General features: G+C 58.6%; 56 protein-coding genes (1 of these 56 running past the window's edge). 27 read left to right on the forward strand and 29 right to left on the reverse strand.

Annotated features, from left to right (window positions below; all coding sequences use genetic code 11):
* Positions 1-245 precede the first annotated feature (245 nt).
* Positions 246-497: a hypothetical protein gene (locus tag GSQ91_RS21570; RefSeq protein WP_158823842.1), complete on the reverse strand. Its 252-nt coding sequence runs from the start codon at positions 495-497 to the stop codon at positions 246-248.
* A 362-nt stretch (positions 498-859) separates the two neighbouring features.
* On the opposite strand from GSQ91_RS21570, the gene GSQ91_RS21575 reads away from it, so the two are divergent.
* The 18 genes from GSQ91_RS21575 (at position 860) to GSQ91_RS21660 (ending at position 17,675) form a co-directional block, all read left to right on the forward strand.
* Positions 860-1,891 carry a radical SAM protein gene (locus GSQ91_RS21575; protein ID WP_158823843.1) on the forward strand — a complete coding sequence of 344 codons (1,032 nt, stop codon included), beginning with the start codon at positions 860-862 and terminating at the stop codon, positions 1,889-1,891.
* 11 nt (positions 1,892-1,902) lie between these two features.
* Positions 1,903-2,640, forward strand: a complete 738-nt coding sequence (locus GSQ91_RS21580; RefSeq protein WP_158823844.1) for a class II aldolase/adducin family protein — start codon at positions 1,903-1,905, stop codon at positions 2,638-2,640.
* The gene (locus tag GSQ91_RS21585; RefSeq protein WP_158823845.1) at positions 2,637-2,870 is read left to right on the forward strand and encodes a hypothetical protein; all 234 of its coding nucleotides are present in this window, start codon (positions 2,637-2,639) and stop codon (positions 2,868-2,870) included. Before GSQ91_RS21580 ends, GSQ91_RS21585 begins: the two co-directional genes overlap by 4 nt.
* A gap of 117 nt (positions 2,871-2,987) precedes the next feature.
* The gene (locus GSQ91_RS26305) at positions 2,988-3,194 is read left to right on the forward strand and encodes a hypothetical protein (RefSeq protein ID WP_158823846.1); all 207 of its coding nucleotides are present in this window, start codon (positions 2,988-2,990) and stop codon (positions 3,192-3,194) included.
* Between the two features lie 502 nt (positions 3,195-3,696).
* Complete coding sequence (locus tag GSQ91_RS21595) at positions 3,697-4,134, forward strand: hypothetical protein (protein WP_158823847.1); 438 nt, start codon at positions 3,697-3,699, stop codon at positions 4,132-4,134.
* A gap of 21 nt (positions 4,135-4,155) precedes the next feature.
* Positions 4,156-5,178, forward strand: coding sequence for a hypothetical protein (locus GSQ91_RS21600; RefSeq protein WP_158823848.1), 1,023 nt, complete (start codon positions 4,156-4,158; stop codon positions 5,176-5,178).
* A gap of 63 nt (positions 5,179-5,241) precedes the next feature.
* Positions 5,242-5,802 (forward strand): hypothetical protein, encoded by a 561-nt coding sequence (locus GSQ91_RS21605; RefSeq protein ID WP_158823849.1) that lies wholly within the window; start codon positions 5,242-5,244, stop codon positions 5,800-5,802.
* A gap of 140 nt (positions 5,803-5,942) precedes the next feature.
* Positions 5,943-6,557, forward strand: coding sequence for a hypothetical protein (locus tag GSQ91_RS21610; protein WP_158823850.1), 615 nt, complete (start codon positions 5,943-5,945; stop codon positions 6,555-6,557).
* A 95-nt stretch (positions 6,558-6,652) separates the two neighbouring features.
* On the forward strand, positions 6,653-7,303 hold the full coding sequence (locus tag GSQ91_RS21615; protein WP_158823851.1) for a hypothetical protein: 651 nt from the start codon (positions 6,653-6,655) through the stop codon (positions 7,301-7,303).
* A gap of 235 nt (positions 7,304-7,538) precedes the next feature.
* Positions 7,539-9,104: a type VI secretion system Vgr family protein gene (locus GSQ91_RS21620; RefSeq protein WP_158823852.1), complete on the forward strand. Its 1,566-nt coding sequence runs from the start codon at positions 7,539-7,541 to the stop codon at positions 9,102-9,104.
* 23 nt (positions 9,105-9,127) lie between these two features.
* Positions 9,128-9,853 carry a hypothetical protein gene (locus GSQ91_RS21625; protein ID WP_158823853.1) on the forward strand — a complete coding sequence of 242 codons (726 nt, stop codon included), beginning with the start codon at positions 9,128-9,130 and terminating at the stop codon, positions 9,851-9,853.
* Between the two features lie 33 nt (positions 9,854-9,886).
* On the forward strand, positions 9,887-10,354 hold the full coding sequence (locus GSQ91_RS21630) for a hypothetical protein (RefSeq protein WP_158823854.1): 468 nt from the start codon (positions 9,887-9,889) through the stop codon (positions 10,352-10,354).
* Between the two features lie 27 nt (positions 10,355-10,381).
* On the forward strand, positions 10,382-10,855 hold the full coding sequence (locus GSQ91_RS21635; protein ID WP_158823855.1) for a hypothetical protein: 474 nt from the start codon (positions 10,382-10,384) through the stop codon (positions 10,853-10,855).
* Positions 10,856-10,991: 136 nt separating this feature from the next.
* Positions 10,992-11,783, forward strand: a complete 792-nt coding sequence (locus tag GSQ91_RS21640) for a hypothetical protein (RefSeq protein ID WP_158823856.1) — start codon at positions 10,992-10,994, stop codon at positions 11,781-11,783.
* A 26-nt stretch (positions 11,784-11,809) separates the two neighbouring features.
* On the forward strand, positions 11,810-12,550 hold the full coding sequence (locus tag GSQ91_RS21645; RefSeq protein ID WP_158823857.1) for a hypothetical protein: 741 nt from the start codon (positions 11,810-11,812) through the stop codon (positions 12,548-12,550).
* A 1,234-nt stretch (positions 12,551-13,784) separates the two neighbouring features.
* Complete coding sequence (locus GSQ91_RS21650) at positions 13,785-14,693, forward strand: tetratricopeptide repeat protein (RefSeq protein WP_158823858.1); 909 nt, start codon at positions 13,785-13,787, stop codon at positions 14,691-14,693.
* A gap of 184 nt (positions 14,694-14,877) precedes the next feature.
* Positions 14,878-17,109, forward strand: coding sequence for an OPT family oligopeptide transporter (locus tag GSQ91_RS21655; protein ID WP_158823859.1), 2,232 nt, complete (start codon positions 14,878-14,880; stop codon positions 17,107-17,109).
* Entirely contained in the window at positions 17,109-17,675 is a 567-nt protein-coding gene (locus GSQ91_RS21660; RefSeq protein ID WP_158823860.1) for a DUF2059 domain-containing protein, read from the forward strand. The genes GSQ91_RS21655 and GSQ91_RS21660 overlap by 1 nt, the downstream gene beginning before the upstream one ends.
* 32 nt (positions 17,676-17,707) lie before the next feature.
* Here GSQ91_RS21660 and GSQ91_RS21665 read toward each other — a convergent pair whose 3' ends face one another.
* The 5 genes from GSQ91_RS21665 to GSQ91_RS21685 form a co-directional block, all read right to left on the reverse strand.
* A complete protein-coding gene (locus tag GSQ91_RS21665) occupies positions 17,708-18,199 on the reverse strand; it encodes a DUF3617 family protein (protein WP_158823861.1) in 492 nt (163 codons plus the stop codon).
* 91 nt (positions 18,200-18,290) lie between these two features.
* Positions 18,291-19,952 carry a ribonuclease J gene (locus GSQ91_RS21670; RefSeq protein WP_158823862.1) on the reverse strand — a complete coding sequence of 554 codons (1,662 nt, stop codon included), beginning with the start codon at positions 19,950-19,952 and terminating at the stop codon, positions 18,291-18,293.
* Positions 19,953-20,003: 51 nt separating this feature from the next.
* Positions 20,004-20,750, reverse strand: coding sequence for a TMEM175 family protein (locus GSQ91_RS21675; RefSeq protein ID WP_158823863.1), 747 nt, complete (start codon positions 20,748-20,750; stop codon positions 20,004-20,006).
* A gap of 31 nt (positions 20,751-20,781) precedes the next feature.
* Positions 20,782-20,970 carry a hypothetical protein gene (locus tag GSQ91_RS21680; RefSeq protein ID WP_158823864.1) on the reverse strand — a complete coding sequence of 63 codons (189 nt, stop codon included), beginning with the start codon at positions 20,968-20,970 and terminating at the stop codon, positions 20,782-20,784.
* Positions 20,971-21,286: 316 nt separating this feature from the next.
* The gene (locus GSQ91_RS21685; RefSeq protein ID WP_158823865.1) at positions 21,287-23,626 is read right to left on the reverse strand and encodes a GH92 family glycosyl hydrolase; all 2,340 of its coding nucleotides are present in this window, start codon (positions 23,624-23,626) and stop codon (positions 21,287-21,289) included.
* A 112-nt stretch (positions 23,627-23,738) separates the two neighbouring features.
* Between GSQ91_RS21685 and GSQ91_RS21690 the strand changes: the two genes are divergently transcribed.
* On the forward strand, positions 23,739-24,698 hold the full coding sequence (locus GSQ91_RS21690; RefSeq protein WP_158823866.1) for a glycosyl hydrolase family 18 protein: 960 nt from the start codon (positions 23,739-23,741) through the stop codon (positions 24,696-24,698).
* A gap of 163 nt (positions 24,699-24,861) precedes the next feature.
* Here GSQ91_RS21690 and GSQ91_RS21695 read toward each other — a convergent pair whose 3' ends face one another.
* The 19 genes from GSQ91_RS21695 to GSQ91_RS21785 form a co-directional block, all read right to left on the reverse strand.
* Positions 24,862-25,983 carry a M23 family metallopeptidase gene (locus GSQ91_RS21695; RefSeq protein ID WP_158823867.1) on the reverse strand — a complete coding sequence of 374 codons (1,122 nt, stop codon included), beginning with the start codon at positions 25,981-25,983 and terminating at the stop codon, positions 24,862-24,864.
* 154 nt (positions 25,984-26,137) lie between these two features.
* Complete coding sequence (locus GSQ91_RS21700) at positions 26,138-27,208, reverse strand: serine hydrolase (protein WP_158823868.1); 1,071 nt, start codon at positions 27,206-27,208, stop codon at positions 26,138-26,140.
* A gap of 458 nt (positions 27,209-27,666) precedes the next feature.
* The gene (locus GSQ91_RS21705; RefSeq protein WP_158823869.1) at positions 27,667-28,548 is read right to left on the reverse strand and encodes a 2,3,4,5-tetrahydropyridine-2,6-dicarboxylate N-succinyltransferase; all 882 of its coding nucleotides are present in this window, start codon (positions 28,546-28,548) and stop codon (positions 27,667-27,669) included.
* Positions 28,549-28,659: 111 nt separating this feature from the next.
* On the reverse strand, positions 28,660-29,574 hold the full coding sequence (dapA, locus tag GSQ91_RS21710) for a 4-hydroxy-tetrahydrodipicolinate synthase (RefSeq protein ID WP_158823870.1): 915 nt from the start codon (positions 29,572-29,574) through the stop codon (positions 28,660-28,662).
* A 106-nt stretch (positions 29,575-29,680) separates the two neighbouring features.
* Positions 29,681-31,189, reverse strand: a complete 1,509-nt coding sequence (locus GSQ91_RS21715; protein ID WP_158823871.1) for a sulfatase/phosphatase domain-containing protein — start codon at positions 31,187-31,189, stop codon at positions 29,681-29,683.
* A 17-nt stretch (positions 31,190-31,206) separates the two neighbouring features.
* Positions 31,207-31,848, reverse strand: coding sequence for a TMEM175 family protein (locus tag GSQ91_RS21720; RefSeq protein ID WP_158823872.1), 642 nt, complete (start codon positions 31,846-31,848; stop codon positions 31,207-31,209).
* Positions 31,849-31,990: 142 nt separating this feature from the next.
* A complete protein-coding gene (locus tag GSQ91_RS21725; protein WP_158823873.1) occupies positions 31,991-32,467 on the reverse strand; it encodes a hypothetical protein in 477 nt (158 codons plus the stop codon).
* A gap of 32 nt (positions 32,468-32,499) precedes the next feature.
* Positions 32,500-33,765 carry an aminopeptidase gene (locus tag GSQ91_RS21730; protein WP_158823874.1) on the reverse strand — a complete coding sequence of 422 codons (1,266 nt, stop codon included), beginning with the start codon at positions 33,763-33,765 and terminating at the stop codon, positions 32,500-32,502.
* Positions 33,766-33,921: 156 nt separating this feature from the next.
* Entirely contained in the window at positions 33,922-34,611 is a 690-nt protein-coding gene (locus GSQ91_RS21735; protein WP_158823875.1) for a 4-hydroxy-tetrahydrodipicolinate reductase, read from the reverse strand.
* A gap of 39 nt (positions 34,612-34,650) precedes the next feature.
* Complete coding sequence (gene lysC, locus GSQ91_RS21740; RefSeq protein WP_158823876.1) at positions 34,651-36,084, reverse strand: lysine-sensitive aspartokinase 3; 1,434 nt, start codon at positions 36,082-36,084, stop codon at positions 34,651-34,653.
* A complete protein-coding gene (asd, locus tag GSQ91_RS21745; protein WP_158823877.1) occupies positions 36,081-37,214 on the reverse strand; it encodes an aspartate-semialdehyde dehydrogenase in 1,134 nt (377 codons plus the stop codon). The genes lysC and asd overlap by 4 nt, the downstream gene beginning before the upstream one ends.
* A gap of 89 nt (positions 37,215-37,303) precedes the next feature.
* Positions 37,304-37,819 (reverse strand): GNAT family N-acetyltransferase, encoded by a 516-nt coding sequence (locus GSQ91_RS21750; RefSeq protein WP_158823878.1) that lies wholly within the window; start codon positions 37,817-37,819, stop codon positions 37,304-37,306.
* A 10-nt stretch (positions 37,820-37,829) separates the two neighbouring features.
* Positions 37,830-38,144 carry a hypothetical protein gene (locus tag GSQ91_RS21755; RefSeq protein WP_158823879.1) on the reverse strand — a complete coding sequence of 105 codons (315 nt, stop codon included), beginning with the start codon at positions 38,142-38,144 and terminating at the stop codon, positions 37,830-37,832.
* A gap of 50 nt (positions 38,145-38,194) precedes the next feature.
* Positions 38,195-38,962 carry a carboxypeptidase regulatory-like domain-containing protein gene (locus GSQ91_RS21760; RefSeq protein WP_158823880.1) on the reverse strand — a complete coding sequence of 256 codons (768 nt, stop codon included), beginning with the start codon at positions 38,960-38,962 and terminating at the stop codon, positions 38,195-38,197.
* A gap of 247 nt (positions 38,963-39,209) precedes the next feature.
* A complete protein-coding gene (locus GSQ91_RS21765; RefSeq protein ID WP_158823881.1) occupies positions 39,210-40,235 on the reverse strand; it encodes an isocitrate/isopropylmalate dehydrogenase family protein in 1,026 nt (341 codons plus the stop codon).
* Between the two features lie 58 nt (positions 40,236-40,293).
* Positions 40,294-40,779, reverse strand: coding sequence for a transcriptional regulator NrdR (nrdR, locus tag GSQ91_RS21770; protein ID WP_158823882.1), 486 nt, complete (start codon positions 40,777-40,779; stop codon positions 40,294-40,296).
* A gap of 71 nt (positions 40,780-40,850) precedes the next feature.
* Entirely contained in the window at positions 40,851-41,900 is a 1,050-nt protein-coding gene (locus GSQ91_RS21775; protein ID WP_158823883.1) for a lysylphosphatidylglycerol synthase transmembrane domain-containing protein, read from the reverse strand.
* 20 nt (positions 41,901-41,920) lie between these two features.
* Positions 41,921-42,622, reverse strand: coding sequence for a lytic transglycosylase domain-containing protein (locus GSQ91_RS21780; RefSeq protein ID WP_254064814.1), 702 nt, complete (start codon positions 42,620-42,622; stop codon positions 41,921-41,923).
* Between the two features lie 7 nt (positions 42,623-42,629).
* Complete coding sequence (locus GSQ91_RS21785) at positions 42,630-43,601, reverse strand: Cof-type HAD-IIB family hydrolase (protein WP_158823884.1); 972 nt, start codon at positions 43,599-43,601, stop codon at positions 42,630-42,632.
* Between the two features lie 64 nt (positions 43,602-43,665).
* Between GSQ91_RS21785 and GSQ91_RS21790 the strand changes: the two genes are divergently transcribed.
* Entirely contained in the window at positions 43,666-44,937 is a 1,272-nt protein-coding gene (locus GSQ91_RS21790) for a threonine synthase (protein WP_158823885.1), read from the forward strand.
* An 88-nt stretch (positions 44,938-45,025) separates the two neighbouring features.
* Here GSQ91_RS21790 and GSQ91_RS21795 read toward each other — a convergent pair whose 3' ends face one another.
* The 3 genes from GSQ91_RS21795 to GSQ91_RS21805 all read right to left on the reverse strand — a co-directional run bounded on the left by GSQ91_RS21795 (position 45,026) and on the right by GSQ91_RS21805 (position 48,723).
* Entirely contained in the window at positions 45,026-45,538 is a 513-nt protein-coding gene (locus GSQ91_RS21795; RefSeq protein WP_158823886.1) for a DUF3761 domain-containing protein, read from the reverse strand.
* An 86-nt stretch (positions 45,539-45,624) separates the two neighbouring features.
* Positions 45,625-46,536, reverse strand: coding sequence for a DMT family transporter (locus GSQ91_RS21800; RefSeq protein WP_158824543.1), 912 nt, complete (start codon positions 46,534-46,536; stop codon positions 45,625-45,627).
* A gap of 72 nt (positions 46,537-46,608) precedes the next feature.
* Positions 46,609-48,723, reverse strand: coding sequence for a M13 family metallopeptidase (locus tag GSQ91_RS21805; protein WP_158823887.1), 2,115 nt, complete (start codon positions 48,721-48,723; stop codon positions 46,609-46,611).
* Between the two features lie 269 nt (positions 48,724-48,992).
* Between GSQ91_RS21805 and GSQ91_RS21810 the strand changes: the two genes are divergently transcribed.
* Positions 48,993-50,366 carry a hypothetical protein gene (locus tag GSQ91_RS21810; RefSeq protein ID WP_158823888.1) on the forward strand — a complete coding sequence of 458 codons (1,374 nt, stop codon included), beginning with the start codon at positions 48,993-48,995 and terminating at the stop codon, positions 50,364-50,366.
* Between the two features lie 70 nt (positions 50,367-50,436).
* On the opposite strand, the gene rpsT is transcribed toward GSQ91_RS21810, so the two are convergent.
* The gene (gene rpsT, locus GSQ91_RS21815; protein WP_158823889.1) at positions 50,437-50,712 is read right to left on the reverse strand and encodes a 30S ribosomal protein S20; all 276 of its coding nucleotides are present in this window, start codon (positions 50,710-50,712) and stop codon (positions 50,437-50,439) included.
* 633 nt (positions 50,713-51,345) lie between these two features.
* On the opposite strand from rpsT, the gene GSQ91_RS21820 reads away from it, so the two are divergent.
* From GSQ91_RS21820 to GSQ91_RS21845, 6 genes are all read left to right on the forward strand, one after another.
* A complete protein-coding gene (locus GSQ91_RS21820) occupies positions 51,346-52,377 on the forward strand; it encodes a PhoH family protein (protein WP_158823890.1) in 1,032 nt (343 codons plus the stop codon).
* 300 nt (positions 52,378-52,677) lie between these two features.
* Entirely contained in the window at positions 52,678-53,217 is a 540-nt protein-coding gene (gene ybeY, locus GSQ91_RS21825) for an rRNA maturation RNase YbeY (RefSeq protein WP_158823891.1), read from the forward strand.
* On the forward strand, positions 53,214-54,560 hold the full coding sequence (locus GSQ91_RS21830; protein WP_158823892.1) for a hemolysin family protein: 1,347 nt from the start codon (positions 53,214-53,216) through the stop codon (positions 54,558-54,560). The genes ybeY and GSQ91_RS21830 overlap by 4 nt, the downstream gene beginning before the upstream one ends.
* Positions 54,561-54,631: 71 nt before the next feature.
* Positions 54,632-55,984, forward strand: coding sequence for an amidohydrolase family protein (locus tag GSQ91_RS21835; RefSeq protein WP_158823893.1), 1,353 nt, complete (start codon positions 54,632-54,634; stop codon positions 55,982-55,984).
* A 247-nt stretch (positions 55,985-56,231) separates the two neighbouring features.
* Positions 56,232-57,353 (forward strand): GTPase Era, encoded by a 1,122-nt coding sequence (gene era, locus GSQ91_RS21840; RefSeq protein WP_158823894.1) that lies wholly within the window; start codon positions 56,232-56,234, stop codon positions 57,351-57,353.
* A protein-coding gene (locus GSQ91_RS21845) for a GNAT family N-acetyltransferase (protein ID WP_216845365.1) crosses the window boundary here: on the forward strand, positions 57,350-57,671 show its 5' portion. The gene runs 236 nt beyond the window's last position; the window shows 322 of its 558 coding nt (coding positions 1-322); its start codon is at positions 57,350-57,352; the stop codon falls past the right edge of the window. The genes era and GSQ91_RS21845 overlap by 4 nt, the downstream gene beginning before the upstream one ends.

Consider the following 57,671-nt stretch of genomic DNA (forward strand, 5'->3'; position numbering starts at 1 on the left):
TCCATAGGAGTGTAGGCCCGCTTCGTCAAATTCCCGAGGTATATCTGTACGGCTTGTCCCGGCGTCCATCTCTTTGGGGAGGAGATTGAACCTCGTGGACGCCTCCCTCAGTGAGATGCAATTAGGGTTACATTTGAGTTAATCGGGGCAGAATTCATTCGCAGGCGAAAAATCTTCGCCAATGTCGGAAAAATGAGTTCCCCCCCACCGAGGTCTGCATAGGAGCAGCACGGGCGAAAGAACAGTCACAACGGCGCGTCTGCAACCTGATACTGATAATGGTTTTCAACGACAGGCCCTATGTTGATTCCGCTCAGCCACGCTGAAAGGTTTCCGAGCAACGAAAGGGTCGTCTGCGCGTCAAAGATGAGATGAGATTTGCTGTGTGGTTCCTCATTGTCGTCGTAGGCGCTAGTCTTTGCACCGTCTCTGCTCAAGGTGCCGCCTTGGTTGCGCCCTTCCATGCGGATTCCGACCACGATGGCCTGAGTGACCACACGGAACAGGCTCTCCTAGACCAACTCGCGCCGAGTTTCATGGTGGCGAGGCGAGACTGCCCGAATGTTCCCGCTGAATTCTCACCGGACCTAAAAACCCCAACAGTACTTCGCGTGAACGGCCCGATTTACGGGCAATGCTTTGCAAAGAACTTATGCCCACAAAACACGCGCTAGGCACTTCTGCGAAACATGTAGGACAGGCACTGCACGTCACCCCGAAGCGAGATGATCCGCAATAAAAAGCCCATGAATCCGTCAGTCCAGTCAATTCCTGACCCTGACCCTAGCAGAAAGACGATGCAGACCGAAGCCTTGCTCGTAAACGATTGGCCTTCATCGAACCGATAGCTGGAGAAGAAATGCAAAAATCTGAAGTGCTTCACGCCTGGGCCACCATTCTGGCTGGCCGTGCCCCCTCGCTTTCTGTTGAGATTACGAAGGAATGCCCTCTGCGATGCCCTGGGTGCTACGCCTTCGACGCGGCCCATCTTGGTAGGGATACTCTGCTGCGCCAACTCTCGGACTTCAAAGGCGAGGAACTCGTAGCGAAGATCCTCGCGCTGCTTGACGAGCTGAAGCCGCTCCACGTATCTCTCGTCGGGGGCGATCCATTCGTTCGCTATCGGGAGCTGGAGCAACTCATTCCACAAATTGAAGCCCGGGGGATTCACACTCAGGTCGTCACCAGTGCGTTTCGTATCATCCCGGCAGACTGGAACAAATACAAAAAACTGACCGTTGTCGTCTCGATCGATGGGCTGCAGCCGGAGCATGATGAGCGACGGAAGCCCGCGACGTATGAGCGAATTCTGAAGAATATTGTTGGCTCCCGGGTGACGATCCATTCCACGATCACTTCGCAGATCGCCGCACGTCACGGCTACCTGGAAGAGTTTCTCGCATTCTGGAGTGCGAATTCTGCCATTCGAAAGATCTGGTTCAGTCTGTTTACTCCTCAGATCGGTGCGACCGATCCGGAGATTCTGACGCCGGCACAGCGCATTCTTGTGATGAACGAGCTGCGCCGACTGCGACCGATGTTTCCCAAGCTGGACATGCACGATCTCGTCATTGACGAGATCGCTACTCCTCCGGCAAATCCCGAAAAGTGCATCTTTGCACGGACGACCGAGACGATCTCCGCCGATCTGAAGACTCAGATCACACCATGCCAGTTCGGCGGCAATCCCGACTGCTCCCAATGTGGCTGCATTGCATCGATGGGGCTCGCAGCCGTGGGCCACCATAAAGTCGTGGGTAGCCTGACTGCGGGACATCTGTTCATGGCTTCAGATCGCTTCGGCAAGAGGTTTCGGAGGTTGCAACGCGCTTTCTCGCCAAAGCCAATCGTTCAGCCGAAGGCTGCTCCATTTACGATTCTTCAGAGATAAGAAGGAGACGCATGTTGACCGAACAGGCATTCAGGCACGAAGAACAATTGCGACGCGAACTGGTCCGATTCAGCCGCTGGCTCTCACGTCTTGGTTTTACGCCCGGTACGTCCGGAAACTTATCCGTTCGATTGGATGAGGAACGCCTCCTTATGACACCTACTGGAATCAGCAAGGGCTTAGTGACGGCTGCAGACATGGTGATCGTCGACCTCCGGGGTCGTCTTCTCGCCGGCACGAGGAACGTAACGAGCGAGGTTGGCATGCACCTTGCAGTCTACGAAGGGCGTCCAGATGTAGCGGCAGTCGTCCACGCCCACCCGGCGACCGCGACCGCTTTCGCCTGTTCTAAGCGAGCACTTAACGAGATGCTTTGCCAGGAAGCAGTGATGACGCTCGGGTGTGTGCCCCTGGCTCGATATGCGACGACGGGAACACAGGAAGTGGCAGAAAGCCTTGGTCCATACCTTGCCACCCACGATGCAATCCTGTTGGAGAACCACGGTGCCGTGAGCTATGGATCGACGCTCCTTGAAGCATTCATGAGGATGGAGACTGTCGAGCATCTCGCACACGTAGCGCTTGTAGCCCACCAACTGGGGTCTGCTCGCCCCTTGTTGGCCGAGCAGGTGAAGCAATTACAGTGTGCTAAAGCAAAATACCAGCACAATGCCGTGGGTCACCCTGAGACCACATATGCCTCCGTAGATCAAACTCGCAGGCTGGTTCGCAGAGGGGTTCCGGGATGAGCCAAGAGCTTGAAAAGCTTCCAGGGGGCACTACACCAAGCGTCAAAAATCGTATTCCACAGCTTGCCGCTGTTTCTGGCTGGCCACCAGATTCTTCGGACGTGGCGTTGCAGGGCAGGAACGAGGCTGTTAAAAAACTGCCAAAAGCAGCCATTGATCAAGCAAGCCAACGTTTCCTGGATGCATTGAAGTGGCTCAGTCCACTCATGGCCCTGACCTTCGAGTTGTAGCCTCCTCACGAACTTGCGGAGGCCATGATCGAGTTGGTTCGCGTGTCTTTAACGTGAGGTACGCACGCCAGCGGCAACTTTACCGCTCTGAAGCCATTCCGGCCCGTTTTTATCGGGATGGTTTTGCTGTTTCTCGGGCTTGCGATCCGAAGGCTCTATTTCGCGCCCCAGAACTGCGACCCAGAAGGGAATTGCGTTGCGGATCGCACCAGAAAAGTTCAACGGCTCATCTTCTGGATCGTTGCACCACTCTTGCTCGGCCTCGTTGCTGCACCGTGGCTGATGCAATGCAGACGTGCGCTCGACGCTTCCGATCTGGAGTAATCAGCGGGATATAGATTCCTCGACAGAATCCTTCCTTGAGCTCTCAGCCTATTCCGCGGGACTCGTGGTGGGTACGATAGTTCAGCCAATCGTCAGCTCGGAGGAGGATCGGGCGAGTTGTTCAAAATTGCCCAGATTCACAAGGGCAAGCTGCGCCTACGATCTGGAATGCAGTGCTGGCTGCGTAAGGGCCAGGAGCCTCGCTCGGCCCCTCCTATCTGGACCGCGCTCGTTATTTGCACCGGGGCTCTATGGCGAATGCTAACTTCCGTGAGAACTGGTGCGTTGCAGATGAGGATGGGGAAGAAACCTCCCGTCCACTCAAGACTTATAAAAAACCCATTAAAAATCTATGACTTGCGCGGATATATCTCACCGTTTCAGCGGATCATAGGGAAGGGAACTGGTATAAGGTTAGTCAGCATTGGCCGCCGGGCACGTGTACGTAGTTGCCGGTCAGGCGGCGCAGCATGATCAATGAGTAAAAGGATCCCCGTTTTTTATGGCTCAGCCCAATATTTCGAGTGTTTCGATCGGTTCTAATAAGTTCCGGGCCGTCGGTGTCCACTTTGGTGTCTCCACGCTGAACAATGGCTCTCCGGGCACGCCGCTGATGGGCAGCGTCTCCTGTTCGGTGCTGGTGATGGTGGACATGAACGATCAAGTGAACATGCCGTTTTCCACCCTGCAGGGCATCTTCAATCTCAGTTACGGGGTAACCCGGGAAAAGATTCAGGACATTGTGTTGACCTTCTGGTCCGACGACAACGCTGAAGATGCGATCTGTTCGTATACCTTTCGCGGCTGGATCAGCGATTACACCACCACCACCGGCTTTGGAAACAGCAATGCATCTTCCGGCATGAATCATATTCTGACGCTGACACTGCAGCCGGAGCTGGACGCATCCAACTTCGTCAATATCGCATTGGGCAACTAGCGTTCGGGCGGTGCGTCGAAGATGAACGATCCAAACATCATTGCGGGATACCCGATTGTTCGTGGAGACGACGGCCAGCTTTATTACGTTGCCTACACCGACCACGGCGGCCAAGCGTACGGTTGGCTTGTCACCTATATCGATCATCTCCGGCATCACCATGCGCATCATGCCCATGCCAGGCGAGCGCCGCATCCGGCGCATCATCATGCCTCGCATCACTCCAAACATCATGGGGCCGTCGCTCTCAATCACCGGCGTACGGTACATCCGAAGCCTCACCACGCTGCCAACGCGCAGCCAGCCATAGCGTCCAGTAATGGCAGCGATCCCCCGCAGATCGCAGCTGAGGCCGCGGCTGCTACGGCGGAGTGGAAAGAAAGATCGAATGCCCTGTACGCCCGCCGCATGATGCATATCCAAGGTGGGCTGGATCTCGCAGCTGGCGGCAGCGGACTGGCGGTCACCATTGGGGCTCTGGCGATAGCGGGCGCACCCGAAACTCTGGGCGCAAGTATCGTCGTAGGCTTTCTGACTTACAGTCTTATTCGTGCACTAATGCAGATTGGAGAAGGTGCGGCGGAATCGGCCGCGTCCTTCTCTGATAGCGATGAGCAGCTGAAAGAGACAGCGGAAGACATGGAAAAGATGAAGACGGTGACCAGCGTTCTGGGAGACATTTCGCTGCTCACCGATAAGGTCCGCGGAGATAGAGCCCACTGGACCCGTGCTGGCGTGATCGCGGACGGAGAGACGCTGGCCGATGGATTTCTCATCAGAGATCCCTTTGAGGAGGTAGGCGCGCTTAACCGGATCGCCTCCACCATCTCTCCGGGACGTGCAGAAAGCCTGGCGATGGGGTTTAAATATGGGTTGAAATCAGGAGATATTGCGGACAAGTTTGACAAGACCCACTTTGCCAGTGACGATACCTTCAAGGTAATCGCCTATCTTGAGCAGGAACGGAAAGCCAAGGAGCGAGCCAGAGAAAACGCACGAAAACAGACCAAGAACGCCACGCAACCAACTGCGGTTCCGCGCTGAGGGAGAGTCCAGGCATTGCTCAATCCGGCTGATCTGACCATTCAACAACGCCAGGCGCGCAGCATGGAACGAAGACTCTTTTTCCTGTGGCCTGTAGTCGAATTGCCGGAGGACGTGGAGCGCGTCACGCTGCTTGGTTACTGGGTATGCGTGGCCCTTGGTGTGGGCAATCTTGTGTTTGGCGTACTCAAGCTCAGGGCGGATCGAGCCGCCGGCGAAAGCCTAGCTTGGTATGGATATCTGGTGCTGGCCGCGATCCCCCTGTTCTTTTTTCTCGGGGCCAATGCGTTGCGCCGCGCGAAGTGGCCGGCCGCCGTCATGCTGCTTGTCTTTCTGGTGACGGACACGCTCAGTCAGCGCATCGTGCGGGGCACGTTCAGCGTGCTGGACGTGCTGGAATGCGTTCTGTTCGTTGTGATTGCGCGAGGCATCTGGCTTTCGTCACATCGAACGATGCCGGAGATCGAGCCTTTGACCGACTATGCTAAAGACGGCCTGCGCGACCTGCTTGTCTATCGACTGCCCCCGCTGGTATGGCCAAGGTTTCAGATTCTGTTCTGGACGATCGGCGCCTTGGAGATCGCACTCTTTCTCGCTCCTCTTGTACTTACCCTCGGACGCTAATCCGTTAGCCTCGGCCATCGCTGAGAGAATGGACAGGGTCTGTTCCATGCACGCGATTCAGGGCTGACCGTCCGTAAATTCTGCGAAATGAAGTGCGCAGCCGGAGGTTCACTCATGGATGACTTTACAAGACATTCCCAATGATGCAATCCGAACAAAGCCGCCGCGCCCGCTACATCCTGCGCTCTATGCTGTTTTTCTGGCCTATCGTCGATTCCGTGGACGACGTAGACCGTGTGACGCGATTCGGCTACAGCGTATACCTCTGGGTTCTGCTGATTAACGCCATTGCGATCGTGCCTGATTTACTGCGGCCAGATTGGACTGCATGGGCGATTCTTGCCCTGCTTTGCGCGATTACTTTTCTGGGTGCCAACGCCGTCCGGCAAAAGAGCGTAGTTGCGGCTGCCATGCTTTGTTTTGTCGCGGCCACACACATTCCTGTCGCCTATGTTCTCGGCCACACGATTCCTTATCTCGCGTGTGGCGTGTTCCTGGCCTATCTCATCACCTGGCGCGGTGTGGCGCTCGCTGCACGGTTCCAAACCTCCCCATCTGACCCGCCTCCGCTCTACGAGTCCGATGTTCTGCCGCTGAGTTACCGCACTTCATTTGGCAAGTACATGACCGATCGGCTTGCACCGAAAGTCTGGCCTGCGTGGCAGTGGCTCTTCTGGATCACTAGCGTACTTTTCGCTGCCGCTCAACTTGTCTTCGCCTATGCCTACACCCACGTTCACCTCCAGTCGAACTAAGTTGGGCGCTAGAGTGGCTGGCCCAATGTCTGACAAACACGACGGGCCGTCGCTCATCCGTGATAACTTCAGTTCGCAACTCTGAAAAGAATCCTATGCTCAGCCCCGAGGATGAAGCGATTGCGGAACGACGCTCGCGATTTGTGGGGCGGCAGCTTCTGGCCTTTTGGCCCATGGTCGACGATATCGACGATGTGGATCGCGTCTCTCTGCTCGGATATGGGACTTGCATTGTGTATGCTGTCTGGCAATCGATCGTCTCAGTTCAGATTGTGTTCCAAAGCGGCGATGCGGACGAGCGTCTTGCGATCTACCTGATTACTCCTTGCATGCTTATCTTCTACTTCCTCGGCGCCAATGCGGTGCGCCGCAGCAGTGTACCTGCGGCTGCATTTCTGGCGCTGGCGGCATTTGCCGTTCCCTTCGTGACTTACATGGAGCGAAGGAGCTTCCATGCGCTCGAGATTGGCGTGTTTGTCATCTTCCTGATCGTCCTTCGCGGTACCTGGCTTACGTCGAAGTGGCTTTCGACTCATACCGCAGATGACGTCAAGACTGGACCGTTGCGCATCAGCAATATCCTTCCTCTCCAAATCCGGACCGGCGTGGGACGTGTGATGGTGGATGCGTGGCCTGCGAGAGTGTGGCCACGGTGCCAGATCCTGTTCTGGATTGCAGGCATCGTGATGCTCAGTGCAGCACTTCTTGGTCTTGTTATGGATCATCTTGCAACGCATATCCGGTGACACAAGCCGGACAACACTGCGCGCCCGTTACATCCCGCGGATCAGTCAGAGACTGATCCGCTGTTCCACCGCATGACTGAGTACTTCGCGGTTCGCTGCGGCTCCATGAATTCTTGGTAAATCCGCTCATAATCTTCTGTGGGTTGACGTATTCTGTTTGCGTCAGCGAACTAAAAAGAAGGCTAAGAAGCCGGTGGCAACAGCCCGGCGGATTTGTACAGGAACAGGGGCCAGAATGTCCTATCCATCCATCAAGGTCGGCGACAACCTCCTTCAGGATGCACGATTCACCTTTTTGGAAGTAAGACAGGTGCTCAATGAGCATTGGTGGTGTACGTTTGCCTGCGGACAGGAGAACGATGCGCCCATTCCGGTGCAGGACTGGCTGGGCAAGGAGCTCGAAATCACCAGCACAGACGAGCAGAAGGTGGATCATATCCACTTCAGCGGATTCATTCTTTCCGTCGATCTGATCTACGAAGCCTCTGGAACTTTTTCCGCGCATTGCACTGCCGTCACGTACTCCTGGCTGCTGGACCAGGCACCGCATAAGCAGTACTACCTGGCCAAGACTTTATCCGATATCGCTTCCATTGCGGCAGGCCGCGCCGGGCTTACGGCCTCAGTCAACGCAGCCGGATCCAAGCCACTCAACTATGTGCAGTATGGCGAAACGGATTTCAGTTTTCTGCACCGCATTACGGACGACTACAAAGCGTGGCTGCGCCCGAGCGTGAAGGGCATCGAGATCTTTGACAGCTTTCAGGCGGGCACCGATCTGGAATGGCGCGGCTCCAGCGGGCTAGGTCTTCTGGACTTCATGCTGGGTGGCACTCTGAAGCCAGCCAGCTTCAACGGCAGCCACTATGACTTCCACGTCATGCAGAGCCAGATGTTTCAGAATGTGAGCAAGGCTCCGAGTTTTACTTCCTCCTCGGCCGGCCTGGCCAGCGCGGTCGTCGCGCAGTCGCAGGCTGTCATGCCGAGCAGCTTTGTGCAGCAGCGCCCGCGAGCGATGACGCTTGCTGACTTTCAGACCTCTATCGAGGACGAAGCGGAGCGCGCGTTGGGTTCCGCCATCACTGGCCGCGGCAGCAGCCGCAACACAGCGCTCTATGCCGGCAATACTGTCAACATCACCGGCTCGATTGCCGCTGCGGGAACCTACGGCCTGGTCGCCGTCACGCACCGCTGGGACGCCGGCGGCTACGGCAACACCTTCACTGTGACGCCGTGGCAGAACTATCGCAACAGCACGGAGCCGCCGCTGCGCTCCTGGCACGGCATTGTGCCCGCGTGCGTGACCGCGCACAACGATCCCAAGAAGATGGGGCGTATTCAGGTGCAGTTTTTCTGGCAGGATGATGGCTCGACCCACTGGGCGCGGACTACCAGCCCGCACGCTGGTCCGGATCGCGGCTTCATGTTTATGCCGGAGATCGGCGACGAGGTGGCGGTCGCGTTTGAAGACGGCGATCCCGAACGGCCTGTCATTCTGGGGTCGTTGTGGAACGGCGTTCACCAAGCCCCTCGCTACGACTTCCGCGGAGGCGATATCGATGACAATGACGTCAAGCGCCTGGTGACCAAGTCCGGCAACCGCATTCATCTCAGCGACAAGGCTGGCCAGGAAACGGTATTTCTTGCCACACCTGCACACAACTCTCTCACCATGACTGAGCAGTCGAACGAGACCGGCAATCATCTGATCGTGCTGCACTCTGACGGCGATATCGTCCTCAGCGCACCCAATGGCCGCGTCCACATCGACAGCCTCACGTTTTCCCGCGTCAACGGTTAGCATCCATCGCCGCAAGGAGCCTCATGCCGCCGCAACCCTTTACTGGACAGAAAAAAACGCCCAACCAGAACTTCGATGCCTCCAAGGACAATGTCTGCCCGCCCCTGCGTTCGCTCAACATGAAAAACATGAAGGATACCAGCGCGCTGCAAGGGCAGGTGGGAAGCGATTGCAAGCTGGTCCACGGCGATTGCTGGCAGCAGATCGACGGCAGCCAGACCGAAAAGATCAACCACAATCTGACGACCGACATCATGGTCAACGAGTTCTGGATGGTGCATAACGATCTGTTTTACACCGTGAACAACCTCACCGTGGACAATCGCTATGGCGCCCATTATCAGGTCAACTGGGACGTGCGCTTCGACCACTTCATCCACACCCGCACCGAGACCCACGATCAGCGCGAAGTGATCCATCAGCCGACAGAAAATGTGAACTGGTTCCAGAAGATTGTAGAGTTTAGCTGGGAAAAGCATACAAGCCAGATGTTTTATTTCGTGGCAAACCTCTTCAAATTTGAAGTAGACGGCACGGAAACTTCTGGAAAAGGAATCGTGATCCAGCGGATTTTTCTTCGAAACCAAAACGAGCCAACCAAACTCACATGGACCGGCTTCAAATCTCAGGTAGGTTTGCTGAAGTCGAGGATCGCGGCTGCCCGGGCCACTGCTACAGTTGCCCACGCGGAAGCCGAGCCCACCGCCAATGCGGGGCCAGTTGCCGAGATCGGAGCGCCTCACATCTAAAGCGGACGGGGAATATCCCCAGGAGAGGCGTCCATGCACTTCGGAACAAAAATGTACTCTTATCTGTCTCCAGGCGACGTGCTCACCGTTGTCAGCCCTATCAGTGTCTGGTGGCTCGGCCTCGTGCTGGCCGTGAGCGTGTTTCTACTGCTGGTTTCCATTGATGCGAGCCGCAAAAACCAGGCGCTGCTCGGCCTGCTGATGCTTGCCGTCATGGGTCTGGTTACCTCAAATGCCACCGTCGTGTTTAACGGCACAAAACACACCGGCACCGTACGCACGGTCACCTTTTTCTATCCCACGACCCGGCATTATCCTCTTTCTTCCATTCTCGGAGCGCGGATCGACACCTCCGATGAGTCTGACGCCGTCAACCTGGTACTTGATGGTGGCGTGGATCTCCAACTCACGCCCTATAACCAAATGAGCGGCAAAGGCCAGGCCGTCTTCACCATCAACCAGTTCCTTCAACAGCACGGCGGTACGGGGACACTCTACTAACTGGCAGGACGACTTAAAGGGAAATGTATGCACTTCGGACGTTCTATCTACTGCATTAATCCGTCGCATGATGTGTTGCTGGTCATCAGCCCCATTGATGCCCTGATGACCTGTGGGATTGTCTTCGGCGCGGTGTTGATCATGTTTTTCTTTCTTCTCTACCAGGCTCGCGCCAAAGTTGTGATCCCTGTCGGCCTGCTGCTAGCCGTTATCTTAGCCGGTGCCGCCTCCAATGGCACCATCGAACTGGACGCTGTTCGTGGTACTGCTGTCATACACACCGTTCTCTTCTGTTACCCACAGACCTATCGCTATCCTCTTTCGTCGGTTATGGGAGCATCCGTCGCAATCGGCGATCAGAACGACGCGCTTCGCCTGGTCTTCCAGGGCGGCGGTGATCTACAACTCACGCCCTACAACCAGATGGGGGGCAAAGGACAGGCCGCCTTCGCCATCAACCAGTTCCTCCAGGAGCACGGCGGTAGGGGATCACCTTATTAGCATCATGAAAAGAGAAGATGAGCACATGCCAGAATCGCCGGACAGACGCAAGCGCCTGCTGGAGTACGAAGCGCCCTCCCTTGATCCATTCGTGCGGGCCGATAGCACAACCGATTGTTCCGTTTATTGGTGCGGTGTGCGGGAGTTCCCCGTAAACTCCTACGAACGAATCTGGTTTCTCGAGTTCCTGGCCCGGCTGGCCCGCCATCTGAAGCAGACTCAGAAGCTGCGTGAGCAGAACTTCCTGCAAAACAAATTCCTCCTGCCCGACCTGATAGAACTCTTCGTCAAGCGTTCTGAAGAATACGTTCCCATCATCGGCATGACCCTGATTCCCGGTACCGAGCCCATCAAAATCCCGGACGCTGACCAGATGCGTAAAGAGGCCCAGAAGGACATCGACGCAAAGCGCTCGCTTAACCCCACCCGCTGGATGCCCGACTACGCTCACCTCTTTCTGGATCCGGACACCACCGCGCAGCGTGCTGACTTCTTCGGCCATGGCGGCATGCTGGGCTTATACCTGAAGCCTGATTCTAGACAGATCGAGCCGCTGCCGGAGCTGCCGCGCATATTTACCTCGCACCCGGCGTTCTCTCCCGCGATGTTGAAACAGCACCAGATGAGTCTCGCGTTTCAGGACCCCTGGCTGACGCAGAGCAAGGAGGTCTTCGGTGAGCCGTTCAAGGATAGTGCCAGCTTCGACGGGCTTCCCTTCATCCTGCCGCTGCTTACTTCTGCAAGCCTGCTTGACGCCACGGCAGACGAGCGTAAACGCTGGTTCGAGCTGTTCGACGGCTACTGGATCGAAAGCAAGCCCGACAAAGGCTTGCTGCTCGTGCTCAAAGCACCGGACTTCGATTTGGAGCTGGTGGAGCTGCTCGACCAGATGCGGCTGGACGGCTACACCTTTCGGAGCATCCTATGAGCGCCGCCGGGCAGGCAGGAGGACACGTGCGCCGCATTCAAGGGCAGGAATTTACGCCTATTGGCGGATGGGCGGGCTACGAAATCCCCGTGCACATGCCCATCAAAGACGCCGCCCTAAATGAGACCCTAAAAGGTGCACTGTGGACTTTGATCATCCGGCTGCATCCGCACGAAACGCAGCCCTCTGTTTGGTTCCTGATGGACAACCTGCATAGGGACGATGCCGTGCTGACCCTCAGCCGCAACGCACGCGCCTGGATGCCCAGTCAGGGTATCGGTCTATGGCCAGACCAGCCGCCGCCGCGGACGATGACCAGCAAGGATGTGCTCGACCTGACATGGGGTGAGACGCCGCAGCTTCCGTACCATCGCGTCACCCGGCTGCGAGCCGCGACGGACGTGCAGCACACAGCCTGGACCACCATGTTCGGCTTGGGAAGCACGGTGTTGACGCTCGTTCCCGGAGGGGGGCAGCGGCTGCTCGACGAAACACGCGAATACCTCAAGCGGCCCATCGTCGATGAAGGCTTCCAGCGCTTCCCGTTTTACTTTCCGCTGCTCGGCAAAAAAACTCTGATCAACGCCACGGCGGAAGAGCTCGACGGCTGGCTCGGGCCGGCGCAGCTCTACCTGCGCGAAAGCGAAGAGGACAATGCTGTCTTGCTGCTGACCCGTACCGCGCCTTCGATCCTAAACAAAGCACTGGAAGAGACAGGCTTCACCGTCGCCCCCCGCGATCAGCCCGGCGAAGACGAGATACTATGACGATGAAAAGACGCTTGTACCGCTGGGGTGCCTTTCTGCGTCAGCCTTCCATCCTTCACTAGGCTTCCCAACCAAGATTGAAGGGTTCGTTGCGGGACTCCTTTCAGAACAACGGCAATGTCACTTCTGCGCGCGCCTTCGGGCCTTTGCCGCACAGCTTCGACGATTGCGCTCAGCTCTTTTTCTCGTAGGCGTTCAGGCATGCTTCCTCCATTAATTGCTCGATCCGCTATCGCGCAAATCTCAAACGGATCGCGCAACAAATTTGGGAATCACGCAAGATGAATTTGCGCGACACCTCAGGAACTCTCACTGGTCGCAACATGCAGAATCTCGTAAGAGCAACCGCCCAGGAGCGAGTTTCTGGGAGACATCCACATTTCTTGAGAGCCACCCCTAGAGTTTCTGGTACGTCGCTGCGGCGCGATTCGGGAGGACGAAGAACTGCCGCACGGTATAACTTGGACCGCCGCGGCCGCGCCACATGGCTAGGCTGCCGCAGCCGCCGATTCAAGAGACTGAGTCTTTAGTTCCGAAACTCGCGACTGCTCACGTGGTTTTCGCCGAAGAGTCGATCTTTCAAGTTTCCCTCTTAACCTTCTGCCTGCGCTGGCGCAGCGGATCTAGTGACGGAGGGCGCTCAAGAGTTCCTCCGTGGTGATCTGTCTAACCCGATCCCATCCGCCTCCAGCAGAGGGAGTCACCTGATAAACAGTTCGTTTATTGCGTTCTTCATTCCATTCGAGTGCCGCACCGGTGAGGAGAGAGACCCTTGCTACTTCCCGATCTCCATTCATCACCGAAAAGAATCGCCGTAAGCTCATATCCCATTATCGAGATCTCCCTGTGGAATCCAAGCAGTACCAAACGGCCTCTTCGGCTAGAACGGTTGAGTAGCTGACCTCTAATCAACACCTCAAATTGCTGTACAACTGCTGTACAAGCAGCTCCCATAACACCCCAAAAGCCCTCAAAACCGCCTGTAACGCCCTATACTTCACAACAACTTACGCAAGACCCGGTCGTTTCGTAATCAGCAGGTCAACGGTTCAAGTCCGTTCGTCGGCTCCATTTTGCCTTTCCTGCCTCCCCGAACCTGCTTTGGTTCAAGATATCCACTGATATTCTTCAAATCGTTGCACTAAGCCCTTGAATGAAGTAGGGTTGCCCCGCATACTCGCATCAAGAGCCTAGCCGCGTGGGGCGGCTGGACTTGTACCGAGAGACGAGCGCCGTGAGCCGATATTGCCGAGAAGACGTTCTGCGCATCCTTCGCTTACCCGCCCGCCAGCTTGCCACCTGGGAGCGCGCCGGGCTTATCGCTTCTTCCGAAAACTACTCTTTTGACGAACTTGTGCAGCTGCGTAAGCTGCGCGACCTGACCGCGACCCGCATCTCGGTGAAGAGCATTCGCCGGTCGGTGGACGCGATGCAGAAGGTGGCCGGCATGGCCAATCCGCTGCAGGAGTTCGCTGCGGTGCGTTCGGGGTCGGGGTTGGCGTTCCGCCAATGGGGTGCGCTGGTCAACCCTGTGACGCGTCAGATGGCGTTCGATTTTGAGCTGGCTCCCTGCGCCGGAATGATCGTGGTTCGGGCCAACGGACAGGTGCCTTCGCGGCTCTCCAATGAGATCCAGGAGATGTTCCTCCGCGCGGTGCGGCTGGAAGAGCGTGGGGAGACCCTGGGCGATGCTAAGGTGCTCTACGAGGCGATTCTCGATATGCAGCCGAATCATGCGGCGGCGGCGATCAATCTTGGTACCATCCGCTACAACGAACGCGATTACGAGACAGCCGAAGGCTTCTACCGCCGCGCGACGGAGGCCGATCCGGAGTACGCCCTGGCGTTCTTCGACCTCGGCAATGTGCTGGACGAACAGCAGCGGCTGGAAGAGGCCATTGCGGCCTACGAGCGGGCAGTAGAGCTTGTGCCCCAGTATGCGGACGCGCATTACAATCTGGCGCTGGCGTATGAGCGGATGAAGGAGCCTCGCCGGGCACTGCGGCACTGGACGACCTACGTGCGGCTGGACCCCTCCGGCCCGTGGGCGAGTCATGCGCGTGGACAGGCGAAGAAGATCCTCGGTTCAGAGCGGCTGGCGATCGTCTGCAGACACGGCCGGACGTTGAAGATTGCCGGGTAGTGGCTGTTTCCGGTCGACATTTGAGTTTGTGCCGGCTGCCTGGGGCTAAAAGCCCCTTTTTTATTGCGATTTATCCGGGGGCTCATCCGCTTGCCAGCTTCGCTAAGGCGCGCCCTCGCTTCGCGCTGATACACTCCCATCGAACGCTGCTAACTCTGTTTTACCCGTGGGAGAACCCTGTCTGATGGCTGCACCTTCAACCTTCCGTCCTTTTGTACCCGCCTCCGAAGACCGGAAGGAACTGTCATTCCGGGCCTTGTTTCTCGGTTCTATCTTCGGTGTCGTCTTCGGCGCGGTGACGGTGTATGTCGGCTTGCGGGCCGGCCTGACGGTGGCGGCCAGCATCCCGATCTCGGTGCTGTCGATCTCGATCCTGCGCGTCTTTGGCAGGGCGTCGATTCTCGAAAACAACATTGTGCAGACAACGGGCAATGCCGGGCAGTCGATTGCTTCAGGTGTCATTTTTACGCTGCCGGCCCTCATCTTTCTGGGCTTTGATCTGGAGGCCTCGCGAATCTTTGCCCTGGCGCTCTTTGGCGGATGGCTGGGCGTGCTGTTCATGATCCCGCTGCGGCGGCAGTTGATCGTTGAAGAGCATGGAACGCTGATCTATCCGGAGGGCACGGCCTGCGCGGACGTGTTGCAGGCGGGCGAGCGTGGCGGATCCTTTGCCAGCCGCGTGTTTCTGGGGCTTGGGCTGGGTGGGCTGTATACGCTCTTCCAAAACGAGAACCTCCTGAGCCTGTTTCCGGGAACTCCGCACAAAGACTTCAACTTCGATCCCAACGGGCAGCAGATTCTCAAAGGGGCGTCGATCCGTGCGGATGTTACGCCGGAGTACCTCGGTGTGGGGTACATCATTGGCCTGCGCGTGTCGGCGATCATGTTGGCGGGCGGCGTGTTTTCCTGGCTGGTATTGATGCCGGCGATCATGTTCTTTGGCAAGCACCTGAGCGGGCCCCTTTATCCAGGGACGGTGCCGATCAGCATGATGGATCCAAGCTCTCTGTGGAAGACCTATGTGCGGCCCATGGGTGCGGGTGCGGTTGCGGCGAGCGGTTTGATCACTCTGCTGCGCACCGCCCCGACGATCCTCGGGGCGCTGACCTCCGGCTTCGCGAAGATGGGCAAGAGTAAGACCGCGGCAACGGATACGGATAGCCGTACGGAACGCGACATGCCGATGAGCATGGTGGTTGGCGGCAGCGTTCTGTTGATCGTGCTGATGTTCCTGTTCCTCCAGTTCAAACCTGTTCCTGGAGCGCAGGTGGGATGGCTGGCCAATATCGCAGCAAGCCTATTGGTTATCGTTTTCGGGTTTCTGTTTGTGACGGTGAGCGCGCGCATTGTGGGCATCGTCGGATCGAGTGCCAGCCCTGTGTCAGGGATGACGATTGCGACGCTCATGGCCACGGCAGCGATCTTCCTGGTGAAGGGGTGGACGGCCCCCGCGTTTGGCGCGCTGGCGATCACGATCGGCGGTATGGTGTGTGTGGCTGCTTCGAATGCAGGTGATACGTCGCAGGACTTGAAGACCGGTTATCTGATTGGCGCGACACCTTGGAAGCAGCAATTAGCGGTGATGGTGGGGGTTATCGTATCGGTCTTCGCTATTGGGCCGACGCTCACCGCGATGAACAATGGATTTGAGAGCTTTCAACGGCTGCCGTTGCCACGCGCGATTACGCTCGCCGCGCTGCCGGATGGGGTGCAGGACCAGGGAGCATTCAAGCGCGACACCTTCAGCCTGACGCCCTGGGGCACGAAGGCGAAGGGAACCGGAGGCACGGTTTCCAACGGCCGGCAGTATGAGCTGCTCAACTCCATCGGATCGTCGACCCTGGAGGACGGCAAGTATCTCTATAACCCGGCCACGAAGCAGATCGAGATTCAATGGGTGCAGGGCATTGGCAGTGAGGACGTAGCTGCTCCCCAGGGGCGGCTGATGGCGACGGTGATAAATGGCATCTTGAGCCGGAAGTTGCCGTGGAGCCTGGTTCTGCTTGGTGTGGCCCTGGTGATTGGTATTGAGTTGCTGGGGGTACGCTCACTTACCTTTGCGGTTGGTGCGTATCTTTCCATCGGCACTACGCTGGCGATCTTTTGCGGTGGAGTCGTGCGCTGGCTGGTGGATCGAGCGGCGGCGAAGGCCGGCGAAGAGGCGAAGACTGAAGCGGAGAACGAGGTTTCTTCCGGAAGCCTGTTGGCTTCAGGGTTGATTGCAGCGGGTGGAATCATGGGGCTGGCTGGTGTGGGACTGAAGCTGTTGGAGGAGTTTGTCACGCATCGCCCGAGCCCGCACTTCAGCACGACGAATCCGTTCTACAAGGATTGGGTGAGCGTTGTGGCATTTGCCCTGCTCGCCTTCAGTCTCTATCACTTTGCGCGCAAGCCTTTGGAGAATAAGGAGCAGTAATGATGAAAGCTAAAAACAATTCAATGCGGTGTTGGATAGCCACATTTGTGCTGGCGTTGGCTGTTGTCCCTTGCGCGCGTGCCGATGAGGCGTCGAAGCGTGCGAAGGTGGAAGAACTCATCACCGTGATGCATATGGATCGCATGATGGACCAGATGCTGGAGATGATGAAGAGCCAGGCCGAGCAGGCGATGCAGCAGGCGCCCGGTGCTAATTCTCTGACTTCAGAGCAGAAACAGATTGTGGCCGACTATCAGGCGAAGACTCTGCAGATCGTGATCGATAGTCTGGGTTGGAAGTCTCTGGAGCCGGAGTTCGTGACGCTCTACACAGAGAACTTTACGGAAGAAGAGATTGACGGAATGGTCACGTTCTATAAATCTCCGACGGGCCAGGCTGTATTGAACAAAATGCCTCAGCTCATGACCGCAGCCATGCAACTGGCGCAATCGCGGATGGTCGATATCCAGCCGAAGTTGAAGGCTCTGAGCGAAGACTTAACGAAGCAGCTAGAGGCGACGATGCCCAAATCGCAGGAGAGCGCCCCGGAGACGAAGAAGAATTAGTGCGCCACAATCTCCAGGGAGAACGACTACTGCTATTGAGGTGAAGGCGCCGGTTTTACCGAGCCGCAGTCCGCGCTTTTGAATATTGAGGAGGAGTGGCTCGTCCACTCGATGGTCTTGTTGTCCGCACCGATCTGGATGGACCCGACAAAGTGGATGCTGCCCGTGGCATGACTGTCATCGTTCCAGGAGGATTCGAGCGTTCCCTTGCCAGCCATCCTTCCGGTGCAGACCATATCCGCTGTCATGCTATGCGCTTTGACGACGACGTTTGTGACCTGGCAACCCGGCACCTGCGGAACGATGGCGCCATATTTGTCGAACTGCTGCTGGGTTATGCAGGACTGTATGGTGTGCGGCTCGCCGCTACCCGGTGGAGAGATGCCGCCGGGCAGTGGAGACTGTTGCCAAGTCATGGTACTGGTGGTCTCCCAGAGACCAGCCTTCCGGGTCTCTGCCCAAACGCAGATCGCCGTGGTCAGGAGACAGACGGCAACCATCATGACAAACCGGGTATTACGCATGAATCCTCCTCCAGCAATGCAATAGCGCGCGAGTAGGATAACCCTGCGCGCGCGCTATTGCACTCTTCTATCGAGAATTTGATGACACGCTTTACAGCTCGAGGATGATAGGCATGATCAGCGGTCTGCGGTTGGCGTTCTTCTGGATGAAGCGCTTGAGGTCGCCGCGGATCTTGTCCTTCATCACGCCGTAGTCGCGGCGCTCTTCTTCGCTCGATTGCTCCAGCGTTCGCACGACGATGTCGCGCGCGTTGCGGAGAAGATCGGGATCATCGGCCGCAAAACCGCGCGTGGTGATCTCGGGCTGGCCCTCGACCGCGCCGGTGCGCTTGTTGATCGCGATGATTGGCAGGAACACGCCGTCCTCGCCGAGATGCTTGCGATCGCGGATAACGGTGTCTTCGACGACATCTGCGGTGGAGTTGTTGTCGATGCAGACGCGGCCCGTGGTGACTTTGCCGGTCTTCTGCGCGGAGTCTTTGTCGAGCGTGAGCACGTCGCCATCCTCAAGCAGCAGAACCTTTTCAGGCACGCCTGTTGAGGTGGCTAGTTCAGCGTGGCGCTTCAGGTGGCGATAGTCGCCATGCACCGGGATAAAGAACTTCGGACGTACGAGGTTGATCATCAGACGAAGCTCTTCCTGCGAGCCGTGGCCGGAGACGTGAATCAACCCGTTGGTCCCGTCGTCATGGATGACCCGGGCGTCGCGGCGTTCGAGATGGTCGATGACGCGATAGATACCCTTCTCGTTGCCGGGAATGATGCGTGAGCTGAGCAGAACGGTGTCGCCTGGATCGATCTTGGCGAACTTGTGATTATCCACTGCCGCGCGCGAGAGTGCCGACATAGGCTCACCCTGCGTGCCGGAGATAAGAATGCAAAGCTTATCCGGAGCGAAGTCGCGGATCTGGCCGGGGTGGATGATAAGGCCCTGTGGAGGGTCGATGTAGCCCAGGTCCTGCGCGATCTCCGTGCTGTTGTCGATGGAGCGGCCGACGAGCGCGACCTTGCGGCCATGCTTGTGCGCGAGCTCCATTGCGATCTTGATCCGGTGGATCGACGACGAAAAGCAGGAGAAGAAGATCTTCTTCTTGGTTGCGGCGAAGATGTCGTCGAGACGCGGTATGACGGCTTTTTCGCCCGGTGTGAAACCGGGGCGATCGACGTTCGTGGAATCCTGTAGCAGAGCGAGCACGCCCTGCTTGCCCAGGTCTGCGAAGGCCTGCAGGTCGAAGGGGTGGCCGTCCGGCGAGGAGAGATCGATCTTGAAGTCGCCGGTGTGCAGCACAATGCCGACTGGTGTATGGATCGCGAGTGAGACGCAATCTACCAGCGAATGCGTCACGCGGATGGGCATGATGCTGAACGGCCCCAGCGTGAAGCGGCGTCCGGGGAGGATCTCGATCAGTTCGGCGTCATCGAGCAAGCGGTGTTCGTCGAGTTTGCCCTCGACGTATGCCAGCGTGAACTCAGTGCCGTAGACAGGCACGTTGAGCTCTGACAGGATCCAGGGAAGGCCGCCGATATGGTCCTCGTGGCCGTGGGTGAGCACGATGCCTCGAACCATGGTGCGGTTTTCGATGAGGTAGCTGATGTCAGGGACGACGATGTCAACCCCGAGCAACTCTTCTTCGGGGAACATCAGGCCGGCGTCGATGACGAGGATATCGTCGCCGAATCGGAGAGCAAGGCAATTCATGCCGAACTCGCCGAGTCCGCCGAGGGGGATCATTTGCAGTTTTTCTGAAGCCATGGACTTTCAGTCTAGCGCAGTAAGCGGTCCACAGACGCATGTTATGCCGGATTAGCTGGGATCCGACAGGGTGGAGCTATCTTCGGACGTCATTTGAGCCCGCGCCGCGCGGACGCGTTTGCCGGAGATAAAGCCGTGCAGGGTCTTCCAGATTGGGATAAGGAAAAGCGTCCAGCCTGCATTGCCAGCCTCGGCTGGAGGCAGAAGGCGAGCGACGAAGCAGCAGAGCAGGCCGATAACGACGAAACCCACGTGGTCCCAGAGATAGGTCAGGGTCAGCGTTCGTTCAAGCGGGCTGAGGTCGAGTTCGGAGCGCTGGCGCCAGGCATTCCAGTAAAGAGCTGTTAGACAGAAGTAGATGGCGGCAAAGCCGGCTCCGTAGAGAATCATCAACTCCCGGTTCTGCAATTCGTTCGAAAAGACCTGGGGGCCGATATGCCCTGAAAACTGGGTCGCGACCAAGGTAAAAAGAAACTTCAGGGGATAGACATAGAACAGAAGGGTAAAGAGCAGCGTGCAGTTGATGAAGATCGTTCCCGCATCGTGGAGACCATAGCGGCGAAAAAAGCTGAAGTGATCCCACCAGACTGTGATGAGAACCGCAAAGCAGAGAAAGAAGGGGAGGAACCCAAGTAGAACCGCATGCAGCTCGTCATAGGTATGGGGCACCTCCAGCGAGACGACGATGAGTGTCAATGCGAAGCCAAAGACCACATCGGAGAAACCATCGACCCGCGACATGGCTGTTCCGCGCAGGCGGAAACCGTCTTTGCCGATGTGATCGTTGAGAGCCTGCATGTTTCTGAAACAGTGTAGCTCGCGACTAAGGTTAGATGGCGCGAAGAACGCGGGCAGGCAACGTAAATATGGCGGAGATAAGCTCGAAGACCCCGCTGACAGCGATACCGACGATGCGGAAGGGCAGCAGAACGAGCCAGATCAAGGGATAAAGGATCAGGGCAAGCAACGCGGCTGGCCAGCAGATGACGAGAAGAATGAGAAAGAGAAGCAGTTTCATAGTGGTGTGGAACTCCTTGCTCTAGTGATTACGAAAATGAGGTGGCGACGGTTCCAAAGCTTCCGGAGCGGCTACTTCAGTCTAGAAGAAAAGTGATGAGGGCCGCTTTTCATCCGGAAAAGTGAGTTGCCAGGGATTTCATCCCATCCGATCGGGTGCAAACTGCCCTTAATGGCAGTCAAAGGGTAGCGTTATTCCGTTTTATTGCTGTTGACAGCTAATAAATAAATGTTTCCCAGCACATACTGGCGGCCTCGGGATCCAGCCGTGGAGAGTGCTTGACCTTATGCCTCAAACTTTACCGGCAATTCAGAAGCTACGGCATCTCCTCGCTCAGGGATGGTGGCGCGTCTTCTTTAGCTGCGCCCCAGGATGGATTGGGAGATCCTCCGAGGTTGAATCTGATCGAGCCACCGTCGCTTATATTTTGAAACGTAATCCAATTTTGCGCATGCGCGGCTTCATTCAACTGCACACTTTGGATATAGGTCATGTTCTGGGGATCTGGTGATGCTTCGATGGTGAACGTCTTCCCCTTGTACGGGGCACTCAGATGGATGACGACCCTGGGAAACACCGGACTGCTAAGTTCGTAGGCAAGACTCGCAGGATCGACAGAGTAAAACCCCATCATGCTCATCACTGCCCATGAAGACATCTCCCCGCAGTCGTCATTCCCTGGGATTCCATCGGGTGTATCGGGATAGTTTTCCTTCAGGACACGCCGGACGACTCGCTGCGTCTCCCATGGTTTACCGGAAAAGTTGAACTCAAACGGAGCCTGAAGGTCCGTCTCGTTATAGGGGTTGTAATACTGACCAAACCAGCTCGGATATTCGTAGTCGAAGAACTGAGTCAGGCGCTTATTGAATCGCTCACGTCCCATGGCATTCACCACCCAGGCCAGATCCGCCGGGGCAAGCCATTGATAGTGCCAGCCGGACCCTTCGATGAAACCATGCCCATCTTGCGCCGGATCGAAGTTTGGCACCCAGGATCCATCCGCATTCCGCGGTCTAAAAAATCGGCTCTCGGGATCGAAGACGTTTCTGTAATACAAAGCGCGGTCGTACATGATCTTCGCGTCAGCCGTATTGCCCAGCGCCTTCGCCAGCCTGTACAGGGACGCATACGCAATGGCATCTTCCTGGATCTGCGACACGGATCCGTAGTTCACCTTGTCATTTGGGACGTAGTGGAGTGTGTTGATCCACTGCATGCCTATCTGTCCCTCATAGGGCTTATTCGGGGGTGCTGCCTGCGTGGCGTCGCGATACATGCCCTCCCATGCGGTATGTATGTCGAAATCGTGCAATCCGTCCAGCCATGCGGTGCTCAAGATGACTGTCAGCGGGCTTCCCGCCATAATGTTGGTGTAGCGGTTGATTTGCGGCCAGCGGTCGATCCAACCTCCCTGCTGGTACATCAACACGACCGACTCCGCCATGTCTTCCATGCGCCTGGGCTCAATCAACGCTACCAGCGGCATTTGGCTCCGGTAGATGTCCCAACCCGAGAAGTTGCCATAGAGAAGATGCCCCGGCTTTACTTGATGAATGGCATCGTCAAAGCCGATGTATCGGCCGTCCGCATCGCTGAGGACGCTGGGCATCAAAAGGCTGTGATACAGGGCCGTGTAAAACACACGCTCCTGAGTCTCGGAGCCTCCTGAGGCTTCGATCACATTGAGTGCTTTGTTCCAAGCCGTTCTCGCACTATCCCGAACCTGGTCAAAGCTCTTTCCCTCGGCCTCCGTCTTAAGATTGTTTCTTGCGCCAGCGAGGTCGACGTAGGAGATGCCGAGCTGCGCTGTAACGGTCTGCGATTGGCCACTTGAAGGCCAGCTCGCATACGCGCCTACCCATTGCTCATGGCTCGCCTGCTTGACGGCACGCTCCGCTGTGAGCAGGGCGGGTGTACCGGTCGGCGATCCATTCCAGGTGCCCGAACTGCCAAACGGACGGTCGAAGCGAATTACAAAGTACACCTTGTAGCTTCCTTTCGCGCCACAAAACGCCTGGTTCTCGACATAACCTTCCATCTCGCGATCACCAACCAGATGGACTTCAGCGCCTGTTGTGTTGTTGAGACTGTGGCTGATGGGCAGGACGACATTCGCTGCTTTGTCCGCTGGAAACGTAAACCGCACCATACCTGTGCGATCCGTCGCAGTAAGCTCCGCATTCACATCCCAGCGCTGCAGGCGCACCTGGTAGTAGCCGGGAGAGGCGGACTCCTGATGATGGGAATACGGAGATTCAATCGCAGTTTCCTGCGTTTCAACCGGTCCCGTCGTCGCCGTCAGAAAGACCTCGCCCTCGTTTGCGCAACCCACGCCGCTCATATGGGTCATGCTGAATCCTTTGAGGACCTGTTGATCGTAGTGGTACCCCAGTCCCTTGTCCTCTGTGTCCGGACTAAACTGCACCATACCGAACGGCATCACCGCCCCGGGAAACAGGTTTTCGCTGTCTCCCGGTCCTTTGCCCGTGCCGATGAAGGGATTCACCCATTGTGCCGGGTCACCGTGTTTCTCATCCACCGCGGCAGAAGCATACGGAATCGAGGAGAAGATTGCGATTGCGACTAAACCGAAACTGCAAAGTTTCCGGCTGCCACACCCAAGCCCACCCATAAAAGAAGAATTCTTCGCCACGTATGCCTCCGTACACCCAGAATAAGAGATCCCGTCCATGCTTGCTGTCGTCGTTTCGGAGGTCCGCATGCAGAGATCTGAGATAGTTCATAATCAAGGCATGAAGCGGATCATGAAGCGGATATTGCTCGCCCTCTCGGCGGTGTGCGTGGCGGTCACCACTCCCTATGCAGTCGCACAGACCAAGCCAGCGAAACACTTCATCGTCTACCTGCCCTTCTACCGCCAAGGCGACATGGGCGCTGCGCTCGCCGCCACCAATCTTACCGGAGTCACCGATATCGACATCGCTTTCGTCGCCCCACCGTTGTGTAGCGGCCCTTGTACTTCGGCTAGTGATTTCACCATCAGTGCCGACTCCCACACGGATGCGGAGGTTGATGCCGTTGTCGGGCTCGCGCACGCAAAAGGCATTAGCGTTATGGCGTCGATCGGAGGCGGAGGCGGTGGCGTTTCTGAGATCGCCCAGTTCTACAATGCTCGCCTGAGCGCGCCGCTTGTTGCCTTACTTACTGAATACGTACACCGGCACAAACTCGACGGCATTGATGTCGACATCGAAACCTCTGACAATATGGGAGCACCCTACGCCGACTTTGTAGCCAAGCTCATCACCGCGATGCACGCTGAAGGCAAGCTCGTTAGTTGCGCAACAGCAAAGTACATCCAGGCCTCTATGCCGCAGGCCACGCTGCTCTCGTTCGACTACATCAGCCTCATGGTTTATTCCAACCTCAAGGACGCGCAGGACGCGCTCAATTTCTTCGTGAACGTAAAGCACGTGCCCGCAGCACGAGTTGTGCTCGGTGTCGGCTTCTATGGGGAAGCTCGCAATGATGTCGATGCAGACTATGTGGACATTCTCAATGCGTACCCGAACGCCTATCGTGTCGACACCGTGGGCGGCGGCACGCTCAAAGACGGCATTGTTCTCAACTACATCGGCGAGGACTCCATGGCCAAAGAGGCGAAGCTGGCCAGCCAGTACGGAGGCATTATGGTCTGGCAACTCCTCGGCGACGCACGACCACCGCACTCGCTGCTAGACGTGATCCGCACAAATTTCAGGTAAGGGCCTCAGATCGCCGAGCATGCAATCACTGATGCGACGCAGTCCAGCAAGCATTAAAAACGCGCTTCTCCTCAGTTGAGCCGGTTACTACCGAGAAGCCGACTTGTCATTGCCGATCATCATTCGCACACAAAGCGAGAACCCCAAGTTCACAGTAGAACCTCTAAGGGAATGCGATGACGGTGCCGTCCAGGGGCAAGGCATCCTGGCGTTTGATAGGATGCGGCGTCCACACTGCGGAAGTCGACAGCACCACTTGTTCTCCCGCATCGCCCTCGTTTGTGAAGCGAGCGAAGCGGAAAGGCAGCCCCTCCGACTCCTCGAAGGCAGGTTTGTCGCTGAGGTGAAAGTGTAGGTGCGGCACGGCGGAATTGCCGCTGTCTCCAAGCTGAGCGAGCACCTCTCCGCGATGCACGTGCAGCCCCGCGCGGACGCGCACGCTGCCGGGACGTAGATGCGCGTAGTGCGCAAACACACCAGGCGCAATCTCCAGCACGACGAAGTTGCCATAGAGTCCACGTGCGGTCAAGTCGTTCCCCTCTGGATGGGGGGAAAGCGGTCGACCGTCTGCCTGACCGTCCCGTGCATCGCGCACAACACCGTCGGCGACTGCCAAAACGTCGGCGTCATAGCCGAACCAGTCAGCATTCGCAGAGTCACGAAGCTGCTCTGGTAATACTTCCAGCGCGTGGCCCCGAGCGTTGATACCCACAAAATCGATAGCATAGCGCTGTGGGATCGTCACAACCCCATTCAACGCCAGCAGGCTTCCCCAGTGATGCGAATGTGCATTGCCAGGACCTTCACTCACTAGCCAGTTGCGCCCGCCGCGCAGAGGCGGTGCGATCACGATGGCAGGCTTCCGGGGAAGCGTAACGGCAGCACCTTGTAGCGTGCGTTGTATGCCCTTGGCATCCTGAAAACTCATGCGATGCCATAAGCCAGTAGGGGGAGCCATGCCGGCAGGCAAGGTGATCCAAAGAAACAACACCGTGCGGGCGCCTGCCGGAAGCGTGACCCCGTCTGCAGTCTCCTCTGGGCGAGGCTTCGCTATTTCAGCCAATTCCTTTCCTCTGTAGGTGGCCAAGGGGATCGAGGAAGCTTGCGGAAAGACGCTGAGCTCACTCATGTGCAGGGGGCCATTCGAAGCGTAGAAATTCGTCAGGTGCATCTCGTACGCCAGGTGCATCCGCCCATCGCTGCCTAGGACGGACGTCGGCGCCATCGGCACACGGGCTTCAACAGGTGCACTGAATTGCTGCCCTACAGCCACAGTCGCGGCCATACACAGGCACATAAGCAAGGCACAACCTACCGCAGAGATCCCACGCTCCCGTTCGTTTCGCAATGTTGCTCCTATTTCTCTTTCAACTTGTCTGTCTCGCGACGTAGTTTCCATACCGAGGTCTAGTCCAGACCCGAGCATAATTTCGTCTTAGCTAGACCTGCGCCTCAAGGTAGGCGATGAAGTCAGGATCGGCGTCCAGCAGCTTTAGGATCGGCAGGATCACCCGCGGCCCATTGGAACTGTTGGTGAAGATGATTACACCGGCACGAGATCCTGGATCGAAGTAGCCAAGCGTGAACACCCCCTCGTCGATGCCGGTGTGCATGAGGAATGTTTTCCCGTGTGTTTTCACGACCTCCCATCCCGGTCCGAAGCCAACCTCATCGGGGCACGCCTTGGCCAGTTTCCCGACGCACAGATCCGCCTTCCGGTCCGTCAGCACACTCTCCCGCAGCTTTCGAATCGCCGCGGTCTCTCCCGCACCGCGCATCAGGCTCTCTACGAAGCTTGCGTACTGCGTGGGATTTGTGTAAACCAAGTCGGCAGCAACAAACTGCGTGGCCACCTGCGGCTTCAGCCACTGCCCATCTTTGTCAGTCGGTTGTGCGATATTGCCTTCCATCCATGGCCGCTGCGTGTAGGATGTGCGCGTCATGCCGGATGGATCGAAGATGAGATCCTGCGCCAGGCTCTCGAAGGGCTTGCCCGTCTTCTTCTCCGCGAACCGCGCGACATACTGGTATCCCTCGCCGGAATAGCCGAAACCTGTTCCGGGCGCTCGTGTGAACGCCAGCTTACCGCCGGTTTCACGCCGCCAGTTCGCGAACCCGGTTTGGTGGTCCAGGGCCAGTCGAGGAGTGAGCATCTTTGCCCTGGGATCTGTAGCCACGTCGGGGTCGTCCCAGTACTTATACATAGGCTCATCCAGCGAAAGCCTGCCTGCGGAGGCAAGGCGCAGGATGACCTCAGCAGAGATCGGCTTCGACATCGAGGCGATGTTGTAGAGCGTTGCTGTGCTCACCGCAACGCCCGGACCTTGCTCACCATATGCCTCTGCGAGCACTGTCTTCGCTCCGGCGATCTTCGCAAAGGAGACACTCGCGACGTGCTCGCGATGCAATAATGCCGGGATGACCTGCCTGCGATCGTCTGTTGGCGTCTGAGCCAATACATGAAGGTCAGGAGCGACTACCGCTGCAGCCAACACCAGAAAGAAAAGCATACGGACGTACCTGCGATAAGCCACTTTGGATGAAGCCCCTTTGTCTTGTATTGGCAGTCAATCTATATACGCGCTGGTGCGAGGTTTGTTCCAGCTGGCTGCCGATTCGTTCACTGGGAAAGGAAGCTCGAGCATTCCCCCGGGTCCACCGAAGTCCTCCTGTGTTGAGAGGAGAGTCGTCAAGACAATTTCTGCGATGTTTAGCGATTCCGGTGATTGTCGTTAGCACCAGATAGGTCCTGGGAAACGCGGATCTCGTCATTTGGAAGGGTGCATGAGGCTGCTACATCGAAACTCGTTGCGTTTCCAACACTGATGGATGCGACGATGTCCTCGCAAGCGCGAGGACATCGTCGTTTTATGGCTTACATCCAAGGTGAAGGCCGCGCAGCCAGGGCACGCTGTTTCCTGGGTTTCTAGACGATCTTGTTCCTGTCGATCACCTGTGCCGATCTGCGTTACCGCAGCAGGTCTTCCAGTGCCGTGGATAGATCCGTCTTCTCGTCGCGGTACTTCACGATGATCGGGGTATAGACGCTCAGCCCAAGCTCTTTGCCGGGGCCGCTCTGGATAGCCCGTGAACCGGCGACGACGACTGCTCCTGAGGGAATGATGAGAGGGGTGTCGGCGGTAGCTTTGAGGATTGTGTTGTTGGGTAGGTCATAGACCGGAGTACCGCGGGTGAGAATGACTCCCGCAGCGAGTACCGCCCGCGAGCGCACGATGGTGCCTTCGTAGACGCCGGTGTTGCCACCGATGAGGGCGTCGTCTTCGATGATGACCGGCGAAGCGTTTACGGGCTCAAGCACGCCACCAATCTGTGCCGATGCCGAAAGATGCACGCGTTTGCCGATCTGCGCGCAGGAGCCAACGAGCGCGTGCGAGTCGATCATGGTGCCCTCGTCGACGAAGGCGCCGACATTGACGTAGGCCGGTGGCATCATTACGACGCCCTTGGCGAGATGCGCTCCGGAGCGGACGGAACTGCCGCCGGGCACGATACGCACACCGTCGTCCACGGCAAAGATTCGGGCGGGATAGGTCTCCTTATCGATGAACGATATCTGTCGAGGCGACAGGGCGGCGTGGTCGTTGGAGCTGATGGACATGTCCTTCAGAGCGCCGAGGCGAAAACCGAGCAGGATGCCGCGCTTAACCCAGGCGTTCACACGCCAGCCCGTGGGCTGCGCGGCGTCTGGCTCGGCGGAGCGGAGGGTGCCGGCTTCAAGCCCGTCGCGGAGTTGGTGGAAGGCTCTGAGGGCGTTCTTGTTGCCGACGGCCGAGGGGCCTTCGGTAAAGAACTTTTCTATGGTTTGTTCAAGAGAGATAGCAGGGGTCATGGATATTGAGATTGTACTGAGGATGCGGCAGTGGATTCCGGCACCGCATCCTCAGGGAGGCAGCGCCGCAAGGTAGAAACGCACCGCAAGCTCCCTGAAAAGCCTGGTAGATCAAAAGACGCGCAGGTTTTCGTGCGGATTGTCGCGCAGCAGGCCTAGCTCGCCGAGGATCATCTCCAGCGTGTGGCGGGTCTTTGCCGTCACGGGAATCATTGGCAGGCGAAGCTGTTCGTTCCCGCGTCCCAGCAGTGCGAGCACGGCCTTGATTGGGGCAGGACTCGGTTCGATGAAGTGGGCCTGCATCAGGTGGAAGTAGTGGCGGTTGATGCGTCGTGCGGCGATCCAGTTGTCGCTCAGTGCGCTGCTGACCATCTGCGCCATCTGCTGTGGAATCGCGTTGGACGCCACCGAGATGAGGCCCGCGCCGCCGATCGCGAGGATGGGCAGGGCCAGCGCGTCGTCACCGGCGAAGACCTTGAAGGCGCGCGGCGCCTGGGTAATCAACTCGGTAATCTGCACCATGTTGCCGCTGGATTCCTTGATGCCGACGATGTTGGGAATCTCCGCAAGGCGCAGGACGGTGGCCGGCTCAAGGTTCGCACCGGTGCGGCCAGGGATGTTGTAGAGCAGGATCGGGAGGTCGACCGCGTGGGCGATGGCACGGAAGTGCTGGTACTGGCCTTCTTGTCCGGGGCGGTTGTAGTAGGGGTTCGCCGTCAGGATGCCGGTAAGGCCGCTGATGTTTGCCAGCTTCTTAGCGTTGGCGACGGCCTGATGAGTCGCGTTGTGCGTCGATCCGGCAAACACAGGAACTCGGCCTGCCGCTGCGGCGACTGTGATTTCGACGACGCGCAGCCACTCCTGTTCGGTGAGTGTGGAGGCTTCGCCGGTGGTGCCCGCGGGGACGAGCAGAGAGACGCCGTTGATGATCTGCCAGTTGACGTGCGCGTGCAGCGCGGTTTCATCGACTGAACCATCGGGGCGAAAAGGAGTAACGAGTGCGGTGCCGCAACCTTGCAAATTCATTCCGAAGGGTAGTTTAGAGCAGTTCGCCCCTTTCTGCTCTATACAAAGAGGCAATATGCGTCGATTTTCCTAAAGAAACCTGCGGAGTTACCTGTAGGCGCACTCACTAGGCAGGCGTTGCATCCCGTCGCTCGGGAACTGCTGCCTGTAGCTCCCGCAAACGGTCGCGAAGATGCTGTTGCAGGTTCGTATGTTCAGGTTTACCGAAGAGATTCTGCGTCTCCTGGGGATCGGTTTTAAGATCGTAGAGTTCGAATGCTTCCGGCTCATCTTTGTAGTAGTGGATCAGCTTGTAGCGTTCGGTGCGGATGCCGCGATGCACGGCCACATTCTCGGGATTGGGATATTCGTAGTACTCGTAGAGCCACTCTTTCCGGAAATTAGGATTTGCGTGCGTCGCCAGCGGCAGGACGCTCTTTCCCTGCATATGCGCGGGAATCGAGACACCTGCAAGATCGAGAAAGGTTGGCGCAAGGTCGGTGTCCAGAACCATCTCATCGCGAACTGTTCCGGCGGGAATGCGTTTCGGATAGCGCACCATCAGGGGCACGCGGATCGAGGGTTCATGCATCAGGCGCTTGTCGAAGAGACGCCACTCGCCCAGGAAATATCCGTGGTCGGAGCCGTGGACGATGGCGGTGTCGTCCAGGATGTTCTTCTTTTCCAGGTAGTCCAGTACGCGACCGATATTGTCATCCACGGCTACCAATCCGGCGTAGTAGTTCTTCGCCATTCCCTCCAGCGACCCGCAGGCGACATGCGAAGAGGTTGTGCCGATCTTGTTTTCACCCTCTACAAAACTCTTCGGCTTTCCTGGATAACCCTTCAGGTCATCATCGAAGGTCGCCGGTTTTGGAATGGGCACGCCGTTGTACAAATCGAGATGCCGGCGCGGCCGAAAGAACGGTTCGTGGGGGGCAACAAACCAGACCAACAGGCAGAAAGGCTTGTCGCCGCGATCCTCTTCCAGCCATGCCAGCGCGCGGTCCACGGTTAGGTCGTCTGGATAGATGTTGTGGTAACGCTTCTCCGGTTCGATCTTGCCTTTGCGGCCCTCTTTGAAGAGAGGATTGGCGTAGTCGTTCGCCGGATTATTGTGGCCGAAGTAGTAATCCCAGTAGCGCTCTTCGACGCCGTTGCGCACATGCACTTTGCCCAGGATGGCGACCTCGTAGCCGGCCTCTCGGAGGAGATCGGTGAAGAGGGGAATATCGGAGGGCAGAGGCACGTTCGGATGCTCATTCGATAGCGCTCCTGTAGAGCGAGAGTACATGCCGGTGAGCGCCACGGCGCGTGCCGGTGCGCAGAGAGCGTTGGTACAGAAGGCATTCCGAAAACGAACACCCTCGCGGCCGATGCGATCATGATTCGGTGTCTTGAGGATCGGATGCCCCGCGATGGAAAGCGCATCCGCACGCTGGCCTTCGCCGAAAAAGAAGACCAGGTTGGGCCGCTTGGGCTTAGCTTCAGCCGAAGCTATTGGAGAGACGACTGTTGCCGTCAGTACTGTGCCCGCAACGGCCAAGGAGCCCTGTAAAAAATCTCGCCGCGTAGTTCCATTCGGCGATTCTTTTTCTGCTGTTCCGACGACATTCTGCTGCTCAATATTTGTCATGAGGATGGATTTTATAGCTAGTGGGATTGAATATCGTGTGCAGGAGGTGCGAGTTCATGGTGCGCGTCTTCGCCGCCATACGAACCCCCGAAGATGCCGATTGTGGGGACGACCCAGATAAGCGTGACGATCGCACTGACGTAGAGTGCGACATGCGGAGCATAGTGGGCGATCGGAACGCAGCCGGCGTAGATGGTGAGCGATCCCCAATGCTTGACCTGGGTCGCTATGTCGAGCTTGGTGCGGCGCCCTTCGCGCTCGAGCTGGCAGTCCACGGTGTAGCGGAGCAGGAGAAAAGTTATTCCAGCGGCGAGCATGCAGATGCAGTAGATGGTTACAGAGAAAGAGTCGAAGTGCACGTTGATGTAATCCGTGAAAAAGGGGATCAACGAGAGTGCGAAGAGCCAGAAGAGATTAGTCCAGAGGATGCGGTTGTTGGAGCGGTTGAGCCGGCCGATGAGGGTGTGGTGATTGACCCAGTAGACGCCGATGTACGCGAAGGAGAGCGCATAGACCAGCAAGGTAGAGATGACTGGTCGAAAGGATGCAAGGCCGCTGTGCGCAGGCACTTTCAGGTCGAGCACCATGATCGTGATGATGACAGCGATGACGCCGTCGGAGAAGGCTTCGAGCCGGGCTGGAGAGAAGGTGGCCTGCATGGTTTATGAACGAAAACAGAATAAAGTATTTTCGGCTTGGTCGTTTACAGGGACCGAAGCCGTTTGCGTGGTTTTCACCTAGAAAACCACCTTTGTAATTTTTCGGTGTAACCAGTAAAGCCAAAATGCTCTAGCGCATGTTTTAGGTGAGTGTGTTTGATTCCGGTACATGTGGGGATAGGGCTTTGGGTGACGTGATGTTGTAAACGTACCAGGCAATGCAGGCGTGGAGGATCAGAAAGGCAGCACTGACGATATGTATCATTCCACCCACTACGGTCGTGCTCATCATGTACTCACTATGCGCGGGAGTAGGGGGTGTTGAAGGCAGCAGGGAGACGAGAAACAGAACGAGAGCGATAGCAACGCGGCCCGCCAGCAGGTAAAACGCGGCTCGACGCATCTGCCAGAGCGCGATTGCCGCAGCCAGCGCAAGGACATACCTTAGCCATATGACAACAGACTGCAGCAGCGGGGTAGAGTAATCGGCAACGGAAGGATGAATGCGGTGGGAATAGGTGAGGATACAGTACGAGACGACTCCCAATAGGACGCTGGCACCCTCATAGATGCAGATAACCGTTGCCAGCCGAGGACGTACACGGCGATCGTCGGTCAAAGGTCTCACCTCTTGGTGGATGTATTGTGACTCTACACCCAATCCCCTGCACGTATAAGCGGTTCAGCCGAGCCATCGGCACTCAGACCGTCGACATTCATCGTCGGGCCTCCGATCATCCAGTCCACGTGAATCAGGCTCTCGTTCGCGCCGAGGGCGGAGAGTTCTTCGTTGGACATCTTCTCGCCGCCGATCAGGCAGGTGGAGTAGGCCTGGCCGAGTGCGATATGGCTGGCGGCGTTCTCGTCGAAGAGCGTATTCCAAAATAGAATGCCCGACTGTGCGATGGGGGAGTTATGGGGGACGAGCGCCACTTCGCCGAGGCGGCGTGCGCCGTCGTCGGTGGAGATGAGCTTGTTGATCGCTTCCTGGCCCTTGGTTGCGGTGGCTTCGACGATCTTGCCGTCCTTGAAGGTGCAGCGGATGTTTTCGATTAACGTGCCCTGGTGCGAGAGCGGCTTGGAAGCTGTGACGACGCCGTTGACGCGGTCTTTATGTGGCGTGGTGAAGCACTCTTCGGTGGGGATGTTGGGCTGGCAGTAGACGCCGTTCCCCGCCGTAGTGCCGCCTCCTGCCCAGAGGTGCTGGTCGGCAAGCCCGACAGTGAGGTCGGTTGCTCCGTCGGGGGTGTAGAAGCGCAATGAGTGGAAGCGCTTGGCATTGAGCAGGTCGACGCGTTTTTTTAGATTGGCACCGTGCTCTTTCCATTGGGCGACGGGGTCGGCGGAGGTGATGCGAGACGTGGCGAAGATGGCGTCCCATAGCCTGCCGAGGGCGAGCTCCGGCGGGTCGTTAGGGAAGACCAGTGCGGCCCATGCAGGCGTGGCCGCGGCAACGATGGTCCAGTTGATCTCGTGGCGTGTGATGAGCTCCATCGCAGGCTTGGAGGCCTTGGATGCCGCTATGTTGGCGCGCGAGACTTTGGCGGGGTCTTGTTGCGCGAGCAGCGCGGGATTGGCTCCAGTGATGGCCATACGAGCTGCACCGCTCTTAAAGGCGGTGGCTATGGCGGCTTGCAGCCACTCCGGCGCGTAGTCGAAGCTGGCGTCAGGCGCGTGCTGGTAGCGTGCGAGAGTGGTGGCGTCGTCGCTGTAGAAGGTGGTTACGAGCTTCGCACCGGCCTTATAGGCGTGGGCGGTGATGAGGCGGACCAGCGGTAGTGCGTCGGTGGGCGCGGTCAGAACAAGTTCCTGGCCCTCGCGCAGGTCGAGGCCGATGCGCACGGCGACTTCGGCGAGGCGGTCAAGCTTCTGTTCAAAGGGGAGGGCAGCGAAGACGTCGGAAGGCAGCGAAGACATGCTGCAAGTTTATCGCGGAGGTGGAGGACGTGCTAAAGACTGGGGAAGGACCCCCCGAATTGGTGCTGCCACGAATGCGGGGGGCCTTCGCCTACGGCTCAGGATGACGACGAAAAACAAGCAAAAGCAAGGTGGTTACGCGAAGTAACAACACCACTACAGCTTATCGAAGACCTCGCGGACGTCGTAAACGCCAGTGTGCGAGGCGAGCCACTCGGCAGCACGTACGGCCCCTTCGGCAAATGGGCGGCGGGATTTGGACTCATGCGTGAGGAGCAGCCGGTCGCCTGAGCCAGTGGCTTCTAAGGTATGAATACCCGCGACCTCACCGGTACGGGTGGCATGAATCGGCACTTCCTTATCGGAGCCAATCGTCTCCAGCACAGCTTTGCGCAGGGTAAGAGCGGTGCCACTGGGCGAATCCAGTTTGCTCTCGTGGTGTGTCTCGGAGATGGCAAAGCTGTAACCCGCATCCTGGAGCGATGCGGCCATCTTCTTCGAGAGCTCGAGCATGATCTGCACGCCGATGGAGAAGTTGGTGCCATAGAGCAGGGCAGCGCCGCGGCGCTCGGCGAGCAACTTCATGTCATTCAGCTTGTCGTACCAGCCGGTCGTGCCGATGACCATCTTCGCGCCGTTCGCAAGGCACGCGCGCATGTTGGAGACGACGGCATCGGGGGTCGTGAAGTCGATGATGATGTCGAAGCCGGCGACGAACGGTGCCGTCAGCGCGGCGGCGTCTTTGTTCTCTTTTGCATCGAGAACGTGAACGCTATGACCGCGTTCGGCCGCGACCTCTGCGACGAGTTTGCCGGTCTTGCCGACTCCGAGTACAAGAATGCGCATGGTTCAGAAACTCCTGGGCGTTTGTGGGCAGCCCGTGCCTCAACGTGCGAGTGTAGCTCGCGCCTCAACATCGAAGATACTCGCATCGGGTGCGGCGAAGAATTTATTGTGCAGCGAGCGAATGGCCTCATCGACATCTTCTTCGTTGATCATGAAGCTCATGTTGATCTCGCTGGCGCCCTGCGAGATCATGCGGATGTTGACATGCGAGATCGCCCCGAACACCTGTGCTGCAATGCCGGAGTGACCGCGAATGTCTTCGCCTACCAGGCAGATCAGTGCCTTGTTGCTCTCATATTTGACGTCGGCGATACGGCCCAGCTCTTCGCAGATCGCAGGAAGCGCTTCCTTGGAGTCCACCGTGACCGAGATCGAGACCTCGGAGGTGGAGACCATATCGATGGCGCACTTGTGTTTGTCGAAGACATCGAAGACGGACTTGAGGAAGCCGTGTGCCAGCAGCATGCGGCTGGCCACAATGTCGATGATGGTCAGCTTCTTCTTCGCGGCGATGGACTTGAAGGGACTCGCGCAGGACTGTGGAGTCGCCGTGATCTTGGTGCCTTCGTTCTCCGGATTGCGGCTGTTGAGCACCCAAACTGGGATGTTCTTCTGCACGGCGGGCAGGATCGTTGCAGGATGCAGAACTTTTGCTCCGAAGTAGGCGAGTTCGGCGGCTTCTTCAAAGCTGATGGTCTTCACGCGCAGAGCGTCGGGGCAGATGCGCGGGTCGGTGGTCATGATGCCGTTCACGTCGGTCCAGATCTCGATGGCTCCGGCGTGCAGTCCGCCGCCGACCAGAGCCGCGGTATAGTCCGAGCCGCCGCGACCGAGTGTCGTGGTCTCGCCGTTAGGCGATGAACCGATGAAACCTCCCATTACAGGGATGACACCGGCTTGAACGAGTGGCAGCACCTTGGTGGCGAGTGCACGCTCGATCTCAGTTTCGTCGGGAGCGGCCTTGCCATAGTGGCTGTCGGTGCGGATGATACCGCGAGCATCGACGTGGGCACTCTCGGTACCCTGTTCGGCGAAGGCGGCAGCGATGATCAGGCTGGAGAGCCGCTCGCCGAAGCTGACGATAAGGTCGGACGTGCGTACCGTGAGTTCGCCTACAGCGGCGATGCCGCGCAGCAACTCATCGAGCGAGTCGAAGTGCTCGTCGATGGAGCGATGCAGCGTGGTGAGGCGTTCGCCGCTGGAGAGGCGGGCGGCAGTTTCGATGTGACGCACGCGCAGCCGCGAAGAGATGTCGAGCGCAGGCTCGCGATCGCCCCGGCCCGCATGTGCGGCGGCAGCGCAGGCGAGCAGGGCATCGGTGACCTTGGACATGGCCGAGACTACAACGACGGGGTTGAGACCTTTGCGCAGGCGTCCTGTAACGATGCCCACCGTGCGCAGGATCGCCGTAGCGTCCTCCACCGATGTTCCGCCAAACTTCATCACGACAACGTTGCTGCGGGGTGTGCTCATGCTGTCACCAGCGCTTCTGCAGCGTGTGCCGGCTGCCTAATCGCGGGGAACGCGCGGAAGTCGAACTTGCCGAGCACAGCGAGAATCTCTGCGTTCAACAGGGCAGCACCGGCTGCGCCGCGAATCGTGTTGTGCGAGAGCAGGGTGAACTTCCAGTCGAAGAGATTGCAGGGACGCAGGCGTCCTACGGTCGTGGCCATTCCATTGCCGCGCATTAGGTCGAGGCGTGGCTGCGGACGGGTATCCTCGGGGGCGTACTCCACCGGGCTCAGCGGAGCGGAGGGCAGGTGCAGGCCCTCGTGGCCCTTGCCGCTCAGCGGCTGGAACTCCGCCCAAGCGGCGAGAACTTCCTCGCGGGTCGCGGGCTTGCGGAGCTTCACGCTCACGCACTCGGTGTGGCCTTCGAGCACGGGGACGCGGTTGCACATTGCGGAGACGGGCGCCTCGAGCGGCTGAAAACCGCGGCCGTCGGTCAGGCCGAGCAGTTTGCCGATCTCCTCCTGCAGCTTCTCCTCTTCACTCTTGATGAAGGGGATGACGTTGCCGAGGATATCGAGCGACGGCACGCCGGGATAGCCAGCACCGCTGACAGCCTGCATGGTCGAGACGAAGAGCTTTTCAATGCCGAAGCGCTGGTGCAGCGGAGCGAGCGGAAGAACCAGCCCAATCGCACAGCAGTTGGGATTGGTGACGAGGAAGCCGCCTGAGGTCTTGCGCGTAGCCTGGGCCTCGATCACGTCGAAGTGGTCGACGTTGACCTCCGGCACTACGAGAGGGACGTCGGGGGCCATGCGAAAGGCCGAGGAGTTCGAGATGACGGCGCAGCCGGCGGCGGCGAACCTTGGCTCAAGCTCGCGCGCGATGGGGGCGTCCACAGACGAAAAGATAATGCGCGGCAGTGTGACCGAGGAGCCTTCGGGCGTGTTGGGTTCGAGCACCATCTCTGCGATGTGCTTGGGCAGCGGGGTGTCGAGACGCCAGGCGCAGGCCTCGGCATAGGTCTTGCCCGCGCTGCGGTCACTGGCCGCAAGCCAGGTAATGTTGAACCAGGGGTGGTTTGCAAGAAGCTGAATAAATCGCTGGCCGACCGCTCCGGTCGCGCCCAGAATGCCTACGTTACGCCGTTCCATCTATCAAGAATAACGCGTGAATTCGCTCGGCGCTATGCCTTCCTCGCAATCGGTAAAAGAGATCGGGTCAACAGGGGTCCAGATCCAATTTACAGAGAAGTCAGGGATCTCTGCATCATCAGGACATCCAGCGCTCTACCGAACTTCTCGCCCACCCCACGGAGTACCCCGACCTCATGAAAGCCGAGCGAACGATGCAGGGTTACCGAAGGGAGGCTGAGCGAAGGATCTGCGATCACTGCAATCAGCTCCCGTATGCCCGCATCCGTACATAACTCCATCAACCGTTGCATCAGCAGGCGTGCCACGCCGTGCCGCTGAAAGCGCTCTGCCACGTAGACCGAATTCTCAGCCGTAAAGCGATAGGCCGCACGCGGACGAAAACGGCTGGCGTAGGCATAACCGGCGATCTCTCCGTCGATCTCCGCGACAAGGTAGGGAAGGCCTAGCTCCAGGATGGCGGCTCTGCGCCGAAGAATCTCTTCCGCATCCGGTGCCTCTACTTCGAACGACGCGGTTCCACGCAGCACGTGGGGAGCGTAGATGGCAGCAATGGCAGAAGCATCTTCCGGTGTCGCAGCGCGCACCCGAACGGGATTTCCCATAGCTCTAGGTTCAGTCCTCGATCACTCTGACGCGGCGACGGCTTATCACACGGCTTCCGCCCCCGCCCCATGCGACAACAATCGCAATGGCATGGATCAGGAACCAGAGACCTATGCCCTGGTCCTGGTAGATCCAGAAGAGGATCAGGATGCGTGGGATCAGCAGGGCGACGATGACCTGAATCAAATTAACGCTGGTTGGGATATATACCGGCACACTGTGCTGCAGCCAGGCAACCAGGATGCAGATGCGGGGCAGAAAGAGCGACAGCACGAGAAACCACAGGGGCAGCGTGTGAGTCACCAGCAAAACATGAAGGTTCATGGCGGTTCGGCTCCGGCGCCGCAGTTTAACTTTTTTGTTGCGGCCAGATGTTACTTAGGTGTGAAGGCAAAGCTGGCACTGGCGGTTGCCTTGGGAGCGACAGTTATCTGAATATCTTGTTCCCCAAGCTTCTCGTGCACCGCTGCCAGCGTGTAGTTGCCCGGCGGCAGGCCCTGGATCGTAAAGCTACCGTCCGTACCGCTGACAGCGAAGTACGGGTTGGGCGCGACGTTGACGAAGGCGTTCATCCAGGGGTGATTGTTGCAGCGGACGGGCAGCATCGTTTCCGGCGACTTGAACTGGTGCGTCTGTGGCTGGCCCATTGGGGCTTGCGAGATGTCGACGCCTTCATTGCCGACCGTGGACGGCATGGTGTGGATGTTATGCATCGTGGGGTCGGAGTTGCGGAACTCAACCGATCCGCCCTGCTGCACGGCCACGACATGCGGGAGGTAGCGGCAGCCCTTCTGGTCGAGCACTACAGCCGGGGTGCCCGCGGGTGCCTGCGAAGGCGCAATGCCCGACTTCACATAGACGAACACATTGCCCAGCTTGCCGCCGGTAACGACGAACTGCTCGCTGAGATTGGGGTCTTTAGAGAAGGCGCAGGCCGGGTCCATCGACATATCGATGGGGACGCGTGCGGGGGCCTTGCCCTCGAAGTGGACAACGCCCGTGATGGAGCCCGCGGTAGCTGGGTCGACCGTGGGTCCCGGGCTCGACTGCACAGTCTCGACATTTTTCGGAGCAGCTTCGTGCTTGCATCCGGTGATTGCGAGGGCGGTGAGGAGAAGGAGCGAAGTCGAGCGAAGAGTCACGGTAGTCCTTTGGGGTGAGGCTGGTGCTTTTGCCTTTATTTTTCTGGTTTGTCATTCCGAGCGGAGCGAGTGAACCTGCTTCCTCCCGTTCTTCGTTCGTATTACCCAGAAAACATGTGGTTAAAACTGGAAACGTATGTTTGCGCCTGCATGTAACGTTTGGGCTGACATTAGCAAAAAGCGGGAGAAAGCAGGTTCACTCGCTCCGCTCGGAATGACAAACCAGAAGAGCAAGAACAAAAACACCCTACAACGCGGCGATAATAGCCTCGCCAAAAGCCCTTGTTCCGGCCTTACCGCCAACGTCGCGTGTCAGCGTCTCGCCGGCGGCGTAGACCTTTTCCAGCGCAGCTTGAATCTTATCCGCGGTCTCCGCCTCGTCGATATGGTGCAGCATTAGCACAGCAGATTGCAGGAGCGCCGTGGGATTAGCCTTGTCCTGTCCGGCGATGTCCGGCGCGGAACCGTGAACAGCCTCGAAGATCGCGCATTCAGCACCGAGGTTCGCTCCGGGCACCAACCCCAGTCCGCCAACAAAGGCCGAGCAGAGGTCGGAGAGAATGTCGCCGTAGAGATTCTCAGTCAGGATGATGTCGTACTGGTAAGGGTTCAGCACCAGCTGCATGCAGGTGTTGTCGACGATGTGCTCGGCGTACGTGACGTCGGGGTAGCCCTCGGAGACTTCCTTGCAGCACTTGATGAAGAGGCCGTCGGAGAGCTTCATGATGTTGGCCTTGTGAATGGCATGCACCTTCTTGCGGCCATGCTTCTTCGCATAATCGAACGCCGACTTCGCGATGCGGGTCGAACCCTTGCGCGTAATGATCTTCATCGATTGCGCGATGTCGGGGTTGATCATGACCTCGAGGCCGGCGTACAGGTCTTCGGTGTTCTCGCGAAAGATCACGAGGTCGATGTTCGGATAGTTGGACTTCAGGCCGGGAAGGCTCTTAACCGGGCGGAAGTTCGCGTAGAGGTCGAACTTCTTGCGCAGCGTAACGTTGATCGACGAGAAGCCACCGCCGATTGGCGTTGTGACCGGCCCTTTGAGGGCAACGCGGTTTTCCTCGATCGACTTGTAAAGCGCCTTGGGGATGTACTCGTCGGTCTTGGCGTAGGCATCGGCGCCGGCATCGTAGCTGTGCCAGTCGAAGGTGCAGCCGGTCTGCTTGCCTGCGGTCTCGAGAATGTTGACGGTGGCTGCAGTGACTTCCGGGCCGATTCCGTCGCCGGGGATAAGTGTGATCTTGTGCGTGCGGGTGGAGGAGGGCAAACGTTCTTCCTTTATTTCAAAAAGGTTCTTTAGTTATTTTACTAGGCGGCCTTGACGGCTACCGCAGGGCGGACCGTTTGGACTTCGGGTCTTTGCCGCCGAGCAGGTCTTCGAGCTCCTGTTTGAACTCGCGAACGTCCTTGAAATCGCGATAGACGCTGGCAAAACGGATATAGGCGACCGTGTCGATGTCCTTCAGCCGCGCCATAATGAGCTCGCCGACAGACGCAGTAGTGCGCTCGCGCTCGGGCGAGTCGACCACGAAGGCCTCAACGGCATCTACGATCTCCTGCATCTGCGAGACGGAGACCTTTCGTTTCTGGCAGGAGTGCAGGAGCCCGGAGAGGACTTTCTGGCGGTCGAAGTTCTCGCGGCGGCCGTCTTTTTTGACGACCATGTACGGAATCTCATCGAGGCGCTCATAGGTAGTGAAGCGCTTATTGCATCGTTCGCATTCCCGCCGACGCCGGATGGAGTTGGCGTCTTTGCTCTCGCGTGAGTCGATGACCTTGTCCTGAGTGAAGGCGCAATACGGACATTTCATGTCAAACCGGATTTTATCAGTGTTCGCCCAGATCTCAGGACTACGTCGAAAAACTAGTAATAACAGGGGTTCTAAGCTTCACCGAGCGAAGCATCCTCAGCCCTTCCGCTTTCGTTGACGGCCTGCCGCAACGTTATGCCCTGCAGTCGTGCGGCAATCAGCCCTGCGGGAAGGATGTCGAGGTTGAGGACGAAGAACATCACTGTGGCACAGGCCGTCGCGGTCTCCCATGGAACATTGAAGAAGCCATGTAGTGCCGTTGCGACGACGCCAATTTGCGTAAACCAGCCCAGCACGGGAAGCTGCAGGAGCGAGCCGCTTAGACTCGCGGCAACTACCAGCATCGTCGCCGTAAAGCTGAAATGCGCCAGGGTCGGCTCCGTGGTGAATGAGTGTGCCGACTGCATATAGCCAAGCGCAATGCAGAGCCACATCAGCATCGAGATCGCGAAGGCTGTGAAGAACTCCCGCAGCGTGGAGAGGGTATGGAGCCCCTCGCAGAAGTCGTGGATGCGTTCGTCGATACGGCCCGCAAAGCTGGCAGATAGTGGTGTCAGCAGGCGGCGGACGACGCCTGCGACCGTCGCTCCTGCAAAGCGTAGCGAGACGGCGAACACGACAATAGCGAGCGTAAGGGCGAGAGAGACCGCCCCTGCGCGAACATAAAGCGCATGATGCGGTAAATTATGGGGCGCGGCGGCGAGCGTCAGGGAGAAGAGGATCGCTGCTGCGCCGAGGTCGAAGGCGCGCTCCACGGAATAAACGGCAAGCTGCGTGGCCACTGGCATGCCCAGACGGCGGGCGATCAGGTAGGGGCGGGCCAGATCGGCGATTCTGCCGATGAGCATGACGGCCGTAAATCCGATGAGTTGCGGCCCCAGCAGTTCAATCGGGCGGACGCGGCGTACCGGCGTCAGGAGGACGGCCCATCGCCACGCGCGCAGCCAGTATCCGAAGTAGAGCAGCGCCACGCCCACCAGCACATGCCCAATGGAGACTGAGCGCAGTTGACGCCCCAGCGCACCCCAGTCGAACGAGATGCGGCTGTGCAGCAGCCAGGCAATGCCGATGGCTGCAAGCGCGACGATGAGCCACAGGCTTTTACGCTGGGTCGATGGCATACGGTAAGGCTACAGGAGTCTCAACGCGAGGCGACGTTTGTAGTGTTTGCGAGTGCGGTCTTGCGGCGATAGAACTCGTTCATCACACGCGAGACGTAGGCGCGGGTCTCGCGATAGGGCGGAATTCCGTGATACTTCGCGACCGCCGCCGGTCCAGCGTTATAGGCAGCCAGCGCCAGCGCCAGATTGTCTTTGTAGAGCTTCAGCAGGGAATCCAGATAGGCTGTACCACCGGCGATATTCTGGTCGGCCCGTGTAACGTCCTGTACTCCGAGGTCGTGTGCGGTGGAGGGCATCAACTGCATCAGTCCGCGAGCCCCGGCTCGCGAGATGGCGTCGACACGAAAATTGCTCTCGGCTTTGATGACGCTGGCCAGCAGTTCGACGTCGATGTCATGGGCCGCGCCAGCTTGGGCCAGTAGCTCATGCATCTCGGCTGCCGTGGGGATGGTGTGTATCTGGAGGGGGGCGGCTGGCACCGGAGGAGGTTTCGGCGGATCGGGCATCATCTCGATGCTGGCGATCTCTGCCGATGCTAACTCCTGATAGTTGGTATCGCCTGTATAGAGCCGGATACGGTCACCGATTGCCTCATGGCGAATGCAGTCGAGGGAGAAGCCGTTGCGGAGCGTGACGTGCTCGAACGCATGCGCGGCAGAGCAACCCATGACGGCAAAGCTCGCAATGGCGACGCAGAGGCGGCTTGGAAAACGGCGGGGCACTGAGTTTTCAGACTACCATTACGGGCTTTTCGGTAGCACCAGGGGCGGAAACAATATTTAGGGCTGTTTCGATGGCGACGGCAACGCCATCTTCGTCATTTGAGTGCCCAATCGTCCAACCTCGTTCCCCGGCAAGCTCTTTCAGAGCTTCAGGAGCGTTCGACATGAGTACGGACTGCCCGGCAATCTCGAGCATCGGCAGGTCGTTCCAGTTGTCGCCGATGGCGAGCACCTGCTGCAGGGAAATCCCTCGCAGCTCGGCCAAACGCTCCAGCGCCGAGGCCTTCGAACAGCCTGCGGGCAGGATATCGAGGATGCAGAGATCGCGGCCCGGGTACTCGGTACGGTGCAGCGCGATCTCGGCGTCGTGGCGGGCGGTGGCCCCGACGGGCGTGATGAGCGGATGTTCCATGAGCAGCGCCTCGGCCTGGTGCATGCGGTCGACCGGACCGCACAGCATCATCTGGATAGGCGGATCGCCGTCGAGAGCGTCTTCGAGGGACGGAACGTGCGCGATATACGCCTCGTTGCTCTGCATCCAGCGCTCAATGTTGGAGTACAGCTCCTCGGGGTCTTCGACGACGAGCGCCCCGCGGGTATCTTCGCCATCGTCTCCCACGGTGTCGAAGGTGAGTACCAGCGTGCTGCGGAACTCTGCCACATGCTGGCAGAGCCAGCGAGCCGTCTCCAGCGGCATGTGGCTGCGGTGCAGCAGCTCCGAGCCGATGGTTCGTATGACCGTGCCGTTGGAGCTGACCAGGGCGTTTGTATGCCGCAGCTTCAAGTCACGCAGCACGCGCATGGCAAAGGAGTGCCGTCGTCCGGTGGCGATAACGACTTCGATGCCTGCCTCTTCGGCGCTGCGCAGCGCGGCGCGATTGCGCTCGCTCACATGACCCTCGGAGTCGAGCAGGGTTCCGTCCATGTCGATGGCGATAAGTATTGGCGTCGAGAGAGCGTTTGAGTGGGGCTGGATCATCCTCTTATAGATTAGAGCAGTTCGCTTATCGAGTGAGGCGCGGGTATCCGTTAGCATCGTAAGGATGCCTGCTATCGCTTATCTCGAGTGCGCCCGCTGTCACCACCGGTTGCCTGCCGATATCCCCCAGACCCTTTGCCCGATAGATGCCGGGTCGCTCTATGTTCGCTACGACATGGAAGCGTTGAAGAAGACGGCTCGCCGCGAACACATAGCGGAGCTGGCCGCCGCCTCGCCGGCGAGCCTGGGCATGTGGCGCTATGCGGATGTTCTGCCGGACGCTACGCCGGTGACACTCGGCGAAGGCTGGACGCCCATGATTCAGAGCCGCCGCTACCCAGGGCTTTTTCTGAAGGAAGAGGGCGCCAATCCCACCGGGACCTTCAAGGCCCGTGGCCTTGCCATGGCTGTGACCATGGCGAAGCACTATGGTTTGCGGCATCTCGCTGTGCCTTCTGCGGGCAATGCGGCAGGAGCGCTCGCGGCCTATGCGGCTGCGGGACAGATTGCCGCGCATATCTTCATGCCCCAGGATGTGCCCTTGGCGAACTATCTCGAAGGCATACTCTACGGCGCGGATGTGACGATGGTCGATGGCTTAATCTCCGACTGCGCGCGCATGGTCGGCGAAGAGATCAAACGCCAGCGCGAAGGCGGTGTCGCAACAGAGGATGTGTGGTTCGACATCTCGACGCTCAAGGAGCCCTTCCGCGTCGAAGGCAAGAAGACGATGGGCTATGAACTCGTCGAGCAGCTTGGCTGGGAGTACCCCGATGCAGTGTTCTATCCCACGGGTGGAGGGGTCGGCCTGATCGGCATGTGGAAGGCGTTTGAGGAGATGGAGCAGCTCGGCTGGGTCGATCTATCGAAAAGCGGGGGTAAAAGGCCACGCATGTATGCCCTACAGGCCGCAGGCTGCGCTCCGGTAGCCAAGGCCTACGACGAGGGCAAGAGTGCCAGCGAGTTCTTCGCCAACGCTGAGACCTTCGCCGCCGGTCTGCGTGTGCCCAAGCCCTATGGCGACAGCATCATTCTCGACATCGTGCGCGAGTCGGGGGGAAGCGTTGTGGCCTCGGACGATGCGACGATCCTCGCATCGATTCTCGACTGGGCGAGGCATGAAGGCCTGTTTCTCTCGCCCGAAGGCGCGGCAGCGACAGCGGCATACGACACGCTGTTGGACAACGGCGAGATCAAGCCCGGCGAACGCGTCGTTCTGTTCAACACAGGCGCAGGTCTGAAGTACACCGACGTCGTAGCGGAGGCGATGCACCTGCGCCGCCCAGGATCGCTGCCCACATCACTGCCAGTAGGTGGGATTATTACCCCCGTATAAATCGGTTCGTGGCTTGTTCTCTGACGGTTCAATATCACGTGAAAACGGCCCCAAACAGGGGCCGTTTTGTTTTCATGGGAAGCGTGAATTAGTTGCAGGCCTTGCCGGCATCGGCTTTATATCCGGCAGCCTTGGCATCGGCTTCGGACATATATTTGCCGGCCTTTGTCTTGCCGTAGTAGCGGTCGGTGGGGCAGTGATAGACCTTGGTCGAGGTATTGACCCATACCTGGCCGGGGCCTCCGCCGGGAGCGGCTGTCGCCGAGGGCGTAGGGGTGGTCTTGGCAGGCTTAGGAGCCGCTGGAGCAGCTGGTGCGGCAGTCATAGCCGTTGTCGATTTGGGAGCGGGTGCAGGGGCTGGAGCCGTTGTAGCCGCGGGAGCGGTCTTGGCGGCAGGCGTAGCGGCAGAGGCTGAGTACCACTGCTGCACGCCCTTATGTCCACGGCAGGCGCCGGTCTTCGCTGCGGCTGTCGAGTAGGTTCCGTCTTTGCACTGACCGGTAGAACCGGCAGGTGCGCCAGCCGGGGCCTGAGCGAAGGACGAGTGACAGCAGAAGAGAGCAGCGGCGAGGGCGGGAAGAGCAAATCTCAGTTTCAACATGAGGGGTCTCCATAAACAACGAGTTTTGAGGGTGCAGCGGTACCGCAGCATAGTAGCAAAGACCTTGCTGCTTATGTGTAAATAGTTCAGAGCGGCTCAATCCCGGGTGCCGGTGCGATCGTCGTCAGGGTAACGGCCGCGCCGACGATCATCGCTCCGCCTACAAAAGCGGAGGGCCCCAGATGCTCATGCAGTACGAAGACTCCAAGCAGGGATCCCATCAGGGGCTCCATATTGAGCAGGACGCCGGCCTGCGACGCCGGAACCTGCGTCATGCCCCAGTTCCAGAGCAGCGTCGTCGTGGCTGTGCAGAGGATGCCGCTGGCGGCCAACGCGGCCCAGGCTTTCAGCGAGATGCCATGTACAGGAGGCAGACCGTACGCCGCAGGGACATAGCAGGCCAGCATGGCAGTCCCCAAAGCGAGACCATAGGCTGTGACCATAATGGGGCTATGCCGCTCTACCAGGCTCTTGTTGAGCAGAATCCAGAAGAGTGCGATTGCCAGTGAGGCAACGACGAGCAGATCGCCCGTCAACGAAGGGCCACCGCTGGCAGAGCTGTGGTGGCCTCCCAGCGCGATCAACGCAGCGCCTGCGGTTGAGACGACGAGCGCTATCCATCCCAGCTTGTGCAGGCGTTCGTGGGTAAAGAGTGTGGCGCCGACCGCAAGGATCACTGGCATGGTCCCGACCATCAGAGAGGCATGCGAAACGGTGGTTAGCGAGAGTCCGCGAAACTGCACCAGGAACTGCACCGGCACCCCGAGAAACGTGCAGAACAGCAGCGTGCGCCACTCGGAGGCATTGAGGCCGGGGCGATGCGTAAGCAGCAACGGCAGCATGCCGAGTGTGGCAAACAGGAAGCGATAGAGCACCATCGAGCCCACGTTCATCTCGGCAAGAGCGATCTTGCCGAAAAAGAACCCGCAGCCCCACAGTGTGCCCGCAAGGGCACAGGCTACGAAACCAAGAGTGCGGTTGGGAACGGAGGACACAATCTACTTTCGCATAGAGCAGGAAACAGCAAACAGGAAACAGCGAGAATTCGACTGTTTCCTGTTTCCTGCTTTTTACCAGACCCGGCAGGCATCCGCTGGAACCATCGCCGAGCCCTTCTTGCAGCCGAACGCAGGACCAAATCCGGGCTGGTTGACGATGGCTCCGTTGGCGCGGAAGTGGTCTGGCGAGTGCTCATTCGTGAGCACCTGCTGGCGAACCTGCTCCGGCCGGGGGTTCTCGCACCAGTTCTGCGCGAAGGCGATATAGAAGCGCTGTGGCCCGTTATAGCCGTCGATCTTCTTATCGATGTCGAAGCCGTCCTTCTTCGCGCGGGCCAGATACGCCATGTAAGCCAGCACCAGGCCGCCATTATCGGCGGTGTTTTCACCCAGGGTGAGCTTGCCGTTGACCTTCACATCGTCGACTGCGGTGAAGCTGCCGTACTCGTTTACCAGGCAGCCTGTGCGGGACTCGAACTTCTTGGTGTCATCGGCTGTCCACCAGTCGGTCATGTTGCCCTTGGCGTCGAACTTTCTGCCCTGGTCGTCGAACCCGTGGGTGAGCTCGTGACCGATGACCGCGCCAATATGCCCGTAGTTCACGGCGACATCAGCCTTGGGGTCATAGAACGCCGGCTGCAAAATACCGGCAGGGAAGTTGATGTTGTTCATGCTCGGGTCGTAGTAGGCGTTGACGGTCGGCGGGGTCATGCCCCACTCCAGTTTGTCGACGGGTTGGCCGATCTTATTCAGCTCGCGATCGTTCTCGAACGCGGTGGCACGCTGCGCATTGCCGAAGGCGTCGTCGGGTGCGACGGTGAGCTTCGAGTAGTCGCGCCAGTGCTCGGGATAGCCGATCTTGTCGGCGACGGCATGCAGCTTCTCTTTGGCCCGGACCTTCGTCTCGGGGCTCATCCACTCCAGGGTGTCGAGGTCGTGCTCCATCGCGCTCTCGATGTCATGCACCATCTCGAGCGTCTTGGCTTTGCTGTCTCCGGCGAAGTACTGCGAGACATAGACCTGGCCAAGGGCTTCCCCAAGGGAGTTGTCGACGCCGCTGGAGCAGCGCTTCCAGCGCGGGCGTTGTTCTGGCTGGCCCTCCAGTTTGCGGCCATAGAAGTCGAAGTTCTCTTCGTCGAAGCGCTTGGGCAGGTTCGAGGAGACGGAGTCCAGGAGGTGGAAGCGCATGTAAGCGCGCAGCGTCTGCATGTCCGTATTACGGACGGCATCGGCCATCTTGGGGAAGAAATCCGGATTGCCGTTCACCAGGGAGTCGATGTGTGGCGAGTGGATGGCCGTGAAGAACGGTCCGAACGGAACGTTGTCGACACTGGACTCGAAGGCGGCGACTGTCTGCGGATGGTAGATGGCCTCAGGATCGCGGCGTTCGGTGTTGGTCATTGAGGCCTCCGCGAGGATGGTCTCGAAGGCCAGGATGTTTTTCGCGTCGAGTGCCGCCTGCTGCGGGGTCTCTCCGGCGAAGGTGAGCACCTTGGTGATGTGTTCGACGTACTGGTCGCGGAGCGTCTTGTCTTTGTCGCCGGTGCGCGTGTAGTAGTCGCGTTCCGGTAGGCCGAGGCCGCCCTGATCGATGAACGCTACCTGTTTGCTGGAGTCCTTGAAGTCCTGGATCTCTCCGAAGCCGAAGAAGACATTGACGCCATAGCGTTGCAACTCGCCTGCGAAGTACGTCAGACCCTGCTTGCTAACCTTATCGATCGCGTCCAGCAAAGGTTGAATCGGAGCCAGTCCCTTTTGCTCGATCAGGTCAGTGTTCATGCAGGCGGCGTAGTAGTCGCCGATCTTCTGCTCGTTGGGGGTGCGCGAGGGGTCGGCAGCGGTGTACTTCTTCAGGATGCCGTTCAACTCCTGTGTATTGACGTTGTAGAGCAGGTAGAACTGGTCGACACCGGACTGATCGGGGGGGATGGGATGGTTGGCCGCGAAGTTGCCGCAGGCGAACTTGTAGAAGTCGTTGCAGGGATCGGCCTTCGGGTCGATGGAAGAGGTATCGAAAGCTGGGGATGGAACGTAATGGGTCTGGGGAGGTGCATCCGTCTTGGCGGTTTGCGGGGCAGCCTGCTGCGCAGCGGCTGACAAGGGACAGAGAGCAAGAGCGAAGGCGGCGGAGAGCGCGGTAATCGCCAGAGGGCGAGTTGCCGTCCTATGCAAATGAGCGTGGTTCATGGGTGAGGCTCCATAAGGAATTTTGCGCTCTCCTCCCGCCAAACTTCGGGAGTGAGCAGACAACGGGCTTCGGCTTGAAATTGACACCTCGCGGGCCGTCTGTGCAAGAGTACATGTACGCGGGGTCGTCGATGCCGGTTCCACTGCCAAAGAGACAAAGTTCAGACAGAGCGTGGCTCAGGCTCCTTTGCATCCTGCCGTTGGCCGGAGCGCTAGGGGCGCCGCTGACAGCGTTCGCTGGTGCCCGGCAGGCCCCTCCCGAAGTGCATTTGCCCCTGGAAGACCTGGGGTTCCCTGGGATCTCTTCAACGTTTCTCAGCGTGGGAGCCTCCCTGCTGACGGTGCATTTTGTCGACAGCGAACATCTGCTGGTGACCTTCAGCCTGCGCGGGCTGGTGCCACGGCTGGAAGGCGATCCTCCGGATCACGATGACCGTATGGTCGCTGGCTTGTTGGTGGAACTGCCCTCCGGCAAGGTTCTCGCGCGGACGGAGTGGCACCTCCATGACCATGGCCGCTATCTCTGGAACCTGGGTGGTGGACGTTTTCTGCTGCGTGAGGGGAACGTGCTCTGGACTCTTGCCCCAGTGGCAAATTTACAGTCAGGGCAGCCTTTTGCGCGTACCTCGTTTCTGCATCGTCACGGCTCTCTGGAGGCGTTGATCGTCTCGCCAGATAGCAAACTCATTACGGTCGAGACGCGGTCCCTGAGCTCCTCCAATCTCGGTGACAGCCCCCTCGGCTCTCCAGTCACCCTTGATTTCTATCGCATCAGCGGTGCAGGTACGGAAAGCTCTCCGATTGTGGGCACGCCTGCGGGATCGGTGCGCGCTGCGTCGGAGATTAATCTGCCCATAAACGCCGACGGATATCTCCGCTCAGTGGATACGCTGAACAATGGCAAATGGTCCGTTGCCTTTGAGCCCGTCAACGGTAAGACGATCAAGCTCGCGCCTATCGACAGCAGTTGTCCCCCTGGACTCAACCTGGTGAGTCCCACACAGTTTCTGGCCATGAGCTGCCGAGGCGGCACGGGGCGGGTTACGATGATGGCCTTTGACTTCAACCTGCATGAGATGTGGGAGGAACCCTTGGGTTTTGTCGGGCAGCCGGCCTTCTCTCTGGCGCCGGTGGTGGGGCGTTTCGCGGTGAGCCGTGTGAACTCGTCGTCCTCGACGGATATTCTGCCGTCCGAGGAGGACACTCCGATGTCGCAGGAGGTTCGTGTCTATCAGACCCAGACCGGTGACCTGCTTCTGAAGCTCAGCTGCTCTCCCGTCATTCGCACCTCGGAGAACTTCGATCTTTCGGCGGACGGGATGCGGGTGGTCGTGGTTCGGAATGGGGCGATCGAGGTCTATCGCCTGCCGGAGCTGACCGCTGCCGACCGCGCAGACCTGGCAGAGCTGCAAAAGGCTGCACCGCCGCCGGGCTCAGGGAGTATCAACCTCGGTGCGATTGCGGAAGCCGAATCGAAAGAGGTTGACGAAAGAGCAGCGAGCGTCAGGGCCGAACTGACTGTCTCTACGGCAGCGACTGCGCGGGGATCCGAAGCTGTGGGCGACACCCCTACCCCCCGCAAGCCGCCGACGCTGCTCAATCCAGGCGAGAAGGCGGAGTTTCAGGACAAGTCGCCAAGGTAAGCCCCAAAATCCTATGACCAACGAAAACAGGCCAGCACGATGCTGGCCTGTTTCTTGAGCTTTGAGAAAACTAAGCGGCTTTGACGACGAGAGCCTTGACGCGGGCGTTCAGACGGCCCTTGTAGCGGCTGGCGGTGTTCTTGTGCAGAACACCCTTTTGGACGCTCTTGTCGAGGATCGATGCGGTCGAGCGGTAGGCTTCGGTGGCCGACTTGTGGTCGCCGCCGGCGATGGCCTCGCGCATGGCGCGCAGGGTGCCGCGGAGCTTGGACTTGTTGGCGCGGTTGACGGCCGTCTTGGTGATGGTCTGACGTGCGCGCTTCAGGGACGAGACATGATTTGCCATACGAAAACTCTTTTCTTAACCGCAATTTGGCGGGAAATGGGATGCAGGCCGGAGGCTGTTGGGCACTCAGCCTTGAGCCGCTTTCGCCAGCTCTGCCGCGTCCCTCTGCAACTACCGATTTTATGGGTTTTTCAGGGTGGGGTCAATGAAATCGTGTGGATTTGTGACAGATAGGCCCTTTGGGCTGGATATCCGTGACTGTTGGAAAGCGCAGTAAATGACTGCGAACTGGCGCGGCACTCCTGATCAACAATATTTATCTGTGCGAATATCGGTCGATCAGGGCGAATATGTTCAAGAGCCATGATCGACCAGGATGAGCGCAAAGAACCTCGCGGCGACTTTTGCATCGAATAGGTGTATGGACTTTGGTCTTGAGTTCCCGATGTTTCGGAAGGACCCCAGCTTGGTTCGCGGGAATCCACAGGCTGCCTTGACGCAGGGAAGTCAGCGGGGTTACGCTTTCGCCAATATCGTTACTCTATTGGCAACCTCAGCCAATCCGGTGGTAGCACAGCTCGCAGGAGATCCAGCCCGCGAGAGTTTCGTCAGGCTGGCTGTTCGGTTGCCAGTCCGTAATCTCCCCGTAAAAAATAACTTTAAGGTACTTCCTGACGGAGGTCAGATCCTCGCTTGGTAAAAAAATCGCTGCATCTCACTCCCGGAATCGAGCCGTTGTATGGCACGCGTGACGAGAACCTTCGTCTGATGGAAGATGGGCTGAACGTCCAGATCGATCTCCGATCGGATTCGATTCAGGTGCTGGGAGATGCCGCGGCAGTCGCGCGCGTCGAAGGCATCTTTGCCGATTTTGAACACCTACGCAAGATGGGAGTACATCCTCACAATGGCGAGCTGAACGCACTGCTCAAGATGGTCGTTGCCGATCCCACGGTGAACCTGCGCGGTCTGGTCGAGAGCGGCAAACAGCGCTCGGCGGGCGTCAAGCGCATGGTGCAGCCGCGTTCGCCGAACCAGCGCAAGTATGTCGAAGCCATTGAGGCGAACGATATGGTCTTCGGTCTGGGACCGGCGGGTACGGGAAAGACCTATCTTGCAGTAGCGATGGGAGTTAGCGCGCTGCTGGCGAAGAAGGTCTCGCGCATTATCCTGGTGCGTCCGGCGGTTGAAGCCGGCGAGCGGCTGGGCTTCCTGCCTGGCTCTCTGCAGGAGAAGGTCGATCCGTATCTGCGACCGCTCTACGACGCGCTCTACGACTTGCTCGATCCCGCGAAGGTCGACAAGATGCTCGAAACCAATGTGATCGAGGTTGCGCCCCTGGCCTTTATGCGCGGTCGCACCTTGAACGAAGCCTTCATCATCATGGACGAGGCGCAGAACACCACCAACGAGCAGATGAAGATGTTTCTCACCCGCTTAGGCAATGCGTCGAAGGCTGTGATCACCGGCGACCTGACGCAGATCGATCTGCCCAACCCGAAGAAGAGTGGCCTCTTCGAGGCTCTCCATGTGCTGGATGGCGTGGAAGGCATCAAGTTCTGCCACTTTGAAGATGTGGATGTCGTGCGTCATCAACTGGTGCAGCGAATCGTCCGGGCCTACGACAGTTATGGCCGGGCGGAGCAGCTTCCGCTGGCGATTGACGGCACGCCGATACCTCTGGGGGCTGAGGAGCCGCGTAAGGCTGTACTGAAGCCGCAGTAAAAGAGGGCGTAAGGTCAAGGTGCGAGGCTCATAACGAATCGAGGGTTGAAAGCCCGGTATATCTCGCCAGTGCAGACGAGATATACCGGGCTTTCAGCCCTTGATACCTTGTTAGGCCCTTACCTGGGGCTTGCACCCCAGGCTGGGATATACCGCCCCTTTGGGGCTGGGTTCCGTGCCACCCTGCGGGTTTTGTGCAATTCCTGAAGGTGCGTAAGTCCTGATTTCATTCTGAGCGCTGAATTCTGAGCCCTAGTCCCTAATCTCTAATCCCTCGTTTGCGGTAGCATCAGACCACGCATGATCACTTTGGAACCTCCGCGAAGACTGGACGCGAGTGCTGATCCCTGGAAGGCGTTTGGGCTTTCGCAGGCTGGCCTTGGCCGATTTCTACGCACAGCGCAGGCTGCCGTCGGGCTGCGTGGAGAGGTTGACGTGTTGCTGGCGGGTGACCGCATGCTGCGCCGGCTCAACCGCGAGTTCCGCGGCAAGGATAAAGCGACCGACGTACTGAGCTTTCCCACGTCGTCGGAGCTGGCAGGAGAGCATGCGGGGGATCTCGCCATCTCATTGGATACCGCTCTAAAGCAGGCCGAGGAGCATGGACACACCCTGCGCGATGAGGTGCGTGTGCTCCTGTTGCATGGGTTGCTGCATCTGTATGGAATGGACCATGAAGTTGACGGCGGAGAGATGGCTGCGCGTGAGGCTGTGTTGCGCACGCAGCTGCGTCTGCGTAGCGGGCTGATCGCACGGGTTGAGGCACCGTTGCGCAAAGGGAAGTCCGCGGCAGCGGCACGAGGCCGGAAGGCAAAAAAGAAGACAAAGGGGTTGGCATGAGCTCAGTCTTCAGTCTCTCGATCTTTGGACTGTTGTGCCTGTTGACGCTCTCGGCGTATATCGACCGCATTTATTTCGAGATGGGCAAGTTCCTCTCGCGTGAATATACGGAGAATATTGATGCCTGGGAGCATGGCGTAGAGCCGAAGCTGCTGCTGGGCCGCGAGTCGGCGGCGATGTCGGCCTCTGTGCTGCGGCAGATCGCGCTGGGAGCCATGGCCTTCATGCTGGCGATGCGCCTGCGCGGAACTGCCATGCATAGTCTGCCGGAGATTGCGCGCACAGTCTTTGAGCTGGTTCTGGTTCTGCTCTTCTTCGACCGTCTGCTGCCTCAACTCTTCTTCACCCGCACGCGGGGGCTGTGGATCGTTCGCATTACTCCAGTGGTGCAGGCGCTCTTTTATCTCGTGCTGCCGGTGACCTTGCTGATCGGGTTGCTGCTCTCGATCGCCAGCCTGGCCGAGCCTGAGGTCGAAGAGGACGAACATCCCAGCGAGGCGATGGACGCGCTGCTCGAAGCCGGCGAAGAAGAGGGCGTTCTCGATGAAGAGGACCGCGAACTGGTGCGCAACGTCGTGGAGTTTGGCGACATGGTGGTGCGCGAGGTCATGACCCCGCGGCCGGAGATGTTCGCCGTGCCGGGAACGATGTCCCTCGAAGAGTTCACGGATCAGGTGAACGAGCACGGATTTTCCCGGGTGCCCGTCTATGACGGCTCGATCGACGAGATCACCGGCATCGCCTTCGCCCGCGACCTGCTCGCCGTGAAGGACAGCGAGGCAGGACGCCTCAAGGTTGTTCACATCCAGCGCCCCGTGGAGTTTGTGCCGGAGAGCAAGAAGGTGAACGAGCTGCTCCGCGAGATGCAGGGGCAGAAGCAGCACATGGGCGTCGTGATCGATGAGTACGGCGGTGTCGCGGGACTGGTGACGATCGAGGACCTGCTAGAGGCCATTGTCGGCAACATCGAAGACGAGCACGATGCCCCGGAGGAGGACGAGCCTGTGGAGGAGTCCGATGGAGCGTTCCTCGTCTCCGGGAGTTTTGAGGTGAGCCGCCTGCGGGAACTCTTTGGCGAAAGCCTGCAGTCGCGGGCGAGCTCCGAGGATGGCGCTACCGACGACGAGTCACCCGCTGAGGCGGTGTTGCCGCAGTTGCTGACGGACTACGAGGCGACGACGGTTGGCGGGCTGGTGAGCGAGATTGCCGGGCATATTCCGCTGCCGGGAGAAGTGGTCGAGGATGGGCCACTGCGGCTGGAGGTCATTGAGTCAACGGATAGGCTTGTGGAGCGCGTGCGGGTTTGTCTGGCGGGGTCACAGGCGCCTAGCGAGCCGGAGTAGTGGCTACGATGGGGCATCCGGCTGACTGCTACGTCGGGAACTTTTAACGAGCGACTGCGTAACCCTCTTCCATGATTCGTAAGCTCTTCGCGTCCGTCATTGCGGCTGTATTGCTGTTTTCTCCCGCGTTTGGTCAAAAGCGGTTGGCTGTCGTAAATGTCACGGTAATCGACGGTACTGACCGGTTGCCGCGGGAGCACGCCACAGTCCTGGTGGAGGGACGAACGATCGTTTTCGTGTCCGGCAAAACCCGCACTCTTCCTAAGGGAACAACCGTCATCGATGGCACCGGGAAGTACCTGATACCGGGTTTATGGAATAACGATTTGCATGGGCCGACGTACGACACGGCCAAGCCGCTCCTTGCGGATCTCGTATCCCACGGGATCACAAGCGTACGAGACATGGGTGCTCCCCTGGCGGACATCGTACGGCTCCGCGATGCAACCTCCTCTGGAGCCTTGCTGGGGCCACGTTTGTTTCTTGCTGGACCACTGATGGAAGGGCCCGTTCCTATGCAGATGAGCCTCATCGTAGATCTCTTCAGTGTGGCGCAGGCGCAAGAAGAGGTGAAACAGCTCAAACAGCAAAACGTGGACTACGTAGAGGTGGACACCTCGTTATCGCCTGAACTTTATGCCGCGATAGCGGACGAGGCAAAGCGCCAGCACCTGCCCCTCGCCGGTCATATACCGGCAGAAGTTTCAGCGGATGACATCGTCGCAGCCGGGCAGGTCGATGTAGAGCATCTTGGTGGGCGATTTCTTAACGTACTCATCTCCTGCTCGAGCGAAGAACAGTACTTTCGTCAGGTGACTGCAAAGACTTACGCCGACCTTTTTGTGGCTCTTCGAGAGAAGCGCGCCGCCGTAGAGCCACAATTCAAGGCTGATTTCGACACGCGGCTCCTTGCAACCTTTGACGAGACGAAAGCGCAGCGGCTTTATGCGCTCTATGCCAAGAACGGCATAGCTCAGACGCCGACTCTTCATGTTCTTAAAACTCTCTGGGAGACCAATAAGGACGAAGACAAACTGAACGAGCAGGATTTGGAGCTCGGAAGGAAGGTCTTTCAGAAAGATCTTGCGGTTATTGGGGCGATGAAGCGAGCCGGGGTGCCGATTCTCGCCGGAACCGATGGGCCCTATGGCGGGGGCGGCGAGGCCTTGCACGATGAGCTGGAGCTGCTCGTCCAGGCGGGGCTCAGTCCGCTACAAGCCTTACAGGCGGCGTCTCGCGATGCTGCCGCGGCTTTGGGAGTATTGAAAGAGGTAGGTACGATTGAACCTGGTAAAGAGGCTGATTTCGTGATCCTGGACGCGGACCCCTTATCGGATATTGCCAATACACGGAAGATCGGCGCGGTTAGCCTGCATGGCCAATTTTTTAGCAGTGAACAGCTTGCTGCTATGAGAGCTCATTGAGGGCGGCTTTGCGAAGCCGAATGCCGAGCTAGTTTGGAAATGGGCAGGAGCGGTCGGGCTTTGCCCGATGCCCACCTTAGCGACGATAAAGCCGTCGCGAAGATGGGGCACCCGGATTGTCGCCACCGGTGCATTCGTGGCAACACAAATGCGGGGGTCCTTCGCCTACGGCTCAGGATGACGGCGAAAAACAAGCAACGGCGAGCATCCATCGGACACTGCACACTATCGGTGTCATCATAAAGACATGGCACTTCGCTCTGGATTCATCTCGATCGTCGGGCGCCCGAATGCGGGCAAATCGACACTGCTGAACGCGCTGCTCGGTCAGAAGCTCGCGATCGTCACCCATAAACCGCAGACCACACGCACGCGCATTCAGGGCGTGCTGGAGCTGCCGGTACGCAAGAAGACCAAGACCGACACCGGCCGTCCGGCCTCGCAGATCGTTCTGGTCGATACCCCCGGTGTTCACAAGCCCGAGACGCAGCTCGACAAGCGCATGATGCAGGAGGTACACGACGCCCTGGAGTCGCGCGATGTCGTGTGGTTCATCGTCGACGTGACACATCGTCTGCCCGAGCCCAAAAAGGCGCAGACTAGCGAAGAGTTTGCCGAGGCCCGTAAGGTGCGGACGCTCGGCCAGCATCGCCGTGCGATGTCCAAGGCGGAAGACGACTTTGCCTTGCAGCTGGTCAATAAGCTCGACTGCCCTGTGATCCTGGTTCTCAACAAGATAGACGCGCTGCCCAAGAGTGCCTTGCTGCCGCTGATTGCACACTGGACCTCGCTGCATACGTTCGCGGATGTGATTCCGATCTCGGCGAAGAAGAGTGAGGGGCTGGAGCTGCTGCTGGATAAGTCGGCGGCGCTTCTGCCGGAGGGCCAGCGTTACTTCCCGAAGTCTCAGCTCACCGACCAGCCCGAACGCTTTCTGGTGGCGGAGTTGATTCGCGAGAAGATTCTGCTGCTCACCGGAGAAGAGGTTCCGTATGCGGCGGCTGTGGTGATCGAGCGTTACGAGGAGCCGGCCTCGCTGAAGAAGACTAAAGACGGCAAGCTGCCGGTGACGAAGATCGCTGCAGCCATCTTCGTGGAGCGCAATGGCCAGAAGGCCATTATCATCGGCAATCAAGGATCGATGCTGAAGAAGATCGGCTCGACTGCTCGTAAAGAGATCGAAGCGCTGCTGGGGACGCGGGTTTTCCTGGAGTTGTTTGTGAAGGTGCAGGAGGAGTGGCGCGCCTCGCGCGGCTTCGTAGAAGACCTGGACTGGCGGCGGCAGTTGGAACAGATCGCCGAGTTGCAGCATCGTAATAACAAGCTGGCAGAGAGCCGCAACCGCGAGGTCGAGAGCGAAGACGAGTGAGGCTTTTTTTTCAGAGAGACGGCCATCCGGCCGCTGATTTGAAGGTGGGGCGGTTGCGCCTGGTCCCCATCACGCCGGCGATGCTCGCCGCGGAAGAGGCGCATGATCCGGAGTTTTGTGTCCTTGGGCGGCTGCTGGCCGCGCGTGTGACACAGGAGTGGCCGCCGGTGCATTGGGAGCCGCATGTCTTTCGGTTCATCCTGAGGCAGTTTGAAGAGCGGCCCGATACGGTGGGATGGCATCGCTATGTGCTGCTGTGCGATGCCCGTGGGAATGGCAAGACCTTGATCGGCTGCGTTGGCGGGTTTCCCAGGCCGG

Source organism: Granulicella sp. S156 (assembly GCF_009766105.1).
Classification (GTDB): domain Bacteria; phylum Acidobacteriota; class Terriglobia; order Terriglobales; family Acidobacteriaceae; genus Granulicella.

Bases quoted from the DNA above. Each gene is read 5' to 3' on its own strand.
- nrdR (WP_158823882.1), bottom strand. From the start codon at position 40,779: ATGAAATGTCCGTATTGCGCCTTCACTCAGGACAAGGTCATCGACTCA.
- GSQ91_RS21720 (WP_158823872.1), bottom strand. From the start codon at position 31,848: ATGCAGGCCACCTTCTCTCCAGCCCGGCTCGAAGCCTTCTCCGACGGC.
- lysC (WP_158823876.1), bottom strand. From the start codon at position 36,084: ATGAGCACACCCCGCAGCAACGTTGTCGTGATGAAGTTTGGCGGAACA.
- GSQ91_RS21675 (WP_158823863.1), bottom strand. From the start codon at position 20,750: ATGCAGGCTCTCAACGATCACATCGGCAAAGACGGTTTCCGCCTGCGC.
- GSQ91_RS21580 (WP_158823844.1), top strand. From the start codon at position 1,903: ATGTTGACCGAACAGGCATTCAGGCACGAAGAACAATTGCGACGCGAA.
- GSQ91_RS21735 (WP_158823875.1), bottom strand. From the start codon at position 34,611: ATGCGCATTCTTGTACTCGGAGTCGGCAAGACCGGCAAACTCGTCGCA.
- GSQ91_RS21670 (WP_158823862.1), bottom strand. From the start codon at position 19,952: ATGGCTTCAGAAAAACTGCAAATGATCCCCCTCGGCGGACTCGGCGAG.
- GSQ91_RS21785 (WP_158823884.1), bottom strand. From the start codon at position 43,601: ATGATCCAGCCCCACTCAAACGCTCTCTCGACGCCAATACTTATCGCC.
- asd (WP_158823877.1), bottom strand. From the start codon at position 37,214: ATGGAACGGCGTAACGTAGGCATTCTGGGCGCGACCGGAGCGGTCGGC.
- GSQ91_RS21605 (WP_158823849.1), top strand. From the start codon at position 5,242: ATGGAACGAAGACTCTTTTTCCTGTGGCCTGTAGTCGAATTGCCGGAG.
- rpsT (WP_158823889.1), bottom strand. From the start codon at position 50,712: ATGGCAAATCATGTCTCGTCCCTGAAGCGCGCACGTCAGACCATCACC.
- GSQ91_RS21595 (WP_158823847.1), top strand. From the start codon at position 3,697: ATGGCTCAGCCCAATATTTCGAGTGTTTCGATCGGTTCTAATAAGTTC.
- GSQ91_RS21660 (WP_158823860.1), top strand. From the start codon at position 17,109: ATGATGAAAGCTAAAAACAATTCAATGCGGTGTTGGATAGCCACATTT.
- GSQ91_RS21620 (WP_158823852.1), top strand. From the start codon at position 7,539: ATGTCCTATCCATCCATCAAGGTCGGCGACAACCTCCTTCAGGATGCA.
- GSQ91_RS21705 (WP_158823869.1), bottom strand. From the start codon at position 28,548: ATGACCCCTGCTATCTCTCTTGAACAAACCATAGAAAAGTTCTTTACC.
- GSQ91_RS21575 (WP_158823843.1), top strand. From the start codon at position 860: ATGCAAAAATCTGAAGTGCTTCACGCCTGGGCCACCATTCTGGCTGGC.
- GSQ91_RS21585 (WP_158823845.1), top strand. From the start codon at position 2,637: ATGAGCCAAGAGCTTGAAAAGCTTCCAGGGGGCACTACACCAAGCGTC.
- GSQ91_RS21730 (WP_158823874.1), bottom strand. From the start codon at position 33,765: ATGTCTTCGCTGCCTTCCGACGTCTTCGCTGCCCTCCCCTTTGAACAG.
- GSQ91_RS21715 (WP_158823871.1), bottom strand. From the start codon at position 31,189: ATGACAAATATTGAGCAGCAGAATGTCGTCGGAACAGCAGAAAAAGAA.
- GSQ91_RS21695 (WP_158823867.1), bottom strand. From the start codon at position 25,983: ATGGCCGCGACTGTGGCTGTAGGGCAGCAATTCAGTGCACCTGTTGAA.
- GSQ91_RS21635 (WP_158823855.1), top strand. From the start codon at position 10,382: ATGCACTTCGGACGTTCTATCTACTGCATTAATCCGTCGCATGATGTG.
- GSQ91_RS21830 (WP_158823892.1), top strand. From the start codon at position 53,214: ATGAGCTCAGTCTTCAGTCTCTCGATCTTTGGACTGTTGTGCCTGTTG.
- GSQ91_RS21690 (WP_158823866.1), top strand. From the start codon at position 23,739: ATGAAGCGGATATTGCTCGCCCTCTCGGCGGTGTGCGTGGCGGTCACC.
- GSQ91_RS21615 (WP_158823851.1), top strand. From the start codon at position 6,653: ATGCTCAGCCCCGAGGATGAAGCGATTGCGGAACGACGCTCGCGATTT.
- GSQ91_RS21755 (WP_158823879.1), bottom strand. From the start codon at position 38,144: ATGAACCTTCATGTTTTGCTGGTGACTCACACGCTGCCCCTGTGGTTT.
- GSQ91_RS26305 (WP_158823846.1), top strand. From the start codon at position 2,988: ATGGTTTTGCTGTTTCTCGGGCTTGCGATCCGAAGGCTCTATTTCGCG.
- GSQ91_RS21750 (WP_158823878.1), bottom strand. From the start codon at position 37,819: ATGGGAAATCCCGTTCGGGTGCGCGCTGCGACACCGGAAGATGCTTCT.
- ybeY (WP_158823891.1), top strand. From the start codon at position 52,678: ATGATCACTTTGGAACCTCCGCGAAGACTGGACGCGAGTGCTGATCCC.
- GSQ91_RS21835 (WP_158823893.1), top strand. From the start codon at position 54,632: ATGATTCGTAAGCTCTTCGCGTCCGTCATTGCGGCTGTATTGCTGTTT.
- GSQ91_RS21665 (WP_158823861.1), bottom strand. From the start codon at position 18,199: ATGCGTAATACCCGGTTTGTCATGATGGTTGCCGTCTGTCTCCTGACC.
- GSQ91_RS21700 (WP_158823868.1), bottom strand. From the start codon at position 27,208: ATGCTTTTCTTTCTGGTGTTGGCTGCAGCGGTAGTCGCTCCTGACCTT.
- GSQ91_RS21790 (WP_158823885.1), top strand. From the start codon at position 43,666: ATGCCTGCTATCGCTTATCTCGAGTGCGCCCGCTGTCACCACCGGTTG.
- era (WP_158823894.1), top strand. From the start codon at position 56,232: ATGGCACTTCGCTCTGGATTCATCTCGATCGTCGGGCGCCCGAATGCG.
- GSQ91_RS21805 (WP_158823887.1), bottom strand. From the start codon at position 48,723: ATGAACCACGCTCATTTGCATAGGACGGCAACTCGCCCTCTGGCGATT.
- GSQ91_RS21655 (WP_158823859.1), top strand. From the start codon at position 14,878: ATGGCTGCACCTTCAACCTTCCGTCCTTTTGTACCCGCCTCCGAAGAC.
- GSQ91_RS21795 (WP_158823886.1), bottom strand. From the start codon at position 45,538: ATGTTGAAACTGAGATTTGCTCTTCCCGCCCTCGCCGCTGCTCTCTTC.
- GSQ91_RS21775 (WP_158823883.1), bottom strand. From the start codon at position 41,900: ATGCCATCGACCCAGCGTAAAAGCCTGTGGCTCATCGTCGCGCTTGCA.
- dapA (WP_158823870.1), bottom strand. From the start codon at position 29,574: ATGAATTTGCAAGGTTGCGGCACCGCACTCGTTACTCCTTTTCGCCCC.
- GSQ91_RS21625 (WP_158823853.1), top strand. From the start codon at position 9,128: ATGCCGCCGCAACCCTTTACTGGACAGAAAAAAACGCCCAACCAGAAC.
- GSQ91_RS21610 (WP_158823850.1), top strand. From the start codon at position 5,943: ATGATGCAATCCGAACAAAGCCGCCGCGCCCGCTACATCCTGCGCTCT.
- GSQ91_RS21680 (WP_158823864.1), bottom strand. From the start codon at position 20,970: ATGAAACTGCTTCTCTTTCTCATTCTTCTCGTCATCTGCTGGCCAGCC.
- GSQ91_RS21630 (WP_158823854.1), top strand. From the start codon at position 9,887: ATGCACTTCGGAACAAAAATGTACTCTTATCTGTCTCCAGGCGACGTG.
- GSQ91_RS21600 (WP_158823848.1), top strand. From the start codon at position 4,156: ATGAACGATCCAAACATCATTGCGGGATACCCGATTGTTCGTGGAGAC.